The sequence below is a fragment of the Leclercia sp. GHBNCSD genome, assembly GCF_055805075.1.
The window spans coordinates 2,519,480-2,575,152 of sequence record NZ_JBQVYO010000001.1 but is presented as its reverse complement, the minus strand read 5'-3'; the positions used below and the strand labels follow the sequence as shown (position 1 = coordinate 2,575,152).

Genomic DNA, 55,673 nt, shown 5'->3' with positions numbered 1-55,673 from the left:
CAGACGGGAAAAGGGGCGAAGGCGTTGAGGGGTAAAGGAGAGCTGACGCTGGCGTTTTCCGCGGTCGCAGGGGATCGCTCCCTGGCGCTCCGGCTGGAGTACCGCATTAAACAGCTCACGAAGCGCCAGAAAGAGCGCCTCGTCAGCGGAGACGGGACGTTTGAGGCGCTACGCGAGAGCCTGCAAAGGCCGCCGGTTAAAAGCTATTGAAGCGATCGTGGTATTCCACCAGGCCGCTCACGCCGTTAAGCGCATCGTCGGCCAGACGGTGGACCTGGAAAGCCGACTCGGTGCCCGGCCAGCGGCAACGCAGATCGTAATGTGCCGCTTTCTCGAAGCCTAAACGGCTGTAGAAATCCGGATCGCCCAGCGTCACGACCGCGGCGTAGCCAAACTCATTGAGTGAATCCAGCCCTTCGTAGACCAGCTGGCGCGCCAGGCCCTGTCCGCGATAGTTTTCATCCACCGCCAGCGGCGCCATGGCAACCCACTGCAGCTCTTCGCCCTGCACGATGACCGGGCTAAAGGCCACGTAGCCAACGACCTGACCTTCATCATCGGTGGCGACCAGACCCAGCGTAATCAGGCCGTCTTCACGAAGATCGCGAACCAGTTGCGCTTCACCTTCCCCTTCAAACGACCGGCGTAATAAGGCGTCAATACCCGGGGCATCGATGCCAATTTCTACTCGAATCAACATGGCTCACCTACAGAAGTGTGTTTACTTTCCGGCGGAGTTTTCAGACCCGCCTCGACAAAATCGGCCAGTTGCAACAGGGCCACGCGCAGCGGCTTCGGCATCTGTTCCAGTTCAATCGCATCCATCAGGTTTTTGACATACAGACCTAACTCGGTATCGCCTTCAATCACCAGACGACGCTGGAAGAAGAGCGTGTCGGGATCCTGCTTGCGTGCCGCGATCATCAGCAGATCGCTGGCGTCAGCGCTAAAGCTGACGTCCGCCTCGGCGGATTCGCGCACCACCAGCTGTTCATTTTCAACGGAGGTGTACCAGCGCAGACCAATATCCCGCACCTCGATACGTAACCAGCGCCCTTCAAGAAATTCCAGCTCGCCATCCGCCAGCGCCTGGCGGAATTGCCAGCTGAGCACCTGCTCCAGTACCTGGCGCTTCAGGGCAAAGGGCGCGAGCTTAACCGGCACGCTCAGCAGCGACGGGCCAAATTGTACGAGACGTGAACGCAGTTTATCCAGCACGAGCAATACTCCTGATATCTATGGTCCTGATATTTTGCCATATCCAGTCGTCGGTATAGCGGGGTAAATCAACAAACTGACATCCGGCGTAACCCATTATTGGTGTCATCAATACGCCATTAGCTGCCTTAAATCAAAAATTGTCGCCGGATGGTTAATTAAAATCCCTGTTCGATAACAATTTTGCATCCCTCTGGGGCTGCGAACGTCAGGATAAATTATGGAGCTGCTCTGCCCTGCCGGGAACTTACCGGCGCTAAAGGCGGCCATCGAAAACGGCGCCGATGCGGTTTATATCGGGCTGAAGGACGATACCAATGCCCGTCACTTCGCTGGTCTCAATTTTACCGAGAAAAAACTGCAGGAAGCGGTGAGCTTCGTACATCTTCATCGCCGTAAACTGCATATCGCTATCAATACCTTTGCCCACCCCGACGGCTATCAACGCTGGCAGCGCGCGGTGGATATGGCGGCACAGCTGGGTGCCGACGCCCTGATTCTGGCCGATCTCGCCATGCTGGAGTATGCCGCAGAACGCTATCCCCACATTGAGCGCCATGTCTCCGTACAGGCGTCTGCTACCAACGAAGAGGCCATACGCTTTTATCATCGACATTTTGAGGTGTCGCGCGTGGTGCTGCCGCGCGTGCTCTCTATTCATCAGGTTAAGCAACTGGCGCGGGTCACGCCAGTTCCGCTGGAAGTTTTTGCCTTTGGCAGCCTGTGCATCATGGCTGAAGGGCGTTGCTACCTCTCTTCTTATCTCACCGGGGAATCGCCCAACACCGTGGGCGCCTGCTCCCCTGCCCGCTACGTGCGCTGGCAGCAAACCCCGCAGGGGCTGGAGTCGCGTCTGAACGAGGTGCTGATCGACCGCTATCAGGATGATGAAAACGCCGGCTATCCGACGCTGTGCAAAGGTCGCTATCTGGTGGATGGCGAGCGCTACCATGCACTGGAGGAGCCCACCAGCCTGAACACCCTTGAACTGCTGCCGGAACTGCTGGCCGCCAATATCGCCTCGGTGAAAATCGAAGGACGCCAGCGCAGCCCGGCCTATGTCAGCCAGGTGGCAAAAGTGTGGCGGCAGGCGATCGATCGCTGCATGGCAAATCCGCAGAGCTATACGCCAGAACCGGCGTGGATGGAGACGCTCGGCTCGATGTCCGAAGGCACGCAGACCACGCTGGGTGCGTATCACCGTAAATGGCAGTGAGATAAAGCATGAAATATTCATTAGGACCGGTGCTCTATTACTGGTCGAAAGAGACGCTGGAAGACTTTTATCAGCAGGCGGCAACCAGCCAGGCGGATGTGATCTACCTCGGCGAGGCGGTCTGTAGTAAGCGTCGCGCTACAAAGGTGGGTGACTGGCTGGAGATGGCGAAAACCCTGGCCGACAGTGGCAAGCAGGTCGTGCTCTCTACGCTGGCGCTGGTTCAGGCCTCGTCAGAACTGAATGAGCTCAAGCGCTACGTGGAGAACGGTGAATTTCTGCTGGAGGCCAGCGATCTCGGCGTAGTGAACCTGTGCGCCGAGCGCAAGCTGCCGTTTGTCGCCGGGCATGCGCTGAACTGCTACAACGCCGTGGCGCTGCGCCTGCTGCTCAGACAGGGGATGACGCGCTGGTGTATGCCGGTGGAACTCTCCCGAGACTGGCTGGTGAACATCCTGGCGCAGTGCGACGAGCTGGGGATCCGCAATCAGTTTGAAGTGGAAGTGCTCAGCTACGGGCATCTGCCTCTGGCTTACTCCGCCCGCTGCTTTACCGCGCGTTCAGAGAACCTGCCGAAAGATGAGTGCGAAACCTGCTGCATCAAATACCCCAACGGACGCAGTATGCTGTCGCAGGAGAAACAGCAGGTGTTTGTCCTTAACGGCATTCAGACCATGAGCGGCTACGTTTACAACCTCGGCAACGAACTGGCCTCAATGAAAGGGCTGGTGGATATGGTGCGTCTGTCGCCGCTGGGCACCGATACCTTCGCCATGATCGACGCCTTCCGCGCCAATGAAAATGGCGCTGCCCCACTGCCGCTGACGGCGAACAGCGAGTGCAACGGCTACTGGCGACGTCTCGCCGGGCTGGAGCTGCAGGACTAAAAAAGGCTCACTTTGTTAACAACGACTGTAAAATTTTAATGCACTATTAAAGATTCACCGTCGACAAAGTGAGCTGCTATGACTGATAAATCCATTCCGTTTTCGGTGCTGGACCTGGCGCCGATCCCTGAAGGCTCCTCGGCAAGGGAAGCCTTTACCCACTCACTGGATCTCGCCCGCCTGGCTGAACAGCGCGGCTATCATCGCTACTGGCTGGCGGAACACCACAATATGGTCGGGATCGCCAGCGCCGCCACCTCAGTGCTGCTCGGCTATCTGGCGGCGAATACCACGACGCTCCATTTAGGCTCGGGCGGCGTGATGCTGCCTAACCATTCGCCGCTGGTTATTGCCGAGCAGTTTGGCACCCTCAATACCCTCTATCCGGGCCGTATCGACCTGGGACTGGGTCGCGCACCGGGCAGCGATCAGCCTACCATGCGCGCCCTGCGTCGCCATATGAGCGGTGACATCGATAACTTCCCCCGCGACGTGCTTGAACTGGTGGAGTGGTTTGATGCCCGTGACCCAAATCCGCAGGTGCGTCCGGTGCCGGGCTACGGCGAGCAGATCCCGGTGTGGCTGTTAGGCTCCAGCCTCTACAGCGCGCAGCTGGCCGCGCAGCTGGGCCTGCCGTTTGCGTTTGCGTCGCACTTTGCGCCGGATATGCTGCACCAGGCACTGCATCTCTATCGCACTAACTTTAAGCCTTCGGCGCGGCTGGAAAAACCGTATGCGATGGTGTGCATCAACATCATTGCCGCTGACAGCAACCGCGATGCGGAATTCCTGTTTACCTCCATGCAGCAGGCCTTTATGAAGCTGCGCCGCGGCGAGACGGGGCAACTGCCACCGCCGGTGGAGAATATGCACCAGCTGTGGTCGGCCTCAGAACAATATGGCGTGCAGCAGGCGTTAAGCATGTCGCTGGTAGGGGATAAAGCGAAGGTGCGTCACGGGCTGGAAGCGGTGCTGCGTGAGACGCAGGCTGATGAGATCATGGTCAACGGGCAGATCTTCGATCACCAGGCGCGTCTGCATTCGTTCGATCTGGCGATGCAGGTGAAAGAGGAGCTGGTGGGGTAGTTTTTTGCCGGGCGGCGCTGCGCTTGCCCGGCCTACTCCATCCCTGTAGGCCCGGTAAGCGAAGCGCCACCGGGCATTATGTTCACTGATATACAGGCAGCAGATTAAAGCTCGACAGCACGTGGACCACTGCGTTGCCGATACCGAAGATCAGGATCAGCGCAATCATCGGCTTGCCGCCCCAGACGCGGAATTTTGGGCTACCGAAGCGCTTGCGTGATTTACGCGCCAGCAGCGCCGGAACAATCGCCGCCCAGATCGTTGCCGCCAGCCCCGCATAGCCAATGGCATACAGGAAACCGTTCGGCCACAGCAGGCCACCAATGACCGGCGGCAGGAAGGTCAGCAGCGCGGTTTTCAGACGCCCCAGCGCAGAGTCATCAAAGCCACAGAGATCGGCCAGATAGTCAAACAGCCCCAGGGTCACGCCAAGGAACGAACTCGCCACGGCGAAGTTGGAGAAGATCACCAGCAGCAGGTCCAGACTGCGGCTGTTGAGCACGCCACTCAGCGCCTGCACCAGCACATCAATATTCCCGCCCTTCTGCGCAATGCCGATGAACTCCGGACGCGGAATGTTACCCATCGTCCCCAGCAGCCAGATGACATACAGCCCCAGCGCCAGCAGCGTGCCGTAGACCAGGCAGCGGGTGATGGTGCGCGGATCTTTGCCGTAATATTTCATCAGGCTCGGCACATTACCGTGATAGCCAAACGACGCCAGACAGAACGGCAGGGTCATCAGCAGATAGGGTGAATACGACGTGTTGCTCTGCGCCACGTTAAACAGCGTGGCGGGCGTAACATGCCCCAGCAGGCTGCCGAAGGTCAGGAAAAAGGTGATGACTTTGGCGCCCAGCACAATGGCCGTCATCCGGCTCACCGCTTTGGTACTCATCCAGACGATAAACGCCACACCCAGGGCGAAGCAGAGCCCCGCCAGCCGCGCCGGTACGTTCAGCGACATCTCTGCGAAGGTGTGATGCAGAATCGAACCGCTCGCCGAGATATAGGCGTAGGTCAGGATATAGAGCACAAAGGCAATGGAGATACCGTTGACGATATTCCAGCGCTTGCCCAGCAGGTCGCGGGTGATGGTGTCAAAGCTCGACCCAATGCGGTAGTTGAGATTAGCTTCGAGGATCATCAGCCCCGAGTGCAGCATACAGAACCAGGTAAAGACCAGCGCCGCCAGCGACCAGAAGAACCACGCCCCGGACATGACCACCGGCAGGGAGAACATCCCCGCACCTATGATGGTGCCGCCGATGATCACCACACCGCCGAGCAGTGAAGGTGACGTTTGGGTGGTGGTTAGTGTCGCCATACAGCCTTTTCTCCAGTCAATAATTTGGGACCTGCATCTTAATGTGCTGCACTGTACCAGTACAATAGTACAAAAGGAATAAAAAAAGCCCCGATAAAAATATCGGGGCTGTATATTTTACTTTACGCTACAGGGCGTGAAGCTTACGCGTCACGACGACGAACCGGGCCATCTTCGCGACGTGGGCCACGGCTTTCACGACGCTCACCGCTGAAACGGCCTGCACCTGGTGCAGCCCCTTCACGACGAGGACCACGACCGCCTTCACGACGCTCGCCACCGAAGCTGCGGCCACCGCCACGACGTTCGCCGCCACGGTCCGGACGCGGCTGAGCATCGCCCAGCAGCTGCATGTTCATCGGCTTGTTCAGGATGCGGGTACGGGTAAAGTGCTGCAGAACCTCGCCCGGCATACCTTTTGGCAGTTCGATGGTGGAGTGGGTACCGAACAGCTTGATGTTACCGATGTAACGGCTGCTGATGTCGCCTTCGTTAGCGATCGCGCCAACGATATGACGAACTTCAACACCATCATCACGACCCACTTCAATGCGGTACAGTTCCATTTCGCCAGCATCACGACGTTCGCGACGTGGACGGTCTTCACCACCACGCTCTGGACGGTCGCCACGCGGGCCACGATCGTTGCGGTCGCCACGACGTTCGAAACGATCGTCACGGTCACGGAACTCACGCTTAGGACGCATCGGTGCATCTGGCGGCACGATCAGAGAACGTTCGCCCTGCGCCATCTTCAGCAGTGCAGCGGCCAGCGTTTCGATATCCAGCTCTTCGCCTTCGGCGGTCGGCTGGATCTGCGTCAGCAGCGCACGGTACTGATCCAGATCGCTGCTCTCCAGCTGCTGCTGGACTTTCGCGGCGAATTTTTCCAGACGGCGTTTGCCCAGCAGCTCTGCGTTTGGCAGGTCTGCTTCTGGAATGGTCAGCTTCATGGTGCGTTCGATGTTACGCAGCAGACGACGCTCGCGGTTCTCAACGAACAGCAGCGCACGGCCCGCACGACCTGCACGACCGGTACGGCCGATACGGTGAACGTAAGACTCGGAGTCCATCGGGATGTCGTAGTTAACAACCAGGCTGATACGTTCAACGTCCAGACCACGTGCTGCCACGTCGGTTGCAATCAGGATATCCAGACGACCGTCTTTCAGACGCTCCAGCGTCTGCTCACGCAGCGCCTGGTTCATGTCGCCATTCAGCGCTGCGCTGTTGTAGCCGCTACGCTCCAGGGCTTCTGCCACTTCCAGGGTCGCATTTTTGGTACGAACGAAGATGATCGCCGCATCAAAATCTTCTGCTTCCAGGAAACGCACCAGCGCTTCGTTTTTACGCATACCGTACACAGACCAGTAGCTCTGGCTGATGTCCGGGCGAGTGGTCACGCTGGACTGGATGCGCACTTCCTGCGGCTCTTTCATGAAGCGGCGGGTAATGCGACGGATCGCTTCCGGCATGGTGGCAGAGAACAGGGCGGTCTGATGACCTTCCGGGATCTGCGCCATGATGGTTTCTACGTCTTCGATGAAGCCCATGCGGAGCATTTCGTCAGCTTCATCCAGTACCAGACCGCTCAGTTTAGAGAGATCCAGCGTACCGCGTTTCAGGTGATCCAGCAGACGACCCGGCGTACCGACGACGATCTGTGGACCCTGACGCAGGGCGCGTAACTGCACGTCATAACGCTGGCCGCCGTAAAGGGCAACCACGTTTACGCCGCGCATGTGTTTAGAGAATTCAGTCATAGCTTCCGCCACCTGAACAGCCAGTTCACGGGTCGGAGCCAGTACGAGGATCTGCGGTGCACGCAGGTCCGGGTCAATGTTATTCAGCAGCGGCAGCGAGAACGCTGCGGTTTTACCGCTACCAGTCTGGGCCATGCCCAGCACGTCACGACCAGAGAGCAGATGTGGGATACATTCTGCCTGGATCGGAGATGGTTTTTCGTAACCCAGATCGTTAAGGGCTTCAAGGATAGGAGCCTTCAGGCCCAGATCTGCAAAAGTGGTTTCGAATTCAGCCATGTAGTACGAGTGCCTCAATGTCAATGGCGGCCAGTCTACATAACTTATCGTGAAAATTTTCAGTAATTTTCATTGAAAGTGTGAACCGGCTCAAAGTAGGTGTATTGACGAACAACAACGCCCTCACCAGTAAAGGTGATGGCAATCAAAAGATTACGGGCTGATGTTTATGTCGTCAGCTATTGCTGGTCCGATTCTGCCAGGTCGTCATGCTCCTGGCCCAAGAGCGATAATTCCAACAATGCATAACGGTGCTCAACGTAGTTGTGTACGTTGTTAGCAACCGCTAACTTGAACAGTGCCGTAGCGCTGTCCGTATCCCCCAGACTTAGGTAGTACTTACCTAAATAGAAGTTGGTTTCACTGAGATGCTCAGCGAGCGAGGTGTTATCCGTTGCGTCCGCCTTCAAGCGTTCCATTAGCGTTGCTTCGCTAATGTCGCCCAGGTAGAACTCGACAATATTCCATCCCCACTGCTCCTTGTCCGATTTGTCGAAGCGTTGCTTTAACGCGTCTTTAGCCTGCTTTTCGTCGAGCTTCTGCTCAACAATGAAAAGCCACAGGCTACGGAAAGGATCGTTAGGATCGTCTTGATAAAACGCCAGCAGATCATCTTGCGCTAACTTGTCACGACCGCCGTAATACAATGCGATACCGCGATTCAAGTGCGCGTAGTTGTAAGTTGGATCAAGCTCAAGTACAGAATCAAACGCTTCATAGGCAGCATCAAAATTGCCTGCCTGCGTTAAATAAATGCCTAAGTAATTGAATACTTCAGGCATATCCGGTCGGATCGCCAACGCTTGTGAAAAATCATTTCGCGCCAGTGCCCTCAGACCGAGACTATCATACAACACTCCGCGCTCATATAAAAGCTGTGCGCGTTCGTCATCGGTTAAAGCCCGACTGGCAAGAATTTGTTCCATGCGTGCCAGAATCACTTCCTGCTGCAAAGTCGGTTGCAGTGGCACTGCGAGGACTTCACTTTTACGCCAGGCAGAGTTGCTGCATCCTGCCAGCGTCAAAGCTGTCGCAACGAAACACCAGCGCAGAAAAGGCTTCATTTCCCACTCCCGAAGACAACTATTGGATGAACGTCCTGTCCCCCGGCGGCTTAACAAGGCGTCCTGCCTGATAACAAGCCCCCCGCTTGCACGGGGGGCAAACGGCAACCTTACTCGCCCTGTTCGCCAGCCGGAGCTTCCGGCGCAGCGGCAGGCTGAGACTGCTCGGTCGCTTCTTTGATGCTCAGACGAATACGGCCCTGACGGTCAACTTCGAGAACTTTAACCGGCACTTCCTGACCCATCTGCAGGTAATCGGTCACTTTCTCAACGCGCTTGTCAGCGATCTGAGAGATGTGAACCAGACCTTCTTTACCGCCACCGATGGCAACGAATGCGCCAAAGTCAACGATACGGGTCACTTTACCATTGTAGACACGGCCCACTTCGATCTCGGCAGTGATCTCTTCGATACGACGGATAGCGTATTTCGCTTTCTCGCCGTCGGTCGCTGCGATCTTCACAGTACCGTCATCTTCGATTTCGATGGTGGTGCCAGTCTCTTCGGTCAGAGCACGGATAACAGAACCGCCTTTACCGATAACGTCTTTGATCTTGTCCGGGCTGATCTTAATGGTGTGGATACGTGGAGCGAACTGAGAAATATCGCCACGCGGCGCGTTGATCGCCTGTTCCATCACGCCCAGGATGTGCAGACGTGCACCTTTAGCCTGGTTCAGCGCAACCTGCATGATCTCTTTGGTGATGCCTTCAATTTTGATATCCATCTGCAGAGCAGAGATACCTTCGCGGGAACCCGCGACTTTGAAGTCCATGTCACCCAGGTGATCTTCGTCGCCCAGGATGTCAGACAGAACAACGAAGTTGTCGCCTTCTTTCACCAGACCCATTGCGATACCCGCAACGGCCGCTTTCACCGGTACGCCCGCATCCATCAGTGCCAGAGAAGCACCGCACACGGAAGCCATAGAAGAGGAACCGTTAGATTCGGTGATTTCAGAAACCACACGAACGGTGTACGGGAATTTATCAGCATCTGGCATCACAGCCAGCACGCCGCGCTTCGCAAGACGACCGTGACCAATTTCACGACGCTTCGGCGAGCCAACCATACCGGTTTCACCTACGGAGTACGGAGGGAAGTTGTAGTGGAACAGGAAGCTGTCAGTGCGCTCGCCCATCAGTTCGTCGATGTTCTGTGCGTCACGGGCAGTACCCAGGGTCGCGGTAACCAGCGCCTGCGTTTCACCACGGGTGAACAGCGCGGAACCGTGAGTACGTGGCAGCACGCCAGTACGCACATCCAGACCACGGATCATATCTTTTTCACGGCCATCGATACGCGGCTCGCCTGCCAGAACGCGGCTACGAACAACGTTTTTCTCGATAGCGTGCAGGATTTCGCCGAGCTCGTTAGCGTCCAGGGACTCATCTTCTGCCACCAGCGTAGCGATGGTTTCAGATTTGATCGCGTCAACCTGGGTATAACGCTCTTGCTTGTCGGTGATGCGGTAAGCATCGCTCAGACGCGCTTCGGCCAGGGCTGCAACGCGCGCATTCAGCGCGTCGTTTGCCGCTTCTGGCTGCCAGTCCCAACGTGGTTTACCAGCTTCTTTCACCAGGTCGTTAATGTTCTGGATAACGATCTGCTGTTGGTCGTGGCCAAAGACCACCGCGCCCAGCATCTGGTCTTCGCTCAGCAGTTCTGCTTCGGATTCAACCATCAGTACCGCCGCTTCTGTACCGGCAACAACCAGGTCCAGCTTGCTTGACTTCAGCTCGTCCTGAGTTGGGTTCAGAACGTACTGGTCATTGATGTAACCCACGCGCGCAGCACCGATAGGACCGTTGAATGGAATACCAGACAGGGAGAGGGCTGCGGATGCGCCGATCATCGCAACGATGTCCGGGTTAACCTGTGGGTTAACGGAAACAACGGTCGCGATAACCTGAACTTCGTTAACGAAGCCTTCCGGGAAGAGCGGACGAACCGGGCGGTCAATCAGACGCGCGATCAGGGTTTCGCCTTCGCTTGGACGGCCTTCACGACGGAAGAAACCACCCGGGATTTTACCGGCAGCGTAAGTACGCTCCTGGTAGTTTACGGTCAGTGGGAAGAAGTCCTGACCTGGTTTAGCTTTTTTCTGGCCAACAACGGTCACGAATACCGCGGTGTCATCCATGCTTACCATAACAGCAGCAGTAGCCTGACGTGCCATCATGCCGGTTTCCAGCGTAACGGTATGTTGACCGTACTGGAATTTACGAACGATCGGATTCAGCAAGATTCTGTCCTTTCTTAAATGAATGACAGCACACCAAAGGCGTGCTGACTTTTACCGGACCTTCTTCGCATCCTCGCGACTAATGACAACCGACACCCCCATGGGTGAAGCCTCTCATTAGCCGCGCGAACCTCTGCAATGAAGATCATTTATAGCAACAATACATTAGTTTCCAGTGAATTGCTGCGGTCTGGTTGAAAAAAGGGGCCATAAGGCCCCCTTTTCTGAAACTCGCAAGACTTAGCGACGCAGGCCCAGACGCTCGATCAGCGCGGTGTAGCGTGCAACATCTTTACGTTTCAGGTAGTCGAGCAGTTTACGACGCTGAGAAACCATGCGCAGCAGACCACGACGGCTGTGGTGATCTTTTTTGTGCTCTGCAAAGTGACCCTGCAGGTGGTTAATCTGTGCAGTCAGCAGTGCAACCTGAACTTCGGTAGAACCGCTGTCGTTAGCATCACGACCAAACTCAGAAACGATTTTAGCTTTAGCTTCAACGCTTAGAGACATTTTAAAACTCCAAAATTTAAAGAATGAAAGGAAGCCGATCTCTAATTCAGCTTTCCCATGTATAACGTTTGCCAATTGTTAAACAATTTACCAGACGTTAAGCCGCAATATTCTACCCGCCTCCCCTGCTTATCGCAAGGCAAGGCGTCAGCTTATGCCGGATATTCAACCACCAGACGGCGTGGGGCAACACGACCTTCGTCGTCGATTTCACCCATCCCGATAAAGGTGTTGTCATCCCCTTCCGTAACGCGCACCAGCCCTTGCGCCGGGACATTCGTCGTGCGCACCGGGTTGCCGTTTTTAAAGTAAACGGAGGAGGTCAGCGGCAGATTGACAACCGGATAGTCCGAAGCAGGACTGTCCATTGGCATCAGTAATGGGTCAAGCAGGTCCGCAGCCTCTGTGCCCTGCTCATGCGCCTGGTCCACCAGCGCCTGCAGCTGCTCCAGCGTCACCATACGTTCAGCCGGGTACTTGCTGACTGCCAGACGACGCAGATAAATAACGTGCGCGCCACAGCCCAGCTTCTCACCCAGATCGTCGATGATGGTGCGGATATAGGTGCCTTTTGAGCAATGCACTTCCAGCTCCAGCTCATCGCCTTCGTGACGAATGAATAGCAGCTCATAGACCGTAATCGGACGGGCCTCGCGTGGCACCTCAATCCCCTGACGCGCATACTCATAGAGCTTTTTGCCCTGATACTTCAGCGCCGAGTACATGGACGGCACCTGTTGGGTGTCGCCACGGAAGCTCTCGAGCGCGGCATCAAGCTGTTCGCTGCTGAACGTCACCGGACGCTCTTCGACAACCTGACCATCGGCATCGGAGGTGTCCGTGCGCTGGCCAAGCTTTGCAATCACGCGGTAGCGTTTGTCCGAATCCAGCAGATACTGGGAAAACTTGGTCGCTTCACCCAGACAAATCGGCAGCATACCGGTCGCCAGCGGATCCAGCGCCCCGGTGTGCCCCGCGCGGTTGGCGTTATATATACGCTTAACTTTTTGCAGCACGTCGTTGCTGGATGCACCCTGCGGTTTATCCAGCAGCAGCACGCCGTGCACGTCGCGACCGCGACGACGAGGACGACTCATCAGTCCTCCTTTTTATCGTCCGGGTTCACACGACGCTCATCATCCTGCTTCACCACGCTGGTGACCAGGTTGGACATGCGCATCCCTTCGACCAGTGAGTTGTCGTAGAAGAAGGTCAGCTCTGGCACGATACGCAGGCGCATCGCTTTGCCAAGCAGAGAGCGGATGAAACCAGAGGCTTCCTGCAGCGCTTTAATACCGTTCTTAACCGCGTCTTCATCCTGGTCATTCAGGAAGGTCACAAACACTTTGGCATACGCCAGGTCGCGGGACATTTCCACGCCAGACACGGTGGTCATCATCCCCAGGCGCGGGTCTTTGATTTCACGCTGAAGGATGATTGCGATCTCTTTTTGCATCTCCTGAGCCACGCGCTGCGGGCGACCAAATTCTTTCGCCATAATAAATTCTCCAGACAAAAAAGGGGCCAAAGCCCCTTTTGAAATTTAATGCCGGGTGGCGCGAGGCGATCCCGGCCTACAATCGGCAATCTTAGCGAAGATTACGCGATAGTGCGTTGGATCTCGATGATCTCGAACACTTCGATCATATCGCCAACGCGAACGTCGTTGTAGTTCTTAACGCCGATACCACATTCCATGCCGTTACGGACTTCGTTAACGTCATCTTTGAAGCGGCGCAGGGATTCCAGCTCACCTTCGTAGATAACCACGTTGTCACGCAGTACGCGGATTGGGTTGTGACGTTTGATGTTACCCTCGGTAACCATACAGCCCGCGATCGCACCGAATTTCGGTGATTTGAACACGTCACGCACTTCAGCCAGACCGATGATCTGCTGTTTCAGTTCCGGAGACAGCATACCGCTCATCGCCGCTTTCACTTCGTCGATCAGGTTATAGATGACGGAGTAGTAACGCAGATCCAGGCTTTCCGCTTCGATCACGCGACGCGCAGAGGCATCAGCACGCACGTTGAAGCCAACCAGAATCGCGTTGGACGCTGCAGCCAGGGTTGCGTCGGTTTCGGTGATACCACCTACGCCGGAACCGATGATCTTCACTTTCACTTCGTCGGTAGAGAGTTTGAGTAAAGAGTCGGAGATCGCTTCCACAGAACCCTGAACGTCAGCCTTCAGAACCACGTTCACTTCGTGAACTTCGCCTTCGGTCATGTTGGCGAACATGTTCTCGAGTTTAGATTTCTGCTGACGAGCCAGTTTAACTTCACGGAATTTGCCCTGACGGTACAGCGCAACTTCACGCGCTTTCTTCTCGTCACGAACAACGGTCACTTCATCACCGGCAGCCGGAACACCGGAGAGACCCAGGATTTCCACAGGAATGGATGGACCCGCTTCCAGCACTTCGCGACCCAGTTCGTCACGCATTGCACGAACACGGCCATATTCGAAGCCACACAGCACGATGTCGCCTTTGTTCAGGGTACCTTCACGTACCAGAACGGTCGCAACCGGGCCACGGCCTTTATCCAGGAAGGATTCGATTACCGCACCGCTCGCCATACCATTGCGAACCGCTTTCAGCTCCAGAACTTCAGCCTGCAGCAGGATAGCGTTCAGCAGGTCATCGATACCGGTACCCACTTTTGCAGAAACCGGGATGAACTGAGACTCACCGCCCCACTCTTCCGGCATAACACCGTACTGGGACAGTTCGTTTTTAACGCGATCCATGTCCGCTTCTGGCTTATCGATTTTGTTCACTGCAACAACCAGAGGCACCTGCGCCGCTTTCGCGTGCTGGATAGCTTCGATTGTCTGTGGCATGACGCCATCGTCTGCTGCGACAACCAGAACAACGATATCCGTTGCCTGAGCACCACGTGCACGCATGGAGGTAAACGCGGCGTGCCCCGGGGTATCCAGGAAGGTGATCATCCCGTTATCGGTTTCTACATGGTATGCACCGATGTGCTGGGTAATGCCGCCTGCTTCGCCGGAGGCAACCTTCGTAGAACGAATGTAGTCCAGCAGAGAGGTTTTACCGTGGTCAACGTGACCCATGATGGTCACAACCGGTGCACGCGGCTCAGCTGCTGCGCCAGTGTCACGGTCGCTCATTACCGCTTCTTCCAGCTCGTTTTCACGACGCAGGATAACTTTGTGGCCCATCTCTTCGGCAACCAGCTGTGCAGTTTCCTGGTCGATAACCTGGTTGATGGTCGCCATTGCGCCCAGCTTCATCATCGCTTTGATGACCTGAGAGCCTTTAACCGCCATCTTGTTAGCCAGATCGCCAACGGTGATGGTTTCGCCGATCACAACGTCACGGTTAACGGCCTGCGCTGGCTTCTGGAAGCCCTGCTGCAGAGCGGAACCTTTACGCTTGCCGCCTTTACCACCGCGAACGGCAGCACGTGCTTCTTCACGGTCAGCTTTTGATTCGGCGTGCTTGTTGCCTTTTTTGGCTGGACGCGCGGCTTTTGCACTACGCGTGCGGCCACGACCACCTTCAACTTCACGGTCGTTGTCATCTTCTGCCTGACGCGCGTGCTGGGAGGTAGTGACGTGATAGTCGCTGGTGTCTTCGGACGGTTCAGCGGTATTCACCCCGTTTTTCTCGTTCTCTTCTGCCATACGGCGCGCTTCTTCAGCAACGCGACGGGCTTCTTCTTCGAGCTTGCGGCGGGCTTCTTCTTCCGCTTTACGCTTCAGCTCAGCTGCTTCATTTTCACGGCGGGCTTTTTCTGCCTGGGCGGTTTTGGTCATATCGTCAGTCTGTTGATTGCTCACTTTGTCTTTTTCCGCAGCGTCGCGCTTCGCTTTTTCAGCGGCGTCACGTTTCGCTTTTTCTGCGGCCTCACGTTCAGCTTTTAATACTGCCTCACGTTTGGCGTTTTCTTCCGCCTCACGCTGGGCTTGCTCTTCCGCTTCACGCTGTGCCTGCTCTTCCGCAGCGAGGCGCTCTGCCTCTTGCGGATCACGTTTTACAAAGGTGCGCGTCTTGCGGACTTCGATTTGTACCGATTTGCTTTTTCCACCGGTACCTGGAATGTTTAACGTGCTACGCGTTTTGCGCTGCAGCGTTAACTTGTCAGGCGTTGAACCATGTTCACGGTTCAGATGCGTTAACAAGGTTTGTTTTTCTTGCGCGGTCACCGAGTCATCAGCGGACTTCGGGATCCCTGCATCAGCAAATTGCTGTACCAGGCGATCCACGGAGGTCTGAATCTCAGCAGCCAGCGTTTTTACAGTTACATCAGTCATGCTGTTCCTTCCTGCTACAGTTTATTACGCTTCATCGCCGAACCAGCAGATATTACGTGCGGCCATGATGAGTTCGCCGGCTTTCTCGTCGGTTAAACCTTCGATATCGGCCAGGTCATCAACGCCTTGCTCAGCGAGATCTTCCAGCGTACAAACACCACGGGCAGCCAGCTTGAACGCGATCGCACGATCAAGACCTTCCAGATTCAGCAGGTCATCAGCCGGCTTGTTATCACCAAGGCTTTCTTCCTGAGCCAGTGCCAGGGTGGTCAGTGCGTTTTTAGCGCGTTCACGCAGGGCTTCAACGGTGGCTTCATCCAGACCGTCAATTTCCAGCAGTTCTTTCATTGGCACATAGGCCAGTTCTTCCAGCGTAGAGAAGCCTTCTTCAACCAGAACGGTGGCGAACTCTTCGTCAATGTCCAGATGCTTAGTGAAGGTATCAATCGCTGCATGGGCTTCAGCCTGGTGCTTCGCCTGCAGGTCGTCAACGGTCATCACGTTGAGTTCCCAGCCGCTCAGCTGCGACGCCAGACGGACGTTCTGACCGTTACGGCCAATCGCCTGTGCCAGGTTACCGGCTTCAACGGCGATATCCATGGTGTGCTTATCTTCGTCGACGACGATAGAGGCAACATCCGCCGGAGCCATCGCGTTAATCACGAACTGCGCCGGGTTGTCGTCCCACAGAACGATATCAATACGCTCGCCGCCGAGTTCAGTCGAAACGGCCTGAACGCGCGCGCCACGCATACCGACGCAAGCACCGACCGGATCGATACGTTTGTCGTTGGTTTTCACCGCGATTTTCGCACGGGAACCCGGATCGCGGGCAGCTGCTTTAATCTCGATAACTTCTTCGCCGATTTCCGGCACTTCGATGCGGAACAGTTCGATCAGCATCTCAGGCTTAGAACGGGTCACGAACAGCTGAGCACCGCGGGCTTCTGGACGCACGGAATAGAGTACGCCGCGAATACGGTCGCCCGGACGGAAGTTTTCGCGTGGCAGCATATCTTCACGCAGGATAACCGCTTCCGCGTTGTTACCCAGATCCAGGGAGATGTTGTCGCGGTTAACTTTTTTCACCACGCCGGTGATGATCTCACCTTCGTGCTCGCGGAACTGGTCAACAACCATCGCACGCTCAGCTTCACGTACTTTCTGTACGATAACCTGTTTCGCGGTCTGCGTGGTGATACGGTCGAAGGTCACAGATTCGATCTGATCTTCAACGTAATCATCAATGTTCAGGCTTTCATCTTCGAAACGCGCCGCTTCGAGGGTGATTTCCTTCGTGGGTTGGGTCACTTCTTCAACGATAAGCCAACGACGGAAAGTATCGAAGTCACCGCTTTTGCGATCGATTTCAACGCGGACATCGATCTCTTGTTCATATTTTTTCTTGGTTGCCGTAGCCAGTGCACTTTCCAGCGCTTCGAAAATTTTCTCACGCGGCAGGGCTTTCTCGTTGGAAACGGCTTCAACAACAGCCAAAATTTCTTTGTTCATCGCGGGCTTTTCACCTCAATCCAGACTGTTAAAAGTGGGGAACCAGGTTCGCCTTCTGGATATTACTCAGCGCGAACACTTCATCTTTGCCTTCGACTGTAACCGTGATCATCTCACCATCAACGGCTTTAATAACGCCTTGCCATTTACGGCGGTTCTGTACGGCCATGCGCAGAACGAGAGCCACTTCTTCACCAGTAAAGCGCGTGTAGTGTTCAGCCGTGAACATTGGTCTGTCGAGACCAGGCGAGGAAACTTCCAGGTTGTAGGCAACAGTAATGGGATCTTCAACGTCAAGAACCGCACTCACCTGGTGGCTGACATCAGCACAATCATCAACATTGATGCCATCTTCACTATCAATATAGATGCGCAGCGTGGATGTACGACCCCGAACGAATTCGATGCCGACCAGTTCGTAGCCCAGTGCTTCGACCGGTGCTGTAATCATCTCTGTTAATTTTTGCTCTAATGTGGACAAGCCCACCCCCAAGACGTAAAAAAAGGGCATAAAGCCCAGTTATTCTGTAGTCAGATAACAAAAAACCCCGATAAATCGGGGCTTTAGATAACTGAACCCTATAGCCACAACTGTGGCCTGGAGCACTTTCAAAAAGAATTTTTTCAAATCCAGCTACGAAGGCGCTAAGTCTTCACAGTATATTTGAAAAAGGACTTTATAGGAAAGTGGTTGCGGGGGCCGGATTTGAACCGACGACCTTCGGGTTATGAGCCCGACGAGCTACCAGGCTGCTCCACCCCGCGCCTGAAACGTGGCAAATTCTACTCGCTGTGGGTAAAAAATGCAAATAATGCTGGGATTTGGTACCGAGGACGGGACGTAAAATCGGCATACAGTATATTGATAGCGTACCCCCGCTGTCAACCCTGTGAACAGCAGCGATTCAGGCGGGAAATTTTTACAAAAAATACATGAATCTCTTTCGGTACTTGCCAAAAGATGATTAAATGAAAACTCACTTATTCTGCATAAACATGCATTTTAGAGTGAAGCGATCACTCATCAGTCAATCAAGCAGGGTTTTATTTTATGACGACGATTCTCAAGCATCTTCCGCAAGGACAACGTATTGGCATCGCTTTTTCCGGCGGTCTGGACACCAGCGCTGCACTGCTGTGGATGCGCCAGAAGGGAGCGGTTCCGTATGCATATACTGCGAACCTGGGTCAGCCGGATGAGGACGATTACGAAGCCATCCCGCGTCGCGCCATGGAATACGGTGCAGAGAACGCACGCCTGATTGACTGCCGTAAGCAGCTGGTTGCCGAAGGTATCGCTGCTATTCAGTGCGGCGCTTTCCACAACACTACCGGCGGGCTGACCTATTTCAACACCACGCCGCTGGGCCGTGCTGTTACCGGTACGATGCTGGTTGCTGCCATGAAAGAAGATGGCGTCAACATCTGGGGCGACGGCAGTACCTATAAAGGCAACGATATCGAGCGCTTCTATCGTTACGGCCTGCTGACTAACGCCGAGCTGCAGATCTACAAGCCGTGGCTCGATACCGATTTCATCGATGAGTTGGGCGGCCGTCATGAAATGTCTGAATTTATGATCGCCTGCGGTTTCGATTACAAAATGTCGGTCGAGAAAGCCTATTCAACCGACTCCAACATGCTGGGTGCTACCCACGAAGCAAAAGACCTGGAATACCTGAACTCCAGCGTGAAGATCGTCAACCCGATCATGGGCGTGAAGTTCTGGGACGAAAACGTCAAAATCCAGGCAGAAGAAGTGACCGTGCGTTTTGAACGCGGCCACCCGGTTGCCCTGAACGGTCAGACCTTCTCTGACGACGTGGAACTGATGCTGGAAGCTAACCGCATTGGTGGCCGTCACGGTCTGGGTATGAGCGATCAGATTGAAAACCGTATCATCGAAGCGAAGAGCCGTGGCATCTATGAAGCCCCGGGGATGGCGCTGCTGCACATCGCTTACGAGCGTCTGCTGACCGGCATTCATAACGAAGATACCATCGAGCAGTATCACTCCCACGGTCGCCAGTTAGGTAAACTGCTGTACCAGGGCCGCTGGTTCGATCCGCAGGCGCTGATGCTGCGTGATGCCCTGCAGCGTTGGGTGGCGAGCGCCATCACCGGTGAAGTGACCTTAGAACTGCGTCGCGGCAATGACTACTCGATTCTGAATACGGTCTCTGACAACCTGACCTACCAGCCAGAGCGTCTGACCATGGAAAAAGGTGATTCTGTCTTCTCGCCGGACGACCGTATTGGTCAGCTGACGATGCGTAATCTGGATATCACCGATACCCGCGCCAAGCTGTTCACCTATACCGAGAACGGTCTGCTCTCCGTCTCCACCGGTAACGGCCTGCCGCAGGTTGAGAATCTGGAAAACAGCGATAAGCAGTAATCGCGAATTAAGATGCAAAAGGCGCCTGAGGGCGCCTTTTTTATTGCCGAATTTCGTGACATGTAGGGCGGGCAAGCGCGGCGGTGCAACGCTTGCCGGGCCTACGAAAAGACAACGCACAGACGAAAAAAAAAGACGTCTTTCGACGTCTTTCTTTCGGAATATTGGTACTGAGGATGGGACTCGAACCCACAAGCCCGTTAGGGCACTACCACCTCAAGGTAGCGTGTCTACCAATTCCACCACCTCAGCACAGATACTACTCTTACTGCGGGATATCGCTGGTCGGCTTAGCCGGTGCAGCTGGCTGAGTCTGCTCAGATTTCGCTGGCGCGCTCAGGTTATCCCACTCGCTTCCTTTGTTGATCTTGTTGCTATTGATATTGCCAAGCGCCAGACTGATGATGAAAAACAGCGTTGCCAGAATCGCCGTTGCGCGGGTCATGAAGTTACCAGAACCACTTGAACCGAACAGCGTACCAGAAGCGCCTGCTCCAAAAGAGGCCCCCATATCAGCGCCTTTACCTTGCTGCAGCATGATCAGCGCTACCAGAGCGATGGCTACAATAAGGAAAACAACTAAAAGAGCTTCGTACATAATCAACCTGTTCCTTGCGGATTTGCCGCATACCAATGCTTCAACCAATAAGCAGGAATTTTGCTTTCCCACTGAAGCGGGTGTGAATACTAACCAAAGCGAATGACCTTCGCAAGGGCAATTTCAGCTCATTGTATCAAGTGCGGAAAAAAACAGCAAAACCGCCACAACTGTACAAAACAAAGGCGGCATAAGCCGCCTTTTTAAACACTTACCAGAGGTTATGCAGCTTTTACCGCATCAGCGATGCGATGGGCAAACTCGGTGACCTGTGCTTCGTCTTCCCCTTCCACCATCACACGGATCAGCGGTTCGGTACCCGACTTACGCAGCAGAACGCGGCCACGGGAGCCCAACGCCGCTTCCACTTCAGCCATCACCGCTTTCACGTTCTCGTTTTCCAGTGGATCGCCCTTACCTGCCGTAAAGCGAACATTGACCAGGATCTGCGGGAACATTTTCATCCCACTGCACAAATCGTGCAGGGACATATGGTTACGCACCATCGCTGCCACAACCTGCAGGCTCGCCACGATCCCGTCACCGGTAGTGGTTTTATCGAGCAGGATCACGTGACCGGAGTTCTCCGCACCGATGCGCCAGCCTTTCTCCTGCAGTTTTTCCAGTACGTAACGGTCGCCAACCTTCGCGCGCGCAAACGGGATACCCAACTGCTTGAGCGCCAGCTCCAGGCCCATGTTGCTCATCAGCGTTCCAACGGCACCGCCGCGCAGCTGTCCCTGACGCAGCCCTTCGCGGGCGATGATATAGAGGATCTGGTCGCCATCGACTTTATTGCCTTCATGGTCAACCATGATGACGCGGTCACCATCGCCATCGTAAGCAATCCCGAGATCGGCCTTCTCCGCCAGTACGCGCGCCTGCAGAGCGCGAACATCCGTTGCACCTACCTCGGCATTGATATTCAGACCGTTTGGCTCGCAACCGATGGCAACAACCTGCGCGCCCAGTTCGCGGAATACGTTAGGGGCGATGTGGTAGGTTGCACCGTTAGCGCAGTCCACCACGATTTTCAGATGACCCAGGCTGAGTTCGTTCGGGAAGGTGCCTTTGCAAAATTCAATGTAGCGACCCGCAGCATCGACGATACGGCTGGCTTTACCCAGCTCAGCGGAGTCAACGCAGGTCAGCTCTTTTTCCATTTCCGCTTCAATCGCTTCTTCAACGTCATCCGGCAGTTTGGTGCCGTCAATGGAGAAGAATTTGATGCCGTTATCGTAGAACGGGTTATGCGAGGCAGAGATCACGATGCCCGCTTCGGCACGGAACGCGCGGGTCAGATAGGCCACTGCGGGGGTCGGCATAGGGCCCGTGAAAGAGGCGGAGAGCCCAGCGGCAGACAGACCCGCTTCCAGTGCGGATTCGAGCATGTAACCGGAAATACGCGTATCTTTACCGATAATGATTTTGCGCGACCCGTGGCTTGCCAGCACCTTGCCAGCCGCCCAGCCTAACTTCAGTACAAACTCAGGAGTGATTGGCGCATCGCCCACGCGTCCACGAATGCCGTCGGTACCAAAAAATTTACGATTACTCATAGCGGGAGTTTTCCTTAGCTGCCAGTGTGGCTTCCACCACTCGCATGGCTTCTGCTGTTTCTTTTACGTCATGGACGCGAATTATATGTGCTCCCTGCATCGCTGCAATCACCGCACAGGCCAGGCTGCCACTCAGACGTTCTGATGGCCCAACGTTAAGCAGTTGGCCTATCATGGATTTTCTCGACATTCCGACCAGCAGTGGCAGGCCAAAATGGTGAAACTCCGATAAGCGCGCAAGAAGTTCGTAGTTGTGAGAGAGATTTTTACCGAAACCGAAGCCCGGGTCGAGCAGCAATTTCGCTTTTGCGATACCGGCACGTTCACAGCGCGCAATATGCTCTTCAAAGTAGCGGTTCACGTCCGCAAACACGTCGCTGTATTTCGGCGCATCCTGCATGGTTTTCGGCTGGCCCTGCATATGCATCAGGCATACCGGTAACCCTGTCTCGGCAGCCGCTTCAAGCGCACCGGGCTCGGTGAGGGAGCGAACGTCATTGATAATGTGAGCGCCCACTCTTGCCGATTCGCGAATCACCTCAGGTTTGGAGGTATCGACAGAGATCCAGACTTCGAAACGCTGAGCAATCGCCTCAACGACCGGGATAACGCGCGATAACTCTTCATCAACACTGACATCCGCAGCCCCAGGTCGCGTTGACTCTCCACCTACGTCGATGATCGTCGCGCCAGCGTTGATCATCAGATTCGCATGCCTGACCGCATCAATAAGCGAGTTATGCGTGCCGCCATCGGAAAAAGAGTCTGGCGTGACGTTCAGGATCCCCATCACATGGGGATGAGAAAGATCGAGATAAGAATCCTGGGCGAAGAGTTTCATAGCAAGTCCCTGATTTTTGGTTAAGCAGACAAGAAAAACCCCGGGGCAAGCCCCAGGGTTTCAGGTTAAGAGAAGATCATTGACAGCGGTGGCTTATTTATCGCCCAACTGTTCTGACATGGTGTTACCCGGGTTTGGCGTACGCGGTTCATCGACCGGACGCGGCGCACGTGGCGTACCGTTGTTGTCAGAGTTGTTAGAGGCACCTGGATCTTCCCAGCCCGCAGGCGGACGAACATCACGGCGAGCCATCAGGTCATCAATCTGCGGCGCATCGATGGTCTCATATTTCATGAGCGCATCTTTCATGGCGTGCAGGATATCCATATTGTCATTCAGGATCTGACGGGCGCGACCGTAGTTACGTTCAATCAGCGCTTTCACTTCCTGGTCGATGATACGAGCTGTCTCATCGGACATATGTTTCGCTTTCGCCACGCTGCGGCCAAGGAACACTTCGCCTTCTTCTTCCGCATAGAGCAGCGGACCAAGTTTGTCGGAGAAGCCCCACTGGGTCACCATGTTACGCGCCAGGTTGGTCGCGACTTTAATGTCGTTAGACGCACCGGTCGAAACATGTTCCACACCGTAGATAATCTCTTCTGCCAGACGACCACCATAGAGGGTTGAAATCTGGCTTTCCAGTTTCTGGCGGCTGGCACTGATAGCATCGCCTTCCGGCAGGAAGAACGTTACGCCAAGCGCACGGCCACGTGGAATAATCGTCACTTTATGCACCGGATCGTGTTCCGGCACCAGGCGACCGATAATCGCGTGACCCGCTTCGTGGTAAGCCGTGGACTCTTTCTGCGCTTCCGTCATCACCATGGAGCGACGTTCCGCACCCATCATGATTTTGTCTTTCGCTTTCTCGAACTCCACCATGGAGACCACACGCTTGTTGCCACGGGCAGCAAACAGTGCAGCTTCGTTCACCAGGTTAGCCAGATCGGCACCGGAGAAGCCCGGCGTACCACGTGCAATAATTGCCGCATCGATGTCCGGAGAGAGCGGTACGCGACGCATATGCACTTTCAGGATCTGCTCACGGCCACGAACGTCTGGCAGACCAACCACAACCTGACGGTCAAAACGACCTGGACGCAGCAGCGCAGGGTCAAGAACGTCCGGACGGTTAGTTGCGGCGATAACGATAATGCCTTCGTTACCTTCAAAGCCATCCATCTCAACCAGCATCTGGTTCAGCGTCTGCTCACGTTCATCGTGACCACCGCCCAGGCCCGCGCCACGCTGGCGGCCTACGGCGTCGATTTCATCGATGAAGATGATGCACGGTGCGGCTTTCTTGGCCTGTTCGAACATGTCACGCACACGAGATGCACCCACACCCACGAACATTTCAACGAAGTCAGAACCGGAAATGGTAAAGAACGGCACCTTCGCTTCACCTGCGATGGCTTTCGCCAGCAGGGTTTTACCGGTACCAGGAGGACCTACCATCAGAACGCCTTTCGGGATCTTACCGCCCAGTTTCTGGAAACGGCTCGGCTCACGCAGGTATTCAACCAGTTCACCCACCTCTTCTTTCGCTTCGTCGCAACCTGCAACGTCAGCAAAAGTGGTTTTGATCTGGTCTTCCGTCAGCATACGCGCCTTGCTCTTGCCGAACGACATGGCGCCTTTGCCACCGCCGCCCTGCATCTGACGCATAAAGAAGATCCAGACGCCGATAAGCAGCAGCATCGGGAACCAGGAAATGAAGATAGAAGCCAGCAGGCTTGGCTCTTCCGGCGGCTCGCCGACAACCTTAACGTTTTTAGTCAGCAGGTTATCAAGCAGCTTAGGATCGTTCACCGGAATGTAAGTCGTGTAACGGTTACTATCTTTCTTGGTAACGTTGATCTCACGTCCGTTGATACGCGCTTCGCGAACCTGATCCTGGTTGACCTCTTGCAGGAAGGTAGAGTAGTCCACCTTACGGCCATTAGACTCGCTGGGCCCAAAGCTCTGGAATACTGACATCAGCACAACGGCAATGACCAGCCAGAGTATTAGGTTTTTCGCCATGTCACTCAAGGGATTAACCTCTTATTACAACTGTGTTAAAAACAGCGTCAGGATACTCTGTATCCGATTTATTTCAAACTTTCGCCTGAAATTCACCGGTTATCATTTTCGCCCGGTCGCTACAATATACACTTCACGTGAACGCGCACGCGAAGAGTCCGGTTTACGAACTTTGACCTTCGTAAACAGGGAGCGAATTTCCTTCAGATACTCCTCGAAACCTTCGCCCTGGAACACCTTTACTAAAAAACTACCACCCGGCGCTAATACATCACGACACATTTCTAACGCCAGTTCTACCAGATACATGGAGCGGGGGATATCCACCGCCGGTGTTCCGCACATATTTGGCGCCATATCGGACATGACAACCTGAACTTTACTGTCACCTACCCGTTCAAGTAACGCTTTCAGTACTAATTCATCACGAAAATCGCCCTGAAGGAAGTCCACACCAACGATAGGATCCATAGGTAAAAGATCGCAGGCGATAATTCGGCCCGTTCCGCCGATTTGCGTTACCGCATATTGCGACCATCCACCGGGCGCTGCACCGAGGTCAACAACTGTCATCCCCGGTTTAAAGAGTTTGTCACTTTGCTGTATTTCATCAAGTTTAAACCAGGCACGGGAACGTAACCCCTTTTTCTGTGCCTGTTGAACATATTTATCGCTAAAGTGTTCCTGGAGCCAGCGGCTCGAGCTAGCAGAACGCTTTTTACCTGTCATTTAACTTTCCGTCCTGGTTCATCGTAGCCTGTGGTGTAAATTTCCACTCAGCAATTTGGCGATATTAGGGAGATGGCGGTAGAATGAACCGTTTTCAATCCCAACGTAAGCAAAAATATACGATGAATCTAAGTACTAAACAAAAACAGCACCTTAAAGGTCTGGCACATCCGCTCAAGCCTGTAGTTATGCTTGGCAACAATGGTTTGACCGAAGGGGTACTGGCCGAGATTGAACAAGCGCTGGAGCACCACGAATTAATCAAGGTGAAAATCGCCTCTGAAGACAGAGACACCAAGACCTTGATCGTGGAAGCAATCGTGCGCGAGACCGGCGCCTGTAATGTACAGGTCATCGGTAAAACGCTGGTGCTCTACCGCCCATCTAAAGAGCGTAAAATCTCGCTGCCACGCTAAGATTATCCTGAATTGAACACATTTACTGTGTAAAACGAGGGGTTTTTCTTTAGCAGGTGAGCAAAATGCCATGCTCCTTGAGTTGATAAAAGGCCGCTATGCGGCCTTTTTCCTATCTTTACAATCTATCAACATCTGTCCGGGGATGCGAATTACAGGTAATCAACCTTGGTAATTTCGAATTCCACTTCGCCGCCTGGCGTACGGATGGTGACGACATCGTCCTGCTCTTTCCCCACCAGACCGCGTGCGATTGGCGAGTTTACTGAGATCAGATTCTGCTTAAAATCAGCCTCGTCATCACCCACGATGCGGTAGGAGACCTCTTCGTCCGTATCCAGATTGATCACGGTGACGGTAGAGCCAAAAATCACGCGTCCGTTATTTGGCATTTTTGTGATATCAATCACCTGCGCATTTGACAGCTTGGCTTCGATATCTTTGATACGCCCTTCGCAGAACCCCTGCTGCTCACGCGCGGCGTGATACTCAGCATTCTCTTTCAGATCGCCATGCTCACGTGCTTCCGCAATGGCGGCGATGATTTCAGGGCGGCGAACAGATTTCAAAAAATCCAGCTCTTCACGCAGTTTTTCAGCACCACGTAAGGTCATCGGAATAGCTTGCATTTGTTATACCTCTTTGACATTCCTGTTAGGTACGGTTAACCGACCCGACTACTGGCCCCGCAGGCATCACAGCCTGGCACAGGTCAGAAGCAAAAGAAAACTGACCCGGAAACAATGTTCCAGGTCAGCAGCAATTTTTCAGTTTGATACGTATTTTAACGCGAAGTTCAGTATGGGTCATCGTTTACTTTACAGGGCGTTGGGCCGTAGTATGACGGTTTGTTTCCGGGTTGTTAGCGCGAGATTATGCGATTTTCCAGATTTATCATCGGATTGACCACCACTATTGCGTTCACTGTCCAGGCAGCGAACGTTGATGAGTATATTAATCAGCTGCCCGATGGCGCCAATCTTGCCCTGGTCGTGCAAAAGGTAGGAGCTCAGGCGCCTGAGATTGATTATCACAGCCAGCAGATGGCGCTGCCTGCCAGTACCCAAAAGGTGATCACGGCGCTGGCTGCCCTGCTGCAGCTTGGGCCCGACTTTCGTTTTACGACCACGCTTGAAAGCAAAGGCAACATTGAGAACGGTGTGCTGAAAGGCGATCTTATTGCCCGTTTTGGCGGCGATCCGACATTTAAGCGTCAGGATATCCGCAACATGGTCGCCGTGCTAAAGAAGTCTGGCGTACAGCGGATTGAAGGCAATGTGCTTATCGATACGTCCATTTTTGCCAGCCACGATAAAGCCCCCGGCTGGCCGTGGAATGATATGACTCAGTGCTTTAGCGCCCCGCCCGCGGCCGCGATCGTCGATCGCAACTGCTTCTCCATTTCGTTATACAGCGCGCCCAAACCGAACGATTTAGCCTTCATTCGGGTGGCCTCTTACTATCCGGTCAACATGTTCAGCCAGGTGCGTACCCTGGCGAAAGGTTCCCCGGAAGCGCAGTACTGCGAACTGGATGTCGTCCCGGGCGATTTGAACCGCTTTACCCTGACCGGCTGCCTGACGCAGCGGGCCGATCCACTGCCGCTGGCCTTCGCCATTCAGGATGGCGCAAGCTATGCCGGGGCGATCCTTAAGAATGAACTGAAGCAGGCCAACATCACTTACAGTGGTACCCTGCTGCGTCAGACGCAGAGCAACGAGCCCGGCACCGTGATTGCCAGTAAGCAGTCGGCGCCGCTGCACGATCTGCTGAAGATCATGCTGAAAAAATCGGACAACATGATTGCGGATACCGTATTTCGCATGATTGGGCATGCCCGCTTTGGCGTACCTGGCACCTGGCGTGCCGGTTCAGATGCGGTTCGTCAGATCCTCCGCCAGCAGGCTGGCATCGATCTTGGCAACACCATCGCGGTCGATGGTTCGGGTCTGTCGCGCCATAACCTGATCTCTCCTGCCACCATGATGCAGGTCCTTCAGTACATTGCTCAGCACGACACTGAACTAAACTTTATCTCAATGCTGCCGCTCGCCGGTTATGACGGCTCCCTGCAGTACCGTGCGGGCCTGCACGCCGCGGGCGTCGATGGCAAAGTCTCCGCCAAAACGGGCTCCCTGCAGGGGGTGTATAACCTTGCCGGGTTTATCACCACCGCCAGCGGACAGCGGATGGCATTTGTGCAGTATCTTTCTGGCTACGCGGTGGAACCTGCCGACCAGCGTAACCGCCGTATCCCGCTGGTGCGCTTTGAAAGCCGGCTTTACAAGGACATTTATCAGAACAACTAGCGATGAAATTACTCATTGTTGAAGACGATCTGCTGTTACAGGAAGGACTGGCGCTGGCGCTCTCGGCTGAAGGTTACACGCTTGATTGCGCGGGTACCGCCGCCGAAGCTGATGGCCTTATCCAGAGCGGCGAATACAGCCTGGTGATCCTCGATCTTGGCCTGCCCGATAAAGACGGCGCCACCCTGCTAAGCCAGTGGCGCCGACGGGGTATCGATAATCCTGTGCTGATCCTGACCGCCCGCGACGCGCTGGAAGACCGGATTAACGGCCTGGACTCCGGTGCCGATGACTATCTGGTGAAGCCCTTTGCGCTGGCAGAACTTCAGGCGCGCGCCAGAGCGTTGATCCGGCGCTATCAGGGGCACAGCGATAACCTGCTCAGCGATGGCGATCTGACGTTAAATCTGCAAACCCAGCAGGTTTTACAGCAATCCCAGCCGGTCGAAGTGACCCCTAAAGAGTTTGCTCTGCTAACCCGGCTGATTATGCGCACCGGTCAGACCGTCCACCGGGAAACCTTACAGCAGGATATTTACTCCTGGCAGGACGATCCCGGCTCTAATACGCTGGAGGTGCATATTCATAATCTGCGACGCAAGCTGGGCAAAGACCGGATCAAAACGGTACGCGGCGTGGGATATCGCCTTGAGAGTCAAAAATGAACAGCATGCGCCGTCGTCTGATGGTGCTGTTGGCAGTCATTCTGCTTTTCTTTCAACTGATCAGCGTCATCTGGCTCTGGCATGAGAGCCGGGAGCAAATTAGCTTTCTGGTGAGCGAGACGCTGTCGGCAAAATCCCGCAACCAGCATGTCGAGAAAGAGATCCGGGAGGCGATCGCCTCGTTGCTGGTCCCTTCACTGGTGATGGTCGGGTTTACCCTGCTCTTCTCTTTCTGGGCCGTCAGCTGGATCACCCGTCCGCTGAATCAGCTACGCACCAGCCTTGCGAACCGTTCTGCCGATAATCTTACGCCGCTGCCGATGTACTCCGATATGGAGGAAATAGGCGCCGTCACCACCTCGCTGAATCAACTGCTCGCCCGGCTGGATCAAACCATTCAGCAGGAGCGCCTGTTCACCGCTGATGCCGCACATGAGCTGCGTACGCCGCTGGCGGGTATTCGCCTGCATCTGGAGCTGATGGCGCAGTCAGGCTCGCCCCAGGCGACGACGCTGATTACCCGAATCGATCAACTGATGCATACCGTAGAGCAGCTGCTAATGCTGGCCCGGGCGGGTCAAGCTATGGCCAGCGGCCACTACGACACGGTTAACTGGAGCGAAGCCATTATTGCGCCGCTGGCGCTGGAGAATGAGGTAAAAAGCCATACCCTCATCTGGCCGCAGGCGAGCCCACAGAACGTACAGGGCGATGCAATCCTCTTACGGCTAATGTTGCGCAATTTGCTGGAAAACGCGGTGCGTTACAGCCCGGCGGGAACCACTATTGAAGTCGCCATGCAGGAGGTCGACGGCGGTACGCAGGTGAGCGTCAGCGATCAGGGGCCTGGCATAGATGAAGCCCATCGCCAGTCGATTACCGAGCCGTTTCGCCGCATCGATCAACGCTATGGCGGAAGCGGGCTGGGGCTGAGCATCGTTCAGCGTATTGTACAGCTGCATCGCGGCAAGCTGACGCTGGAGAATCGCCCCGAAGGCGGCTTGATAGTCACCTGCTGGCTGCCAGAAACACTGAATTAAAAAGCCCCCTTGATAAGGGGGCTCTTGACGGTCTTAACGCTTATAGATGAATTCGACGCCTTCTTCGTCATCTTCATCCCAGTCGTCATCCCACTCTTCGTCGTCTTCTTCCACCTGCTCTTCAAGCTGCTGACGGTGGTAGTCATCCCACATGAATTCGACTTTCTCAGGCTGTTTCGCTTCTTCTGCCTGCGTTACCGGGTTCTCGATGATGAAGGTCATCACATCCCAGCACAGCTCTTTCACGCCCATCTGGCTTGCGGCGGAGATGAGATAGTACTTGTCTTCCCAGCCCATCGCTTCGGCAATGGCTTTCGCCTTCGCTTCGGCTTCCGCTTTATCCATCAGGTCGATCTTGTTGAAGACCAGCCAGCGCGGCTTGGCAGCCAGTTTGTCGCTGTATTTTTCCAGCTCGCCGATAATGATACGGGCGTTTTCCACCGGATCGGAACCGTCGATAGGATCGATATCGATGAGGTGCAGCAGAACGCGGCAACGCTCAAGGTGCTTCAGGAAGCGAATACCCAAGCCCGCCCCTTCGGCAGCGCCTTCGATCAGGCCCGGGATATCGGCCACGACGAAGCTCTTCTCGTTGTCCATACGCACTACGCCGAGGCTAGGGACCAGGGTGGTAAACGGATAGTCGGCCACTTTTGGTTTGGCCGCAGAGACAGCACGGATAAAGGTGGATTTACCTGCGTTTGGCATCCCCAGCATACCCACGTCCGCCAGCAGCATCAGTTCCAGCTGCAGATCGCGCTTATCACCCGGCGTACCCATCGTCTTCTGACGCGGGGTACGGTTAACGGAGGATTTGAAACGGGTATTACCCAGACCATGCCAGCCGCCTTTAGCGACCATCAGGCGCTGACCATGCTTGGTCATATCACCCATGGTTTCGCCAGTACCCTGATCGATAACGCGCGTTCCGACAGGGACTTTAACCGTGACGTCTTTTCCGCGTTTACCGGTACAGTCACGGCTCTGGCCATTCTGACCGCGCTCAGCACGGAATGATTTTTCGAAACGGTAATCGATCAGGGTGTTGAGGTTTTCGTCCGCCTCTAACCACACGTCACCGCCGTCGCCGCCGTCGCCGCCGTCAGGGCCGCCACGGGGAATGTATTTTTCGCGGCGGAAGCTTACGCAACCATTACCGCCATCACCTGCCACGACCAGGATCGTTGCTTCATCAACAAACTTCATTTTACTCTCCGTAAATCATTCGCCTGAGCGGGGGCCGCTTCATTTTTGCGCCAACGTCCCCAAAGACGATGACCAATGGCGGAATACATCGCGCCCGCAACCACGACAAACGCACCGAGATAAGCCAACAGGTTTAACATCGGTTTGACGAAGAAATCGGGCCAGGCCATTGATAATAAATCTGAAAATAACAGTGTAAACAGTGGTGTCAGCGTAATCAGCGCACTTACCTGCGCTGCCTGCCAGCGCGCCATTGCTTCTGCCAGCGCGCCATAACCCACTAACGTGTTCAGACCACAAAAGATCAGACACGCCAGCTGCCAGTCGCTTAACTGGGAAATGACTCCCGGCTTCGCCAGTGGCAACAGGGCAATAGTACATAAAGTGTACAGCAAAAACAGAATCTGCTGTGACGCCAGACGGCGTAATAACACCTTTTGCGCGACGCCATAACTCACCCATACCGCCGCCGCGCCCACCCCGAAAATTACACCCCAAGTGTAATCCGTCAGGCGGGTAAAAATCTCTATCAGACTGGTATTGAAGAACAACACCAGACCGCAAAGCAGCATCAGTGCCCCGATAATCTGCGTGCCGCGCATCTTCTCCTTCAGGATAAAGACGCTGGCAACCATCATGCCTACCGGCGAGAGCTGGCCAATTACCTGCGAGGCCGTGGGACTGAGGTATTGCAGGGAAGAACTGAACAGAATGAAGTTCCCGAACAGGCCGCCTGTCGCAATCGCCAGCAGCACCAGCCAGCGCGGTTTGCGAAAGATGCGCAGCGGAGGAAGCTTACCCTTTAGCGCAAGGATAATGCCCAATCCAATACCGGCCATCAGGAAGCGGTAGAAGACCACCGTTGGCGGCTCCATCACTTCCAGTACCTGCTTCATTGCAATTGGCAGCGCACCCCAGCACATTGCGGTAGTGAGCGCCAAAAGAATACCAATGCCGGCCTGCTGCTTCATGCCCGTTTTCCCTACCGAAAAAATTACCGGGTTTCCAATGTAAAAAGCCCCGCAACACGTTGCGGGGCTTTAATCCGTTACCGGACCGAGAAAACCTTACTCAGCAACAATGCTGATGTATTTACGGTTGTTCGGGCCTTTAACTTCAAATTTCACTTTACCGTCTGCTTTAGCAAACAGAGTGTGGTCACGACCGCAACCTACGTTGTTACCCGCGTGGAACTTAGTGCCACGCTGACGAACGATGATGCTACCCGCCAGAACGGTTTCGCCACCGAAACGCTTAACGCCGAGGCGTTTAGCTTCTGAATCGCGACCGTTACGTGTGGAGCCGCCAGCCTTTTTATGTGCCATTTAAATCTCTCCTCAGGTCTTAGGCGCTGATGCCAGTAATTTTCACATCAGTGAACCACTGACGGTGGCCCTGCTGCTTACGGTAGTGTTTACGACGACGAAACTTAACGATTTTAACTTTCTCGCCACGACCATGAGCAACAACTTCAGCTTTGATAACGCCGCCATCAACGAAAGGAACGCCGATTTTGACTTCTTCACCGTTTGCGATCATCAGAACTTCAGCGAATTCAATAGATTCGCCAGTTGCGATGTCCAGCTTTTCCAGGCGAACGGTCTGACCTTCGCTTACTCGGTGTTGTTTACCACCACTTTGGAAAACCGCGTACATATAAACTCCGCTTCCGCGCACATCCTCGTGTGATTCAGAGTGCGCTATAAATATTCACAATAGGGCGCGAATATTACGCAAAACGCGAGCCTTTGACAAGTGCTACAGTCAATACATGAAGAAAAAAAACACAACACGTACGGTAACGTTTATCTGCCGCGTTTTTTCAGTACAATCAGCGCTACTATTGATAAACCGAACCCTTCGTTAGCCCATTTGACATGTGGTAAACAGGACTTAAAGCCCGGCTTTTGCGATGAATTTAGAAAAAATCAATGAGTTAACCGCGCAAGATATGGCGGGTGTGAATGCAGCGATCCTGGAACAGCTCGATTCTGACGTTCAACTAATCAATCAGTTGGGTTATTACATCGTCAGCGGCGGGGGTAAACGCATCCGTCCGATGATCGCTGTGCTGGCCGCCCGCGCGGTCGGCTATCAGGAGAACGCGCACGTAACGATCGCAGCGCTGATCGAATTTATCCATACCGCCACGCTGCTGCATGATGACGTTGTCGATGAGTCCGATATGCGTCGTGGCAAAGCCACTGCCAACGCCGCGTTCGGCAATGCAGCCAGCGTACTGGTAGGCGATTTTATCTATACGCGCGCTTTCCAGATGATGACCAGCCTGGGATCGTTGAAGATCCTGGAAGTGATGTCCAAAGCGGTGAACGTCATCGCGGAAGGTGAAGTTCTGCAGCTGATGAACGTCAACGACCCGGACATCACCGAAGAGAGCTACATGCGGGTGATCTACAGCAAAACCGCCCGTCTGTTTGAGGCCGCTGCCCAGTGCTCCGGTATTCTGGCCGGCTGTACTGACGAGCAGGAGCGTGGGCTGCAGGATTACGGGCGCTACCTTGGCACCGCCTTCCAGCTGATTGACGATCTGCTCGACTATAGCGCCGACGGCGAAACGCTCGGCAAGAACGTCGGTGATGACCTGAACGAAGGTAAACCGACGCTGCCGCTGCTGCATGCTATGCGTAACGGCACCCCTGAGCAGGCTAAGCTTATCCGCGAAGCCATTGAGCAAGGAAACGGCCGACACCTTCTGGAACCAGTACTGGAAGCAATGGCAACCTGTGGTTCCCTGGAATGGACGCGCCAGCGTGCAGAGGAAGAGGCCGATAAAGCGATCGCCGCACTTCAGGTCATCCCGGACAGCCCATGGCGAGATGCCCTGATCGGGCTCGCGCATATTGCCGTTCAGCGCGATCGATAATCCTCAATGAACTCTCTTTTACGTGAAAAGAGAGTTCCAATAAGCTCCAGTTTTTATCCATCAAATTGTTAAATAATCCGCTTACAGGCCGCATGATTAAAGCCCTGGCAAAATCCGAATATTGCCTCCTGTAATGCGAACTTTTTAGAACCGATGTTCGAAGAAGGTATAGTAACACTGTCATTTAAGAGGAAATGACGTACATGTACCCGAACAGAGGGATAGCTGAATGGATAAGAAATTTACCGACTGGCACTCGGCCGATATCATCGCCGCGCTGCGTAAAAAGGGAACATCGCTTGCTGCAGAATCCCGCCGTAATGGCCTGAGTTCATCCACCCTGGCAAATGCGCTGACTCGCCCCTGGCCAAAGGGAGAACTGATCATTGCTACGGCACTCGGCACTGACCCCTGGATTATCTGGCCATCGCGCTACCACGACCCGATCACGCACGAATTTGTCGACAGAACGCGCATGATGCGCCAGAAAAAACAAGAAAAAGAGCGCCAGGAATGACGCTCATCTAAACGGGACTAGCAACCCCCCGGTCAATGTGGCAGGGGGCTGCCGGGACGATTACTCGCCTTTTACACGCTCAATATTTGCACCCAGGGCGCGCAGTTTATCTTCAATGCGTTCATAGCCGCGATCGATGTGATAAATACGATCCACGAGCGTCGTACCTTCCGCAATACAACCTGCCAGCACCAGGCTTGCAGAAGCACGCAGATCGGTTGCCATCACCTGAGCACCAGACAGTTTCTCTACGCCATGACAGATCACGGTATTACTTTCGATCTCAGCGTGGGCGCCCATACGGATCAGTTCCGGTACGTGCATAAAACGGTTTTCAAAGATCGTTTCAGTGATCACCCCCGTCCCTTCCGCCACCAGGTTCAGCAGAGTGAACTGGGCCTGCATATCGGTCGGGAATGCCGGATGCGGAGAGGTACGCACGTTAACGGCTTTCGGACGCTTACCGTGCATATCCAGGCTGATCCAGTCTTCGCCAGTTTCAACATCGGCACCCGCTTCGCGCAGTTTTGCCAGTACCGCGTCCAGCGTATCAGGCTGGGCGTTGCGGCAGACGATCTTACCGCCGGAGATGGCTGCAGCGACCAGGAAGGTCCCGGTTTCGATACGGTCAGGCAGGACGCGATATACACCACCACCCAGACGTGCAACGCCTTCAATGGTAATACGATCGGTGCCCTGACCGGTGATCTTCGCGCCCAGCGTATTCAGGAAGTTCGCGGTATCCACGATCTCCGGCTCGCGCGCGGCGTTCTCGATGATGGTGGTCCCTTCGGCCAGCGTCGCTGCGGACATGATGGTGACGGTAGCGCCAACGCTTACCTTGTCCATCACGATGTGGGCGCCTTTCAGACAGCCATTCACGGAGGCCTTCACGTAGCCCTCTTCCAGCTTAATTTCTGCGCCCAGCTTCTCAAGGCCAAAAATGTGCAGATCCACCGGACGCGCGCCAATGGCGCACCCGCCCGGCAGAGAGACCTGGCCCTGCCCAAAACGGGCTACCAGCGGACCCAGCGCCCAGATGGATGCGCGCATGGTCTTCACCAGATCGTAAGGGGCTGAGAAGTTATTCACGTTGCTGGCATCGATCCATACGGATCCGTTACGCTCAACCTTGGTACCCAACTGGCCGAGCAGTTTCATGGTGGTATCAATGTCTTTCAGCTTCGGTACGTTCTGGATCTCTACCGGCTCTTCCGCAAGCAGTGCGGCGAAGAGGATCGGCAGCGCGGCATTTTTAGCGCCGGAAATTGTGACTTCGCCCTGGAGACGCGTCGGCCCCTGAACACGAAATTTGTCCATGTAATTACTCTCTGTATGAATTCAACCGTGCTGCGGGCAAATCACCCTCAGCTCAAAAACCGTTTAGTTTGCGATCGCGTGCCCACTCTGTAGGGGTAAACGCCTTGATCGACAGGGCATGGATACGATTATCCGCGATATATTCCATCAGCGGCGCATAGACAGCCTGCTGCTTCTTCACGCGGCTCATGCCGTCAAAAATCTCACCCACAGCAATAACCTGAAAGTGGCTGCCGTCGCCGGAGACGTGGACTTCCTGAAGGGCGAGTGCGTTCATCAGCACTGTCTGGATTTCATGATTTTCCATGGGTTCTATATCATCTGGTAGTGAAAACAAGCCCAACATCTTAGAGCAAAGTGGCGCGGTCTTAAATAAGCAAAAAGCCCCGACGATGAAACTGTCAGGGCTTTTGATAGTAACGTACTGAAAAAATTAGCGGGGCAATACGTCTTCCGGCAGATTATAGAGCTGGGCCAGGGTGACGACATTGTCGCTGACGCCTGAAAGCGTCACCGGGATGCCCTGCTGCTTGCCCGCTGAGACCAGATGAACCAGCAACGCTACACCCGCCGTATCCACGCGAGAGATACCGCTCAGGTCGATACGGGAAACCCCCTTCATGGCATCGTCCCGCGCATCCCACAGAGGATTCAGATAATCCTGATCCAGCTCGCCTGAGAGTAATAACGTCTCACCCTCACGGGTCCAGCTCAACTGCGACATAATTACTTGTTTCCTTCCAGGGTAATTTTCTGACGTGCGATGCTGTTCAGCTGCGCGGTCAGACCATCAATGCCCTTGGTACGCAGCAGATCGCTCCATTCGTTCTGCTTGGTGGTGATCATGCTGACGCCTTCCGCAATCATGTCGTAAGCCTGCCAGTTACCGCTCTGGGTGTTCTTACGCCACTGGAAATCCAGACGCACTGGCGGACGACCGTTCGGATCGACGATGGTCACGCGAATAGGCACGATGGTCGCAGAACCCAGCGGCTGTTCCGGTGCGATCTGATACGTCTGACCGTGGTACATGGCGAGAGCCTGACCGTAGGCCTGCTTCAGATATTCACGGAACGCAGCGAAATAGGCTTCGCGCTGCGCAGGCGTTGCGTCTTTGTAGTAACGGCCCAGCACCAGCGCGCCGGCATATTTCACCTGGACATAGGGCAGCAGTTCCTGGTCAACCACATCACGCAGGTAATCAGGATTGGAGCGGATCTTCGGCTGCTCATTTTTAAGGCGATCGAAGGTTTTCTTTGCTGCCTCATTCATCTGTTGATAAGGATTGCTCTGATCGGCTGCGTTAGCTGCAGTCAGAGGGGCAATCATCAGCATGGCAACCATTAACAGTCGTTTAATCATGAATTACTTCTCCTGAGATGAATTCGTCGTGCCAACAGGCGGCGTAATGTCACTCTGCGCAGGGGTCTGCGCAGCTTGATTCTCGTCACCCCCTTTACTGTTGCTGTTGTAAAGGAACTGACCAATCATATCTTCCAGCACCATGGCTGATTTCGTATCCTGAATCACGCCACCGTCTTTCAGGATAGTCGTTCCCAGCTCGGGATCCTCAAAACCGACGTTCAGCGCCAGATATTGTTCCCCTAACAGACCGGATGTACGGATAGAGAGGGAGCTGGTGTCCGGGATATGGTTGTAGCGCTCTTCGATATCCAGCGCCACGCGTGGCAGATAGGTTTTCTCATCGAGGGTGATATCGGCAACACGCCCTACTACCACCCCGCCAATACGCACCGGAGAACGGCTCTTCAGGCCACCGATGTTATCGAAGGTGGCATAAATACGGTATGTCGGCTCGGTGCGGATGGTCGTTACGTCCGCCACTTTAAAGCTTAAAAAGAGTGCTGCCAGCAGCGCCAGCAGGACAAATACGCCAACCCAAATTTCTACTTTTTTCGTTTGCATGAACTCATTTCCCAAACATCAGTGCGGTGAGCACAAAATCCAGAGCCAGTATGGCCAGCGACGAATGAACAACGGTACGGGTGGTTGCCCGGCTGATACCGGCAGAGGTCGGGATCGCATCGTAGCCATTGAACAGCGCAATCCAGGTGATCGTCACGGCAAATACCGCGCTTTTAATCAGGCAGTTAACCAGATCCAGACGCCAGTCAACGGCGCTTTGCATCGCTGACCAGAAGAAGCCGGCATCGATCCCTTTCCACTGCACGCCAACCATCGAACCGCCCCAGATGCCGACCGCGACAAAGAGGATCGTTAACAGCGGCAGCGAAATCATACCGGCCCAGAAGCGCGGCGAGATGACCCGACGCAGCGGATCCACGGCCATCATTTCCATACTGGAGAGCTGCTCCGTGGCGCGCATCAGGCCGATTTCAGCGGTCAGCGCTGAACCGGCACGCCCTGCGAATAACAGCGCGGCGACCACCGGCCCCAGCTCACGCAGCAGGGAGAGCGCCACCAGCATTCCGAGGCTGGTTTCTGCGCTGTAGGTGGTGAGAACCAGATACCCCTGCAGCCCCAGCACCATCCCGATAAAGACCCCGGAAACGATGATAATGAGCATCGACAGCACGCCGACATTATACAGCTGGCGTACCAGCAGAGGGGCATGTTTGCGGAATTCCGGTTTCCCGACCAGCGCATTGAATAACATCAACCCGGCACGCCCGAACGTCCTGATGGTTTTTATGCCACGGTGTCCGAGAGCGGCCAACGCATTTAACAGCATGAGTGGCTTAACTCCCTATTCCCAATAGATCTTTATGATAATCACCCGCAGGATAACGGAACGGCACGGGGCCATCTGCAATGCCGTCGAGGAACTGACGAACTCGCGCATCGCTGTTGGTCTGCAATGATTGGGCACTGCCATGCGCCACAATTTTTTTATCCGCTACGATATAGGCGTAGTCGGCAATGCTCAGCACTTCCGGTACGTCGTGAGATACCACAATACAGGTTACACCCAGCGCGCTGTTCAGCTCAGAGATAAGTTTGACCAGCACGCCCATGGTGATAGGGTCCTGCCCGACAAACGGCTCATCGAACATGATCAAATCGGGTTCCAGCGCAATCGCGCGCGCCAGCGCCGCCCGGCGGGCCATACCACCAGAGAGTTCAGAAGGCATCAGCTTCGCCGCCCCACGCAGTCCCACAGCCTCGAGCTTCATCATCACGGTGCTTTTCAGCAGCGCCGGCGGCAAGCGCGTATGCTCGCGCAGCGGGTAGGCGACATTATCGAAGACATTCATGTCAGTAAATAGCGCCCCGGACTGGAACAGCATGCTCATGCGTTTACGCACGGTATAGAGGCGCGAACGTGACATCGCCGGAATATTTTCGCCATCAAAAAGGATCTCGCCCTCGCCTGGCGGAATTTGCCCCCCAATCAGGCGTAACAGCGTTGTTTTACCAATGCCGGAAGGGCCCATGATGGCGGTAATTTTACCGCGGGGCACGGTGAGAGAGATGTTGTCAAAAATGACCCGGCTGCTGCGCGTGAAGCTGACGCCACGGACATCGACTATATTCGCCTCATTCAGGCTCATGTACATTTCCTTTCTGTTGCCGGTTCAGGATCAGCTTGATGCCTGATTTCGCCGCAAACCCAACATTTTTACAGAATATTACCTCTGCAGGTAAGCGAAAGCTGGCATTTGTTTTACTTTTACAGCGCATAAAGTCAAAATTAGGATTCGTTACATCTACAGACAGTATGCAGCGGCAGAGATTTTTTCTCAGTGGACCGGCGAGTATACCTGAAGAAAGGACTTTTGATGCTTCTTGCAACGGCACTGTTAATAATTGGTTTACTTTTGGTGGTCTACAGTGCCGACCGTCTGGTGTTCTCCGCTTCTATCCTCTGCCGTTTGTTGGGTGTTCCCCCCCTGATTATTGGGATGACGGTGGTCAGCGTAGGCACTTCCCTGCCGGAGATCATCGTCTCTGCGGCCGCCTCGATGCACGATCAGGTTGATCTTGCGGTGGGAACGGCTATTGGCTCCAATATCGTCAATATCTTGCTCATCCTGGGCCTGGCTGCGCTACTGCATCCTTTTCGCGTGCATTCTGATGTTCTGCGGCGTGAATTACCGCTAATGTTAATTGTCAGCCTGCTGGCGGGTTATGTGTTATATGACGGGCAGTTAACCCTCAGCGATGGCATTTTTCTGCTGGCGCTGGCGGTCATCTGGCTGTTTTATATCGTGAAGCTTGCCCGGGCGGCAGAAAAGCAAGGCAGTGACACGTTAACCCGCGAACAGGTGGCAGAGCTGCCGCGTGAGGGGAACTTACCCGTCGCGCTGCTCTGGCTGGGCGTGGCGTTAATCATCATGCCCATGGCGACGCAGATGATTGTAGATAACGCTACGGTTCTGGCCAACTATTTCGCCATGAGCGAGTTAACCATCGGCCTGACGGTGATTGCCATTGGTACCAGTTTGCCTGAGCTCGCAACGGCTATCGCCGGGGCGCGTAAGGGTGAAGACGACATGGCGATTGGCAATATCATCGGCTCGAATATTTTTAATATTGCTATCGTGCTTGGCCTGCCTGCCCTGATTGCCCCTGGCGCGTTTAATCCGCTCGCGTTCAGCCGCGATTATGGTGTGATGGTCTTAGTCAGCGTAATTTTCGCCCTGCTCTGCTGGCGGCGAAAAAGGCAGATTGGTCAGGGCGCTGGTGCGCTGCTGACGGTGGGATTTGTCGTATGGATGGCGATGCTGTACTGGCTCTCGCCGCTTCTCTCTGGGTAAACGGAAACGCATTATGTCGCAAATAGAATTGCAGCCGGGTTTTGACTTTCAGAAAGCAGGAAAAGAGGTTCTGGAGATTGAACGTGAAGGTCTGGCGCAGTTAGATCAATACATTAATCAGGACTTTAGCCTGGCGTGCGAAAAACTTTTCCACTGTCCTGGCAAAGTCGTGGTGATGGGGATGGGTAAATCTGGCCATATTGGCCGTAAAATGGCAGCGACCTTCGCCAGTACCGGCACGAAAGCGTTTTTCGTCCATCCCGGCGAAGCGGCGCATGGCGATCTGGGTATGGTTTCGTCACAGGATATCGTCATTGCGTTATCCAACTCGGGCGAATCGAATGAGATCCTGGCGCTGATCCCGGTCCTGAAACGCCTGCACGTTCCCCTGATCTGTATTACCAGCCGTCCGGAGAGCAGCATGGCGCGCGCCGCAGATATCCACCTGTGCGTTAAAGTGCCAAAAGAAGCCTGTCCCCTGGGGCTGGCGCCGACCTCCAGCACCACTGCCGCGCTGGTTATGGGTGATGCGCTGGCCGTCGCCCTGCTGGAAGCGCGCGGCTTTACCGCCGAAGATTTCGCCCTCTCCCATCCGGGCGGTGCGCTGGGACGTAAACTGCTGCTGCGCGTGAATGATATTATGCATACGGGGGATGAAATTCCGCACGTCAGTAAAGAGGCCTCCCTGCGCGATGCGCTGCTGGAAATTACCCGTAAAAACCTGGGGATGACCGTCATCTGCAACGATCAGATGAAGATTGAGGGTATCTTTACCGACGGGGATCTCCGTCGCGTGTTCGATATGGGTGTGGATGTCCGTAAGCTGGGTATCGCCGATGTGATGACCTCAGGCGGCATTCGGGTGCGTCCCGGCACGCTGGCCGTTGAGGTACTGAACCTGATGCAGTCCCGCCATATCACCTCCGTTATGGTTGCCGATGGCGACCAGTTACTGGGTGTGGTACATATGCATGATCTTTTGCGCGCAGGCGTAGTGTAATGAAGGATAAGACAATGATTAATACGGGTGCATCCCTTGCAACCTGTTATGGCCCGGTAAGCGCGCAGATGATGTCGCAGGCCGAGAAAATTCGCCTGCTGATCCTGGATGTGGATGGCGTGCTGTCAGACGGCCTGATTTACATGGGCAATAATGGTGAAGAGCTGAAAGCGTTCAACGTGCGTGATGGCTATGGGATTCGCTGTGCCCTGACGTCTGGCATAGAAGTTGCCATCATCACCGGACGTAAGGCTAAACTGGTAGAAGATCGGTGCGAAACGCTGGGCATTACCCATCTCTATCAGGGGCAATCCGATAAGATGGTCGCTTTCAGGGACTTACTTGGTAAACTTGCGATTGCCCCGGAAAACGTTGCCTATGTCGGAGACGATCTTATTGACTGGCCAGTGATGGCAGAAGTTGGGCTTAGCATCGCCGTGGCCGATGCCCATCCGCTTTTGATCCCACGCGCTGACTATGTCACCCGGATTAACGGTGGCCGTGGCGCAGTACGAGAAGTCTGCGACCTGTTACTGCTGGCGCAAGGTAAGCTTGATGAGGCCAAAGGGCAATCGATATGAGTAAAACCAGACGTTGGGTTATTATTCTGCTAACGCTTGTCGCACTGGTACTGATTGGTGTGAATCTCGCTGACCGGGACGACGAACAAGCGCCGACGGTCAACACCAACGATCCAACGTATAAAAGCGATCACAGCGATACCGTCGTTTACAGCCCGGAAGGGGCGCTGAATTATCGCCTTATCGCTCAGCACGTTGAGTATTTTTCCGAACAGGGCGTCTCATGGTTTACTCAACCCGTGATGACCACGTTTGATACCGATAAAATTCCGACATGGTCGATTAAAGCAGATCGGGCAAAACTGACGAATGACCGTATGCTTTATCTGTATGGCCATGTTGAAGTGAATGCGCTGACCGCAGATGCGCAGTTGCGCAAAATCACGACCGATAACGCACAGATAAATCTTGTGACGCAGGATGTAACATCGCAGGATCTGGTCACGTTATACGGCACAACATTTAATTCCAGCGGTCTGAGAATGCGCGGGAACTTACGCAGCAAGAACGCAGAGCTGATTGAAAAGGTTAGAACCTCTTATGAAATTCAAAACAAACAAACTCAGCCTTAATTGTGTTATAGCCAGCGCCCTGCTGGCCCTTAGCCTGCCTGCGCTTGCTGTGACGGGTGATACCGAGCAGCCGATTCATATCGAATCCGATACGCAATCACTCGATATGCAAGGCAACGTGGTGACCTTTACCGGCAACGTGGTTGTGACTCAGGGCACCATCAAAATTAATGCCGACAAAGTGGTGGTGACGCGTCCTGGCGGTGAGGACGGGAAAGAGATTATCGATGGCTACGGCAACCCGGCCACCTTCTATCAGATGCAGGATAACGGCAAGCCGGTGAAAGGCCACGCCTCCCAGATGCACTACGAGCTGGCGAAAGATTTCGTTGTCCTTACCGGTAATGCGTATCTGGAGCAGCTCGACAGCAACATCAAGGGCGACAAGATCACCTACCTGGTCAAAGAGCAGAAAATGCAGGCCTTCAGCGAGAAAGGCAAACGCGTGACCACCGTACTGGTTCCATCGCAGCTGCAGGACAAAAATAGCAATCAGGCCCCGGCACAGAAAAAGAGTAACTAATTCGTTATGGCAACATTAACTGCAAAGAATCTCGCCAAAGCCTATAAGGGCCGCCGCGTCGTGGAAGATGTCAGTTTGACCGTCAACTCCGGCGAGATTGTCGGCCTGTTGGGTCCTAACGGTGCAGGTAAAACCACCACCTTTTATATGGTGGTGGGCATTGTTCCGCGCGACGCGGGTAACATCATTATTGATGAAGAAGATATCAGCCTGCTGCCCCTGCACGCCCGTGCGCGCCGCGGGATCGGTTATCTGCCGCAGGAAGCCTCAATTTTCCGTCGTCTGAGCGTTTTCGATAACCTGATGGCGGTGCTGCAGATCCGCGATGATCTGACCGCCGAACAGCGTCAGGATCGCGCCAACGAGCTGATGGAAGAGTTCCATATCGAACACCTGCGCGACAACATGGGCCAGGCGCTCTCCGGCGGTGAACGCCGCCGTGTGGAAATTGCCCGTGCGCTGGCGGCTAATCCGAAATTTATTCTGCTCGATGAACCGTTTGCCGGGGTTGACCCCATTTCGGTTATCGATATCAAACGTATTATTGAGCATCTGCGCGACAGTGGCCTCGGGGTTCTCATCACCGACCACAACGTACGTGAGACGCTGGCGGTGTGTGAGCGTGCCTATATCGTCAGCCAGGGCCACCTCATCGCCCACGGTACCCCGCAGCAGATCCTCGAAGACGATCATGTTAAGCGCGTGTATCTTGGGGAAGACTTCAGACTCTGATAGGGTAGAAGTTAAGACTCGCGTAAACGGAGAAAAATGCTCTGAACATGAAGCAAGGTTTGCAATTAAGGCTCAGCCAACAGCTGGCAATGACGCCGCAGTTACAACAGGCTATTCGTCTGTTGCAACTGTCGACGCTGGAACTGCAGCAGGAGCTCCAGCAAGCGCTGGAAAGTAACCCTCTGCTCGAGCAAACCGATCTTCACGATGAGGTAGAAACGCAACAAAGCCAGGATAACGAGACCCTCGACACGGTGGATGCTCTTGAGCAAAAAGAGATGCCTGACGAGCTCCCTCTCGATGCCAGCTGGGATGAGATCTACACCGCCGGCACGCCATCCGGTACGCGCGCAGACTACCAGGATGACGAGCTGCCGGTCTATCAGGGCGAGACCACCCAGTCACTGCAGGATTACCTGATGTGGCAGGTGGAGCTGACGCCGTTCTCCGATACCGATCGCGCCATCGCCACCTCCATTGTGGATGCCGTGGATGAGACCGGCTATCTGACCGTGTCGCTGGACGATATTCTGGAGAGCATAGGCGATGACGAGATTGAGCTTGAAGAGGTCGAAGCGGTCCTGAAACGCGTTCAGCGCTTTGACCCGATTGGCGTTGCCGCGAGAGATCTCCGTGACTGCCTGCTCATTCAGCTTTCGCAGTTTGTTAAAGAGACCCCGTGGCTGGAAGAGGCCCGGCTTATCATCAGCGAACATCTGGATCTGCTTGCCAACCACGATTTCCGCTCACTGATGCGCGTCACGCGGCTGAAAGAGGAGATCCTGAAAGAGGCGGTCAACCTGATCCAGTCGCTGGATCCGCGCCCGGGGCAATCTATCCAGACCAGCGAGCCGGAGTATGTTATTCCCGATGTGCTGGTGCGCAAACATAACGGTCTGTGGACCGTAGAGCTGAATTCCGACAGCATTCCCCGCCTGCAAATCAATCAGCAATACGCCTCAATGTGCACCAGCTCGCGCAACGACTCGGATAACCAGTTTATCCGCAGTAATCTGCAGGAAGCCCGCTGGCTGATCAAAAGCCTTGAGAGCCGCAATGATACACTACTGCGCGTCAGCCGCTGCATCGTGGAGCAGCAACAGGCGTTTTTTGAGCAGGGTGAAGAGTTTATGAAACCGATGGTGCTGGCGGATATCGCCCAGGCCGTCGAGATGCATGAGTCGACCATTTCTCGCGTGACGACGCAGAAGTATCTGCACAGTCCGCGTGGCATTTTTGAGCTTAAGTATTTTTTCTCCAGCCATGTCAACACCGAAGGCGGCGGCGAAGCCTCGTCGACGGCCATTCGGGCGCTGGTGAAAAAATTGATCGCCGCGGAAAACCCCGCGAAACCGCTGAGTGACAGTAAGTTGACCACCATGCTGTCCGAACAAGGTATCATGGTGGCACGCCGCACTGTTGCGAAGTATCGAGAGTCTTTATCCATTCCGCCGTCAAACCAGCGTAAACAACTGGTCTGACACAACCGATAAGGAAGACACTATGCAGCTCAACATCACAGGACACAATGTCGAAATCACTGAATCCCTGCGTGAATTTGTGAATACCAAATTCGCTAAGCTCGAGCAGTATTTCGAGAGGATCAACCAGGTCTATGTTGTGTTAAAAGTGGAAAAAGTGACTCATATCTCGGATGCTACCTTGCACGTCAACGGGGGCGAAATCCATGCCAGTGCGGAAGGGCAGGACATGTACGCGGCTATCGACGGCTTGATTGACAAGCTGGCACGACAGCTAAACAAACATAAAGACAAACTGAAACAACACTAATTGTCCGGGCAGTTAACGGGTGCAGGACGGCCTGTTGTGAAACACAACGGGCCCTTTGTACAGTTAGCGCTTAGGTGAAATTATGATGAATAACGATTCCACTCTACAACTGAGCAGTGTCCTTAATCAGGAATGTACCCGCAGTGCCGTTCACTGCCAGAGCAAAAAACGTGCGCTGGAGATCATCAGTGAACTGGCCGCAAAACAGCTGAGTCTGGCGCCACAAGTGGTATTTGAAGCGATCCTCACCCGCGAAAAAATGGGCAGTACCGGCATCGGTAACGGCATCGCCATTCCACATGGCAAACTGGAAGAGGATACTCTGCGCGCTGTAGGGGTGTTTGTTCAACTGGAAACACCTATCGCCTTCGATGCCATTGATAACCAGCCGGTCGATCTGCTGTTTGCCCTGCTGGTGCCAGCCGATCAGACCAAAACGCATCTGCACACGCTCTCGCTGGTGGCTAAACGTCTGGCGGATAAAACCATCTGTCGTCGTTTACGCGCGGCGCAGAGCGACGAAGAGCTTTATCAAATTATTACAGAAACGGAAGGCAATCAGGATGAGGCGTAATCGGGTGATGGCTTTAACATCTGTGGTCCTGAGGAGAAACGGTACATGGTGCTGATGATCGTCAGCGGGCGTTCGGGCTCCGGGAAATCGGTCGCCCTGCGCGCGCTGGAAGATATGGGCTTTTACTGCGTGGATAACCTGCCGGTGGTGCTTCTGCCCGAGCTGGCCCGTTCGCTGGCGGATCGGCAGATCTCTGCGGCAGTCAGCATCGACGTGCGTAACATGCCTGAATCGCCGGAGATCTTTGAGCAGGCGATGAGCAACCTGCCGGAGGCCTTTTCACCTCAGCTGCTGTTCCTTGATGCCGATCGCAACACGCTGATTCGTCGCTACAGTGACACCCGCCGGCTGCATCCGCTCTCCAGTAAAAACCTGTCGCTGGAAAGTGCCATTGACCAGGAGAGCGATCTGCTGGAGCCGCTGCGCTCGCGCGCCGATCTGATCGTCGATACCTCAGAGATGTCGGTCCATGAGCTGGCGGAGATGCTGCGTACCCGATTACTGGGTAAACGCGAACGCGAGCTGACGATGGTCTTTGAATCGTTCGGCTTTAAGCACGGTATCCCTATCGATGCAGACTACGTGTTTGACGTGCGCTTCTTACCGAACCCGCACTGGGATCCGAAGCTGCGCCCGATGACCGGCCTGGATAAGCCGGTTGCTGCCTTCCTTGACAGACATACGGAAGTGCATAACTTTATCTATCAGACGCGCAGCTATCTTGAACTCTGGTTGCCGATGCTGGAGACAAACAATCGCAGCTACCTGACGGTGGCGATTGGCTGTACCGGGGGCAAACACCGTTCGGTCTATATTGCTGAGCAACTGGCTGACTATTTCCGCTCGCGCGGTAAAAACGTGCAGTCCCGTCATCGTACGCTGGAAAAACGTAAAACATGACCGTAAAGCAGACCGTTGAAATCACCAATAAGCTGGGCATGCATGCCCGCCCGGCGATGAAGTTATTTGAACTGATGCAGGGATTTGACGCGGAAGTGCTGCTGCGTAACGACGAAGGCACCGAAGCCGAAGCCAACAGCGTAATCGCTCTGCTGATGCTGGATTCGGCAAAGGGCCGTCAGATCGAAATTGAAGCCACCGGCCCGCAGGAAGTGGAGGCGCTGGCAGCGGTTATTGCGCTGTTCAACGCCGGGTTTGACGAGGATTAATGCAGCTTATTGGCCTGCATAAATCCTTCCCCACCGAGCTGGCGCATCTGGCGCAGGATCCATGCCTGACGGCTACGTACATAGCCTGATGGCGCACTGGCCTTAAAGCGAATCGGGTTCGGTAACACAGCCGCCAGCAGCGCGGCCTCCGACGCCGTCAGACGGCTGGCAGGTTTGTTGAAATAGCGCTGCGCCGCAGCTTCGGCACCAAATATCCCTTCGCCAAATTCCGCGATATTGAGATATACGGTCAGGATCCGTTTCTTACTCCACACCGTTTCGATACCCAGCGTAAGCCCGGCTTCAAAGCCCTTTCTCACCCAGCTGCGACCGTCCCATAAAAACAGGTTTTTCGCCGTCTGCTGAGAAAGCGTCGATGCTCCGCGGATACGGCTCTCGTTACGATCGTTATGCGCTAGCGCCTTCTCGATCGCCCCGACGTCAAACCCCCAGTGCTGAGGGAATTTTTGATCTTCGGCGGCAATCACGGCCAGCCCCATCCAGGGGGAGATCTCATCCATACTCACCCAGTCAGAGTGCGCAACGTAGCTGAAATTACCGCTCAGCCAGTTGCTCACCTGACGTTCAACCATTACCGCTGAAAACGGCACCGGCAGGAAGCTGAACAGGGCGATGCCCCCACCCCAGAAGACCGCCATAACCAACAGAATGCGAATGACGATCCGTCTTAACCAACCCGCTTTCGGACGTCTTAACTTCATGCAGCGAGCACCAGTACGCGCGTAACCAGCTTCTCAATGCCCGTCGCCGCTTCCGCAATAGTTTGTGCCAGCATGTAAGCGGGTGTGGTGACGATCCTGTTCTCTTCGTCGACCACGATATCATCCACCGGACAGGGGATATGCTCACCGCCCATATCCTCGATAGCCTCAGCAGTATCAATATCCGTTCCGATGGTCAGGCGCAGCGGCATATCAAAAATGGCCGGCAACATCGCAGGGGCGATACAGATAAAGCCCAACGGTTTGCCGGCTTCATGCATCTGCAGCGCCAGCGCTTTTAAATCACCGTCTACCCGGCAACCACTCCCCTGGGCGGCAAAATCACTCAGGTTTTTTGCCGCGCCAAAACCGCCTGGCACAATCAGTGCGTCCAGCTCGGTAGCCCGCGCCTCGCTGAGCGGACGAACCTGTCCACGGGCGATCCGCGCAGCCTCAATCAGGACATTACGGCTCTCGGCCATCGTTTCGCCGGTCAGGTGGTTGATCACGTCTACCTGGGTTTTATCCGGTGCGAAGCAGACCGCTTCGGCGCCGTTACGCGCCAGAGCCAGTAGCGTCAAAACAGCTTCATGAATTTCAGAACCATCGTAAACACCACACCCGCTGAGTACCACGCCAACCTTTTTCATCCTGCGATCCCTCTCGAAAAATGTTAAATGCACATTAAAGATTCTGATTAAAACGGTATGCTTCACACATTTAACTGATTCATGTAACAACGTATTTAAGATTTGCTATCTTAACTGCGTGCGGCCTAAAGTTTCCGGCTACGTCATTTACGAAAAAACTATTCCTATTCAGGCGCAGCCAAGATTTCCCTGGTGTTGGCGCAGTATTCGCGCACCCCGGTCTACCGGGGTCATTTTTTTCTGCTTTCCACCCAGGCTTTTAGCACGGCGACATCGTTCTGCCACTCCTGCTTCATCTCCTCAACCCATTCACCCACGTTATCTTCCCAAGCGGGTAAATCCGGAGACTGAATCTGCTGTCCAAGCTGCTGCAGATGGCGCAAACCCACCGATCCGGCCGCACCTTTGATCTTGTGTCCCTCTTCAACGATGCCTTTCTTGTCCCGCGCCGTCAGGTTTGACTCGAGCAAGTTTAAATAGCCCGGCATCATCTTCTCGAAGATGGCCAGGCCATCGGTGATCAACTTCGGACCAACCAGATCGATGTACTGCTCGAGCATGTCGATATCCAGCAAAGACTGTGCTTTCTCTGTATCTACCTTCGTCATGGTGCTCTCCTCTTCGTCACAGGTGTCCCAGAACTTCTTGATCATGGCGGTTAAGGCGGGTACCGCCAGCGGTTTGCTCAGTACATCGTCCATACCGGCATCCAGGTACTCTTTTTTGTCTTTCAGCACGTTGGCGGTCAGCGCCACCAGCGGCGGCAGTTCGTCGCTGGCGTAACGGCTCGTCAGTTCGCGCGAGATATCCAGCCCGGTCATGTCCGGCAACTGAATATCCAGCAGCACCAGGTCATATTCGCCCGGCGTGAACATCTCCAGCGCGGCTTTACCGGTCATAGCAACATCCACGCTGCTGCCCAGTTTCTCCAGCACCGATCGCGCGACAATCACGTTCAGCTCGATATCTTCCACCAGCAGCACATGCAGGGCAGGCAGCGGCATATCATCATGGGCAAAGGTGTCCTCGACCTCTTCCGCCACTGCCGGGGCCCGAACGCTGAGTTTAAATACAGAGCCGTGCCCAGGGTTGCTGGTCACCGTGATATCACCGCCCATGCTCTTCGCCAGGCGGCGCGATACCGCCAGACCGATGCCGGTCCCGGTAGCGGGTTTGCCCCCATGGCTGTCTTTAACCTGGTAATACATGGCAAAGATTTTGTCCTGCTCCTCCTGTGGAATACCAATCCCGGAATCTTCCACCTCGAAGTGCAGCATCTCCCCCTCGCCGTAGCGCACGCGAACTGCCACCTGGCCACTCTGGGTAAATTTGACCGCGTTGCTGATCAGGTTCCACAGGATCTGGCGCAGGCGCGTACCGTCGGTCACCACCTTATGCGGCAGCGGCAAGGTCGGCTCCAGCACAAAGCGTAGCCCTTTCTGCTGCGCCTGCAGACCGGAGAGGTTTTCCAGATCGGCCAGGAAGCTGGTGAAATCCACCGGCTGGTTATCCAGCTGGACTTTGCGCCGCTCCATCTTATCCATATCAATAATATCGTTGAAGATATTGCCGAGCGTAACCGCCGAGACATGGATGGTTTTAAGATATTTCTCCTGCTCGGCCGTCAGTTCGGTGTCGAGCAGAATGCGGCTTAACCCGACGATACCGTTAAGCGGAGTACGCAGTTCATGGCTGATAGTGGAGATAAAGGTCGTTTTATCCCGGCTGGCGCGCTCCAGCGCATCCTGGTAACGCTTACGCTCGGTAATATCACGCCCGAAGCCCATCAGCCCGTGGCGTTTCCCGACGCGGTCGTAATAGGGCACTTTACGGATTTCGAAGCAGGCTTTGCGCCCGTCCGGGTAGTCGAGCCACTGCTCGTAGGTCAGGGAGACGTTGTGACGGAACACCTTCTCATCGGTTTCGATAACTTTGGCTGCCGCCTCCGGAGAGTAGACATCCTGCGGACGCAGATTGATAAGCTGTTTTTCGCTCTTTCCGGTCAGTAACTCCATCGCCCGGTTACAGCCGGAAAACTCTTTATCTTCATTGCGGTAGAAAACCAGGTCCGGGGAGGCATCAAGGAAAGAGCGCAGGAACGAAGACTGCTGCTCAAGCTGGATCTGCGTCTGCTCACGCTCTTTCATCTCGATTTTCAGCTGTTCCAGCGTAGTCTGGCGCTCAGCCTCCGCTTTTTCTCGATCTGAGATCTCCTGGTTCAGCTGAGCGATGTTGTCTTTTAGCTGCACGTTGAGCTTCAGATCGCGCTCGCGCATCTCTTCCAGCTTTTCCACCAGCCGGGTCAGCCGCTGGCGGGACTCCTCCAGTTGCTCAACTACTACCGAGAGGAAATAGACCGCCCAGGGCGTAATCAACAGGCCAAAGAAAATGGAACGTATAAGATCGATACTCTCAACCTGGCCATGGAGCACCATGGTAATGGCCATCTGCACCACAATCGCCAGCACTACCAGCGCCAGCGCCAGCAACAGGGAGAAGCGCACCAGGCCAAGCTTCATCATCAGATCGACATAGTATTGCGCCAGTAACCGAATTTGCTTCATAAGGGATCTCTTCACGACGTCATCGCACAATAATACTCAAATTCCAGGCAAGACGTTGAAGGTTGTGCAAAAAAGTGAGGGGTAAAACAGGGGATGCGCCTCACTTCCCGGGCAGGGAAGCGAGGCGGGAGGGGGTCAGGAGCGCTTCAGCAGCAGCCAGAGGCTGATCACGAAGAAGGAGGCACTCGGCAACAGCGCGCCAATCACTGGCGGTATACCGTACACCAGCGTCAGCGGGCCGAAGATTTGGTCCAGAACGTAGAAGACAAAGCCGAAGCTGATACCTGTCACGACACGCACCCCCATCGGGACGCTACGCAGCGGGCCAAAGATAAACGACAGCGCCATCAGCATCATCACCGCCACCGAGAGCGGCTGGAAGACCTTGCTCCACATGTTGAGCTGATAACGTCCGGAATCCTGGCCACTCGATTTCAGGTACTTCACGTAGTTGTACAGGCCGCTGATGGAGAGTGCATCCGGATCCAGCGCAACCACACCGAGCTTATCCGGCGTCAGGTTGGTTTTCCAGGTGCCAGAGACCGTTTGCGACCCGGTGATCTGTTTTGGATCCTGCAGGTTTGATTCATCTACCTGCGACAGACGCCAGACCTTGTTATCAGTATCAAACGTGGCCGACGCGGCGTAACGCACCGCCTGCAGACGACGCTGGTCGTTAAAGCTGTAAATGCTCACACCGCCGAGGGAGTTATCGCCCGTGACGCGTTCGATGTAGACAAAGTTATTGCCATCTTTCGCCCACAGTCCCTGCTGGGTAGAGAGCAACGAGCCGCCATACATCATTTGCGCGCGGTAGTTACGCGCCATCTGTTCGCCCTGTGGCGCAACCCACTCGCCCATCGCCATGGTCAGCAATACCAGCGGGATGGCCGTTTTCATGACGGAGAGCGCCACCTGCATACGGGTAAAGCCGGAGGCCTGCATGACCACCAGCTCACTGCGCTGCGCCAGCATCCCCAGCCCCAGCAGCGCCCCTAACAGCGCCGCCATCGGGAAGAAGATTTGCACATCTTTTGGAATGCTGAGCAGGGTATACATGCCCGCCCCCATGGCATCGTAGCTCCCCTGCCCGGCCTTTTTCAGCTGGTCCACAAACTTGATGATGCCGGAGAGCGACACCAGCATGAATAAGGTCATCATGATGGTGGTGAAAATAGTTTTACCGATATAGCGGTCAAGAACGCCAAACGCCTGCATTACACCGCTCCTTTACGCATAAACCGGGCCCGCACGCGGCGCATCGGCACGGTGTCCCACAGGTTGAGGGCAACGGCCAACAGCAGATAGAGTCCGTTAATCACCCATGTCCAGATAACCGGGTCAATTTTTCCTTTGCCACCGTTCGATTTGATCGATGTCTGCAGCAGGAAGAAGACCAGATAAAGCAGCATGGCGGGCAACATGGAGAGCACCCGTCCCTGACGTGGGTTTACCACGCTAAGCGGCACCACCATCAACGCCATCATAAAGACGGTAAACACCAGCGTGATTCGCCAGTGCAGCTCCGCGCGGGCGCGATTGGTATCGGTGTTGATCAGCGTGCGCATATCCATCTGCTCGGTATCGCTGGGATCCAGCGCAACCGCCTGATGACCAATAATTGCCTGATAGTTCTGGAAGTCAGTGATACGGAAATCACGCAGCAGCGCCGTACCTTCAAAGCGGGTGCCTTTGTTCAGCGTCACAATCTGCGAACCGTCTTTCCCCTGCGCCAGCTGACCGGAATCGGCCACCACGACAGAGGGACGGGCATTGCCCTTGGGACGGATTTGCGCAAGGAATACATCGTTAAAGCGGTTGCCATCCACGCTTTCGATAAACAGCACGGAGTTACCATCCGTTGCCTGCTGGAACTGCCCCTGGGCCAGCGCGGCCATACCAGGGTTGGCTTTCGCCTCAGCCAGCACTTCATCCTGATGACGAGAAGAGACAGGACCGGCCCACATAACGTTCACGGCGGCCACGATGCCGGTGAATAACGCCAGGAGCATAGCGGCTTTAACCAGAACCGCTTTGCTCAGACCGCACGCATGCATGACGGTGATTTCACTTTCGGTATAGAGTTTACCGAGCGTCATCAGCAGTCCGAGGAAAAGGCTAAGTGGCAGGATAAGCTGCGCCATTTCCGGCACGCCCAGCCCAAGCAGGGAAAGCACCAGATTTGTGGGAATTTCGCCATCAACAGCCGCGCCGAGGATCCTTACCAGTTTCTGACAGAAAAAGATCAGAAGCAGGATGAAGAGTATCGCCAGCTGGCTTTTGAGCGTCTCCCGCACCAGATATCTTATGATTATCACATTAAATACGCCCGTAAAAACCCGTCTCTTTGCAGGAAAATCGCTTGTTTCATGGCTTAAACGTCATTTATTCTCTTGAGTCGTCGAAATCATCGCTAAGATTAGAACACCCGACGGATTCGCGCTTCAGGAGTTATTATGACGTGCCGAAACCGTAATAACGTAAGATTAACACGAAGTCACCGCAACAGCGGGTACGAGTTACGAAAGGTTTCAATTCTATCCGTAGCTGTCGCTGTTGTCTTTAAGATTCAGGAGCGTAGTTCATGGAGTTCAGTGTAAAAAGCGGTAGCCCGGAGAAACAGCGGAGTGCCTGCATCGTTGTCGGCGTGTTTGAACCCCGCAGACTCTCTCCAATCGCCGAACAACTCGATAAAATCAGTGACGGCTACATCAGCGCCCTGCTGCGCCGCGGCGAGCTGGAAGGCAAACCGGGCCAGACATTGCTGCTGCATCATGTGCCAAACGTCCTCTCCGAGCGTATCCTGCTGATTGGCTGCGGCAAGGAGCGTGAGCTGGACGAGCGCCAGTACAAACAGGTCATTCAGAAAACGATCAATACGTTGAATGATACTGGCTCAATGGAGGCCGTCTGCTTCCTGACCGAACTGCACGTTAAAGGCCGCAACACCTACTGGAAAGTACGCCAGGCGGTTGAAACGGCCAAAGAGACCCTTTATAGCTTCGATCAGCTGAAAACCACCAAAAGCGAACCGCGTCGTCCGCTGCGTAAGATGGTCTTTAACGTCCCGACCCGTCGCGAGCTGACCAGCGGTGAACGCGCCATTCAGCATGGCCTGGCTATCGCAGCCGGTATCAAGGCCGCGAAAGATCTGGGCAATATGCCGCCAAACATCTGTAACGCGGGCTATCTTGCGTCGCAGGCGCGTCAGCTGGCTGACTCCTACAGCAAAAATGTCGTCACCCGCGTAATTGGCGAACAACAGATGAAAGAGCTGGGGATGCACTCCTACCTCGCCGTCGGCAACGGTTCACAAAATGAATCCCTGATGTCGGTCATTGAGTACAAAGGCAACCCGGCGGAAGATGCACGCCCGATTGTGCTGGTGGGTAAAGGCCTGACCTTCGACTCCGGCGGTATCTCCATCAAGCCTGCCGAAGGCATGGACGAGATGAAGTACGACATGTGCGGCGCGGCGGCGGTTTACGGCGTAATGCGCATGGTGGCCGAGCTGCAGCTGCCAATTAACGTCACTGGCGTGCTGGCGGGCTGCGAAAACATGCCGGGCGGGCGCGCCTATCGTCCAGGCGACGTCCTCACCACCATGTCCGGGCAGACCGTTGAAGTCCTGAACACTGACGCCGAAGGCCGTCTGGTGCTGTGCGACGTGCTGACCTACGTTGAGCGCTTCGATCCGGAAGCGGTTATCGATGTTGCCACCCTGACTGGCGCCTGCGTGATTGCCCTGGGTCACCACATTACCGGCCTGATGTCGAACCACAACCCGCTGGCGCATGAGCTGATTGGTGCCTCTGAGCAGGCGGGCGATCGCGCATGGCGTCTGCCGCTGGGTGACGAGTATCAGGAGCAGCTTGAGTCTAACTTTGCGGATATGGCAAATATCGGCGGTCGTCCTGGCGGTGCAATTACCGCGGGCTGCTTCCTGTCGCGCTTTACCCGCAAGTATAACTGGGCACACCTGGATATCGCGGGCACCGCATGGCGCTCCGGTAAAGCCAAAGGCGCAACCGGCCGTCCAGTGGCTCTGCTGTCGCAGTTCCTGCTCAATCGCGCCGGTTTTAACGGCGACGAGTAAGGGTAAATGCCGGGTGGCGACTTCGCCTTACCCGGCCAACAAACGGCAGTAAACC

At 54.8% G+C, this 55,673-nt stretch carries 58 protein-coding genes and 2 tRNA genes (1 of these 60 cut by a window edge); 23 read left to right on the top strand and 37 right to left on the bottom strand.

Features of this window, described 5'->3' with window-relative positions; all coding sequences use genetic code 11:
* Positions 1–210 carry the 3' portion of a GIY-YIG nuclease family protein gene (locus ACT3IC_RS12495; protein WP_103177153.1) on the top strand. 90 nt of this gene lie to the left of the window's left edge, so the window shows 210 of its 300 coding nt (coding positions 91–300); its start codon lies off the left edge, out of view; the stop codon is at positions 208–210.
* Here the strand turns inward: ACT3IC_RS12495 and ACT3IC_RS12490 are convergent.
* Positions 197–700: a GNAT family N-acetyltransferase gene (locus ACT3IC_RS12490; protein ID WP_103177154.1), complete on the bottom strand. Its 504-nt coding sequence runs from the start codon at positions 698–700 to the stop codon at positions 197–199. The genes ACT3IC_RS12495 and ACT3IC_RS12490 overlap by 14 nt on opposite strands.
* Positions 694–1,218, bottom strand: coding sequence for a ubiquinone anaerobic biosynthesis accessory factor UbiT (gene ubiT, locus ACT3IC_RS12485; RefSeq protein WP_103824910.1), 525 nt, complete (start codon positions 1,216–1,218; stop codon positions 694–696). Before ubiT ends, ACT3IC_RS12490 begins: the two co-directional genes overlap by 7 nt.
* Positions 1,219–1,438: 220 nt before the next feature.
* Here ubiT and ubiU point away from each other — a divergent pair, with 220 nt between their 5' ends.
* From ubiU to ACT3IC_RS12470, 3 genes are all read left to right on the top strand, one after another.
* A complete protein-coding gene (gene ubiU / locus ACT3IC_RS12480; protein WP_103177156.1) occupies positions 1,439–2,434 on the top strand; it encodes a ubiquinone anaerobic biosynthesis protein UbiU in 996 nt (331 codons plus the stop codon).
* An 8-nt stretch (positions 2,435–2,442) separates the two neighbouring features.
* Positions 2,443–3,321: a U32 family peptidase gene (locus ACT3IC_RS12475; RefSeq protein WP_156655270.1), complete on the top strand. Its 879-nt coding sequence runs from the start codon at positions 2,443–2,445 to the stop codon at positions 3,319–3,321.
* Between the two features lie 78 nt (positions 3,322–3,399).
* The gene (locus ACT3IC_RS12470; RefSeq protein WP_103824913.1) at positions 3,400–4,407 is read left to right on the top strand and encodes a luciferase-like monooxygenase; all 1,008 of its coding nucleotides are present in this window, start codon (positions 3,400–3,402) and stop codon (positions 4,405–4,407) included.
* A gap of 82 nt (positions 4,408–4,489) precedes the next feature.
* Here the strand turns inward: ACT3IC_RS12470 and mtr are convergent, their stop codons facing one another.
* The 12 genes from mtr to ACT3IC_RS12410 all read right to left on the bottom strand — a co-directional run bounded on the left by mtr (position 4,490) and on the right by ACT3IC_RS12410 (position 18,160).
* Positions 4,490–5,734: a tryptophan permease gene (gene mtr, locus ACT3IC_RS12465; RefSeq protein ID WP_156655271.1), complete on the bottom strand. Its 1,245-nt coding sequence runs from the start codon at positions 5,732–5,734 to the stop codon at positions 4,490–4,492.
* A 143-nt stretch (positions 5,735–5,877) separates the two neighbouring features.
* On the bottom strand, positions 5,878–7,776 hold the full coding sequence (locus ACT3IC_RS12460; RefSeq protein WP_103177160.1) for a DEAD/DEAH family ATP-dependent RNA helicase: 1,899 nt from the start codon (positions 7,774–7,776) through the stop codon (positions 5,878–5,880).
* Entirely contained in the window at positions 7,769–7,849 is an 81-nt protein-coding gene (gene yrbN / locus ACT3IC_RS12455; protein ID WP_103177161.1) for a protein YrbN, read from the bottom strand. Before yrbN ends, ACT3IC_RS12460 begins: the two co-directional genes overlap by 8 nt.
* Before the next feature lie 106 nt (positions 7,850–7,955).
* On the bottom strand, positions 7,956–8,840 hold the full coding sequence (nlpI, locus tag ACT3IC_RS12450; RefSeq protein ID WP_103177162.1) for a lipoprotein NlpI: 885 nt from the start codon (positions 8,838–8,840) through the stop codon (positions 7,956–7,958).
* 110 nt (positions 8,841–8,950) lie between these two features.
* Positions 8,951–11,086 carry a polyribonucleotide nucleotidyltransferase gene (gene pnp, locus ACT3IC_RS12445; RefSeq protein WP_103177163.1) on the bottom strand — a complete coding sequence of 712 codons (2,136 nt, stop codon included), beginning with the start codon at positions 11,084–11,086 and terminating at the stop codon, positions 8,951–8,953.
* Positions 11,087–11,326: 240 nt separating this feature from the next.
* Positions 11,327–11,596, bottom strand: coding sequence for a 30S ribosomal protein S15 (rpsO, locus tag ACT3IC_RS12440; RefSeq protein ID WP_032614416.1), 270 nt, complete (start codon positions 11,594–11,596; stop codon positions 11,327–11,329).
* Between the two features lie 152 nt (positions 11,597–11,748).
* Entirely contained in the window at positions 11,749–12,693 is a 945-nt protein-coding gene (gene truB, locus ACT3IC_RS12435) for a tRNA pseudouridine(55) synthase TruB (protein ID WP_159339891.1), read from the bottom strand.
* Positions 12,693–13,094, bottom strand: a complete 402-nt coding sequence (rbfA, locus tag ACT3IC_RS12430) for a 30S ribosome-binding factor RbfA (protein WP_103177165.1) — start codon at positions 13,092–13,094, stop codon at positions 12,693–12,695. The genes truB and rbfA overlap by 1 nt, the downstream gene beginning before the upstream one ends.
* Positions 13,095–13,195: 101 nt before the next feature.
* On the bottom strand, positions 13,196–15,883 hold the full coding sequence (gene infB / locus ACT3IC_RS12425) for a translation initiation factor IF-2 (protein ID WP_103177166.1): 2,688 nt from the start codon (positions 15,881–15,883) through the stop codon (positions 13,196–13,198).
* A 24-nt stretch (positions 15,884–15,907) separates the two neighbouring features.
* Entirely contained in the window at positions 15,908–17,395 is a 1,488-nt protein-coding gene (gene nusA, locus ACT3IC_RS12420; RefSeq protein WP_103177167.1) for a transcription termination factor NusA, read from the bottom strand.
* Between the two features lie 28 nt (positions 17,396–17,423).
* Entirely contained in the window at positions 17,424–17,876 is a 453-nt protein-coding gene (gene rimP / locus ACT3IC_RS12415; protein WP_139156304.1) for a ribosome maturation factor RimP, read from the bottom strand.
* Between the two features lie 207 nt (positions 17,877–18,083).
* A tRNA-Met gene (locus ACT3IC_RS12410) sits at positions 18,084–18,160 on the bottom strand.
* A gap of 286 nt (positions 18,161–18,446) precedes the next feature.
* Between ACT3IC_RS12410 and argG the strand changes: the two genes are divergently transcribed.
* Complete coding sequence (gene argG, locus ACT3IC_RS12405) at positions 18,447–19,793, top strand: argininosuccinate synthase (RefSeq protein ID WP_114316586.1); 1,347 nt, start codon at positions 18,447–18,449, stop codon at positions 19,791–19,793.
* Between the two features lie 165 nt (positions 19,794–19,958).
* Here argG and ACT3IC_RS12400 read toward each other — a convergent pair.
* The 6 genes from ACT3IC_RS12400 to rlmE all read right to left on the bottom strand — a co-directional run bounded on the left by ACT3IC_RS12400 (position 19,959) and on the right by rlmE (position 25,548).
* Positions 19,959–20,045, bottom strand: a tRNA-Leu gene (locus ACT3IC_RS12400).
* A 13-nt stretch (positions 20,046–20,058) separates the two neighbouring features.
* Complete coding sequence (gene secG, locus ACT3IC_RS12395) at positions 20,059–20,391, bottom strand: preprotein translocase subunit SecG (RefSeq protein ID WP_039031650.1); 333 nt, start codon at positions 20,389–20,391, stop codon at positions 20,059–20,061.
* A gap of 221 nt (positions 20,392–20,612) precedes the next feature.
* Positions 20,613–21,950 carry a phosphoglucosamine mutase gene (glmM, locus tag ACT3IC_RS12390; protein WP_103177171.1) on the bottom strand — a complete coding sequence of 446 codons (1,338 nt, stop codon included), beginning with the start codon at positions 21,948–21,950 and terminating at the stop codon, positions 20,613–20,615.
* On the bottom strand, positions 21,943–22,791 hold the full coding sequence (folP, locus tag ACT3IC_RS12385) for a dihydropteroate synthase (protein WP_103177172.1): 849 nt from the start codon (positions 22,789–22,791) through the stop codon (positions 21,943–21,945). Before folP ends, glmM begins: the two co-directional genes overlap by 8 nt.
* A gap of 93 nt (positions 22,792–22,884) precedes the next feature.
* Entirely contained in the window at positions 22,885–24,819 is a 1,935-nt protein-coding gene (gene ftsH, locus ACT3IC_RS12380; protein ID WP_039031647.1) for an ATP-dependent zinc metalloprotease FtsH, read from the bottom strand.
* A 102-nt stretch (positions 24,820–24,921) separates the two neighbouring features.
* Positions 24,922–25,548: a 23S rRNA (uridine(2552)-2'-O)-methyltransferase RlmE gene (rlmE, locus tag ACT3IC_RS12375; protein ID WP_103177173.1), complete on the bottom strand. Its 627-nt coding sequence runs from the start codon at positions 25,546–25,548 to the stop codon at positions 24,922–24,924.
* A gap of 122 nt (positions 25,549–25,670) precedes the next feature.
* Here rlmE and yhbY point away from each other — a divergent pair, with 122 nt between their 5' ends.
* A complete protein-coding gene (gene yhbY / locus ACT3IC_RS12370) occupies positions 25,671–25,964 on the top strand; it encodes a ribosome assembly RNA-binding protein YhbY (protein ID WP_032614629.1) in 294 nt (97 codons plus the stop codon).
* Between the two features lie 152 nt (positions 25,965–26,116).
* Here yhbY and greA read toward each other — a convergent pair whose 3' ends face one another.
* Positions 26,117–26,593 carry a transcription elongation factor GreA gene (greA, locus tag ACT3IC_RS12365; protein WP_103177174.1) on the bottom strand — a complete coding sequence of 159 codons (477 nt, stop codon included), beginning with the start codon at positions 26,591–26,593 and terminating at the stop codon, positions 26,117–26,119.
* A gap of 246 nt (positions 26,594–26,839) precedes the next feature.
* Here greA and dacB point away from each other — a divergent pair, with 246 nt between their 5' ends.
* From dacB to pmrB, 3 genes are read left to right on the top strand one after another with little or no spacing between them, the layout of a single operon-like run.
* Positions 26,840–28,273 carry a serine-type D-Ala-D-Ala carboxypeptidase gene (gene dacB / locus ACT3IC_RS12360; protein WP_156655273.1) on the top strand — a complete coding sequence of 478 codons (1,434 nt, stop codon included), beginning with the start codon at positions 26,840–26,842 and terminating at the stop codon, positions 28,271–28,273.
* Positions 28,274–28,275: 2 nt separating this feature from the next.
* On the top strand, positions 28,276–28,938 hold the full coding sequence (gene pmrA, locus ACT3IC_RS12355) for a two-component system response regulator PmrA (protein WP_103177176.1): 663 nt from the start codon (positions 28,276–28,278) through the stop codon (positions 28,936–28,938).
* The gene (pmrB, locus tag ACT3IC_RS12350; RefSeq protein ID WP_103177177.1) at positions 28,935–29,978 is read left to right on the top strand and encodes a two-component system sensor histidine kinase PmrB; all 1,044 of its coding nucleotides are present in this window, start codon (positions 28,935–28,937) and stop codon (positions 29,976–29,978) included. The genes pmrA and pmrB overlap by 4 nt, the downstream gene beginning before the upstream one ends.
* A gap of 33 nt (positions 29,979–30,011) precedes the next feature.
* Here the strand turns inward: pmrB and cgtA are convergent, their stop codons facing one another.
* From cgtA to rplU, 4 genes are all read right to left on the bottom strand, one after another.
* Complete coding sequence (gene cgtA / locus ACT3IC_RS12345) at positions 30,012–31,184, bottom strand: Obg family GTPase CgtA (RefSeq protein ID WP_103177178.1); 1,173 nt, start codon at positions 31,182–31,184, stop codon at positions 30,012–30,014.
* Positions 31,181–32,155: a DMT family transporter gene (locus ACT3IC_RS12340; protein WP_103177179.1), complete on the bottom strand. Its 975-nt coding sequence runs from the start codon at positions 32,153–32,155 to the stop codon at positions 31,181–31,183. The genes cgtA and ACT3IC_RS12340 overlap by 4 nt, the downstream gene beginning before the upstream one ends.
* A gap of 96 nt (positions 32,156–32,251) precedes the next feature.
* A complete protein-coding gene (rpmA, locus tag ACT3IC_RS12335) occupies positions 32,252–32,509 on the bottom strand; it encodes a 50S ribosomal protein L27 (RefSeq protein ID WP_007673187.1) in 258 nt (85 codons plus the stop codon).
* 19 nt (positions 32,510–32,528) lie between these two features.
* Complete coding sequence (gene rplU / locus ACT3IC_RS12330) at positions 32,529–32,840, bottom strand: 50S ribosomal protein L21 (RefSeq protein ID WP_042325074.1); 312 nt, start codon at positions 32,838–32,840, stop codon at positions 32,529–32,531.
* 256 nt (positions 32,841–33,096) lie between these two features.
* Between rplU and ispB the strand changes: the two genes are divergently transcribed.
* On the top strand, positions 33,097–34,068 hold the full coding sequence (gene ispB, locus ACT3IC_RS12325; RefSeq protein WP_103177180.1) for an octaprenyl diphosphate synthase: 972 nt from the start codon (positions 33,097–33,099) through the stop codon (positions 34,066–34,068).
* A gap of 229 nt (positions 34,069–34,297) precedes the next feature.
* The gene (gene sfsB, locus ACT3IC_RS12320) at positions 34,298–34,585 is read left to right on the top strand and encodes a DNA-binding transcriptional regulator SfsB (RefSeq protein WP_156655274.1); all 288 of its coding nucleotides are present in this window, start codon (positions 34,298–34,300) and stop codon (positions 34,583–34,585) included.
* Positions 34,586–34,645: 60 nt separating this feature from the next.
* On the opposite strand, the gene murA is transcribed toward sfsB, so the two are convergent.
* The 7 genes from murA to mlaF all read right to left on the bottom strand — a co-directional run bounded on the left by murA (position 34,646) and on the right by mlaF (position 39,438).
* Entirely contained in the window at positions 34,646–35,905 is a 1,260-nt protein-coding gene (gene murA, locus ACT3IC_RS12315; protein ID WP_473477633.1) for a UDP-N-acetylglucosamine 1-carboxyvinyltransferase, read from the bottom strand.
* Between the two features lie 52 nt (positions 35,906–35,957).
* Positions 35,958–36,212, bottom strand: coding sequence for a BolA family iron metabolism protein IbaG (gene ibaG, locus ACT3IC_RS12310; protein WP_103177182.1), 255 nt, complete (start codon positions 36,210–36,212; stop codon positions 35,958–35,960).
* A 126-nt stretch (positions 36,213–36,338) separates the two neighbouring features.
* A complete protein-coding gene (mlaB, locus tag ACT3IC_RS12305) occupies positions 36,339–36,632 on the bottom strand; it encodes a lipid asymmetry maintenance protein MlaB (protein ID WP_156655275.1) in 294 nt (97 codons plus the stop codon).
* Positions 36,632–37,267, bottom strand: coding sequence for a phospholipid-binding protein MlaC (gene mlaC, locus ACT3IC_RS12300; RefSeq protein ID WP_103177184.1), 636 nt, complete (start codon positions 37,265–37,267; stop codon positions 36,632–36,634). Before mlaC ends, mlaB begins: the two co-directional genes overlap by 1 nt.
* A gap of 3 nt (positions 37,268–37,270) precedes the next feature.
* The gene (mlaD, locus tag ACT3IC_RS12295; RefSeq protein WP_103177185.1) at positions 37,271–37,831 is read right to left on the bottom strand and encodes an outer membrane lipid asymmetry maintenance protein MlaD; all 561 of its coding nucleotides are present in this window, start codon (positions 37,829–37,831) and stop codon (positions 37,271–37,273) included.
* 4 nt (positions 37,832–37,835) lie between these two features.
* Positions 37,836–38,618 carry a lipid asymmetry maintenance ABC transporter permease subunit MlaE gene (gene mlaE / locus ACT3IC_RS12290; RefSeq protein ID WP_032614466.1) on the bottom strand — a complete coding sequence of 261 codons (783 nt, stop codon included), beginning with the start codon at positions 38,616–38,618 and terminating at the stop codon, positions 37,836–37,838.
* A 7-nt stretch (positions 38,619–38,625) separates the two neighbouring features.
* Complete coding sequence (mlaF, locus tag ACT3IC_RS12285; protein WP_103177186.1) at positions 38,626–39,438, bottom strand: phospholipid ABC transporter ATP-binding protein MlaF; 813 nt, start codon at positions 39,436–39,438, stop codon at positions 38,626–38,628.
* A 228-nt stretch (positions 39,439–39,666) separates the two neighbouring features.
* On the opposite strand from mlaF, the gene ACT3IC_RS12280 reads away from it, so the two are divergent.
* The 11 genes from ACT3IC_RS12280 to npr all read left to right on the top strand — a co-directional run bounded on the left by ACT3IC_RS12280 (position 39,667) and on the right by npr (position 47,586).
* Positions 39,667–40,644 carry a calcium/sodium antiporter gene (locus ACT3IC_RS12280; RefSeq protein ID WP_103177187.1) on the top strand — a complete coding sequence of 326 codons (978 nt, stop codon included), beginning with the start codon at positions 39,667–39,669 and terminating at the stop codon, positions 40,642–40,644.
* A 13-nt stretch (positions 40,645–40,657) separates the two neighbouring features.
* Positions 40,658–41,644, top strand: a complete 987-nt coding sequence (gene kdsD / locus ACT3IC_RS12275) for an arabinose-5-phosphate isomerase KdsD (protein ID WP_103177188.1) — start codon at positions 40,658–40,660, stop codon at positions 41,642–41,644.
* A 14-nt stretch (positions 41,645–41,658) separates the two neighbouring features.
* Entirely contained in the window at positions 41,659–42,225 is a 567-nt protein-coding gene (gene kdsC / locus ACT3IC_RS12270; protein ID WP_103824984.1) for a 3-deoxy-manno-octulosonate-8-phosphatase KdsC, read from the top strand.
* Positions 42,222–42,797 carry an LPS export ABC transporter periplasmic protein LptC gene (gene lptC / locus ACT3IC_RS12265; RefSeq protein WP_103177189.1) on the top strand — a complete coding sequence of 192 codons (576 nt, stop codon included), beginning with the start codon at positions 42,222–42,224 and terminating at the stop codon, positions 42,795–42,797. The genes kdsC and lptC overlap by 4 nt, the downstream gene beginning before the upstream one ends.
* Entirely contained in the window at positions 42,766–43,320 is a 555-nt protein-coding gene (gene lptA / locus ACT3IC_RS12260; protein WP_103177190.1) for a lipopolysaccharide ABC transporter substrate-binding protein LptA, read from the top strand. The genes lptC and lptA overlap by 32 nt, the downstream gene beginning before the upstream one ends.
* 6 nt (positions 43,321–43,326) lie before the next feature.
* A complete protein-coding gene (gene lptB, locus ACT3IC_RS12255) occupies positions 43,327–44,052 on the top strand; it encodes an LPS export ABC transporter ATP-binding protein (RefSeq protein ID WP_473477626.1) in 726 nt (241 codons plus the stop codon).
* A 47-nt stretch (positions 44,053–44,099) separates the two neighbouring features.
* Complete coding sequence (gene rpoN, locus ACT3IC_RS12250) at positions 44,100–45,533, top strand: RNA polymerase factor sigma-54 (RefSeq protein WP_103177192.1); 1,434 nt, start codon at positions 44,100–44,102, stop codon at positions 45,531–45,533.
* A 22-nt stretch (positions 45,534–45,555) separates the two neighbouring features.
* A complete protein-coding gene (hpf, locus tag ACT3IC_RS12245) occupies positions 45,556–45,843 on the top strand; it encodes a ribosome hibernation promoting factor (RefSeq protein ID WP_103177193.1) in 288 nt (95 codons plus the stop codon).
* Between the two features lie 82 nt (positions 45,844–45,925).
* Entirely contained in the window at positions 45,926–46,417 is a 492-nt protein-coding gene (gene ptsN, locus ACT3IC_RS12240; protein WP_103177194.1) for a PTS IIA-like nitrogen regulatory protein PtsN, read from the top strand.
* 45 nt (positions 46,418–46,462) lie between these two features.
* Entirely contained in the window at positions 46,463–47,317 is an 855-nt protein-coding gene (rapZ, locus tag ACT3IC_RS12235) for an RNase adapter RapZ (protein ID WP_032614487.1), read from the top strand.
* Entirely contained in the window at positions 47,314–47,586 is a 273-nt protein-coding gene (gene npr, locus ACT3IC_RS12230) for a PTS phosphocarrier protein NPr (protein WP_032614489.1), read from the top strand. Before rapZ ends, npr begins: the two co-directional genes overlap by 4 nt.
* Here npr and mtgA read toward each other — a convergent pair.
* The 5 genes from mtgA to lptF form a co-directional block, all read right to left on the bottom strand.
* A complete protein-coding gene (gene mtgA, locus ACT3IC_RS12225) occupies positions 47,583–48,308 on the bottom strand; it encodes a monofunctional biosynthetic peptidoglycan transglycosylase (protein ID WP_473477623.1) in 726 nt (241 codons plus the stop codon). The two genes, npr and mtgA, sit on opposite strands and share 4 nt — an antisense overlap.
* A complete protein-coding gene (gene elbB / locus ACT3IC_RS12220; RefSeq protein WP_159339887.1) occupies positions 48,305–48,958 on the bottom strand; it encodes an isoprenoid biosynthesis glyoxalase ElbB in 654 nt (217 codons plus the stop codon). The genes mtgA and elbB overlap by 4 nt, the downstream gene beginning before the upstream one ends.
* Positions 48,959–49,188: 230 nt before the next feature.
* Positions 49,189–51,522: an aerobic respiration two-component sensor histidine kinase ArcB gene (gene arcB / locus ACT3IC_RS12215; RefSeq protein WP_156655279.1), complete on the bottom strand. Its 2,334-nt coding sequence runs from the start codon at positions 51,520–51,522 to the stop codon at positions 49,189–49,191.
* A gap of 135 nt (positions 51,523–51,657) precedes the next feature.
* Positions 51,658–52,740 (bottom strand): LPS export ABC transporter permease LptG, encoded by a 1,083-nt coding sequence (lptG, locus tag ACT3IC_RS12210; RefSeq protein ID WP_103177198.1) that lies wholly within the window; start codon positions 52,738–52,740, stop codon positions 51,658–51,660.
* Positions 52,740–53,840 carry an LPS export ABC transporter permease LptF gene (lptF, locus tag ACT3IC_RS12205; protein WP_103177199.1) on the bottom strand — a complete coding sequence of 367 codons (1,101 nt, stop codon included), beginning with the start codon at positions 53,838–53,840 and terminating at the stop codon, positions 52,740–52,742. The genes lptG and lptF overlap by 1 nt, the downstream gene beginning before the upstream one ends.
* Before the next feature lie 266 nt (positions 53,841–54,106).
* On the opposite strand from lptF, the gene pepA reads away from it, so the two are divergent.
* Positions 54,107–55,618, top strand: a complete 1,512-nt coding sequence (gene pepA, locus ACT3IC_RS12200; RefSeq protein WP_103177200.1) for a leucyl aminopeptidase — start codon at positions 54,107–54,109, stop codon at positions 55,616–55,618.
* The last annotated feature ends 55 nt before the right edge of the window (positions 55,619–55,673 follow it).

Bases quoted from the DNA above. Each gene is read 5' to 3' on its own strand.
- ACT3IC_RS12490 (WP_103177154.1), bottom strand. From the start codon at position 700: ATGTTGATTCGAGTAGAAATTGGCATCGATGCCCCGGGTATTGACGCC.
- ubiU (WP_103177156.1), top strand. From the start codon at position 1,439: ATGGAGCTGCTCTGCCCTGCCGGGAACTTACCGGCGCTAAAGGCGGCC.
- ACT3IC_RS12475 (WP_156655270.1), top strand. From the start codon at position 2,443: ATGAAATATTCATTAGGACCGGTGCTCTATTACTGGTCGAAAGAGACG.
- ACT3IC_RS12470 (WP_103824913.1), top strand. From the start codon at position 3,400: ATGACTGATAAATCCATTCCGTTTTCGGTGCTGGACCTGGCGCCGATC.
- mtr (WP_156655271.1), bottom strand. From the start codon at position 5,734: ATGGCGACACTAACCACCACCCAAACGTCACCTTCACTGCTCGGCGGT.
- ACT3IC_RS12460 (WP_103177160.1), bottom strand. From the start codon at position 7,776: ATGGCTGAATTCGAAACCACTTTTGCAGATCTGGGCCTGAAGGCTCCT.
- yrbN (WP_103177161.1), bottom strand. From the start codon at position 7,849: ATGAAAATTACTGAAAATTTTCACGATAAGTTATGTAGACTGGCCGCC.
- nlpI (WP_103177162.1), bottom strand. From the start codon at position 8,840: ATGAAGCCTTTTCTGCGCTGGTGTTTCGTTGCGACAGCTTTGACGCTG.
- rpsO (WP_032614416.1), bottom strand. From the start codon at position 11,596: ATGTCTCTAAGCGTTGAAGCTAAAGCTAAAATCGTTTCTGAGTTTGGT.
- truB (WP_159339891.1), bottom strand. From the start codon at position 12,693: ATGAGTCGTCCTCGTCGTCGCGGTCGCGACGTGCACGGCGTGCTGCTG.
- rbfA (WP_103177165.1), bottom strand. From the start codon at position 13,094: ATGGCGAAAGAATTTGGTCGCCCGCAGCGCGTGGCTCAGGAGATGCAA.
- infB (WP_103177166.1), bottom strand. From the start codon at position 15,883: ATGACTGATGTAACTGTAAAAACGCTGGCTGCTGAGATTCAGACCTCC.
- nusA (WP_103177167.1), bottom strand. From the start codon at position 17,395: ATGAACAAAGAAATTTTGGCTGTTGTTGAAGCCGTTTCCAACGAGAAA.
- argG (WP_114316586.1), top strand. From the start codon at position 18,447: ATGACGACGATTCTCAAGCATCTTCCGCAAGGACAACGTATTGGCATC.
- secG (WP_039031650.1), bottom strand. From the start codon at position 20,391: ATGTACGAAGCTCTTTTAGTTGTTTTCCTTATTGTAGCCATCGCTCTG.
- glmM (WP_103177171.1), bottom strand. From the start codon at position 21,950: ATGAGTAATCGTAAATTTTTTGGTACCGACGGCATTCGTGGACGCGTG.
- folP (WP_103177172.1), bottom strand. From the start codon at position 22,791: ATGAAACTCTTCGCCCAGGATTCTTATCTCGATCTTTCTCATCCCCAT.
- ftsH (WP_039031647.1), bottom strand. From the start codon at position 24,819: ATGGCGAAAAACCTAATACTCTGGCTGGTCATTGCCGTTGTGCTGATG.
- rlmE (WP_103177173.1), bottom strand. From the start codon at position 25,548: ATGACAGGTAAAAAGCGTTCTGCTAGCTCGAGCCGCTGGCTCCAGGAA.
- yhbY (WP_032614629.1), top strand. From the start codon at position 25,671: ATGAATCTAAGTACTAAACAAAAACAGCACCTTAAAGGTCTGGCACAT.
- greA (WP_103177174.1), bottom strand. From the start codon at position 26,593: ATGCAAGCTATTCCGATGACCTTACGTGGTGCTGAAAAACTGCGTGAA.
- dacB (WP_156655273.1), top strand. From the start codon at position 26,840: ATGCGATTTTCCAGATTTATCATCGGATTGACCACCACTATTGCGTTC.
- pmrA (WP_103177176.1), top strand. From the start codon at position 28,276: ATGAAATTACTCATTGTTGAAGACGATCTGCTGTTACAGGAAGGACTG.
- pmrB (WP_103177177.1), top strand. From the start codon at position 28,935: ATGAACAGCATGCGCCGTCGTCTGATGGTGCTGTTGGCAGTCATTCTG.
- cgtA (WP_103177178.1), bottom strand. From the start codon at position 31,184: ATGAAGTTTGTTGATGAAGCAACGATCCTGGTCGTGGCAGGTGATGGC.
- ACT3IC_RS12340 (WP_103177179.1), bottom strand. From the start codon at position 32,155: ATGAAGCAGCAGGCCGGCATTGGTATTCTTTTGGCGCTCACTACCGCA.
- rpmA (WP_007673187.1), bottom strand. From the start codon at position 32,509: ATGGCACATAAAAAGGCTGGCGGCTCCACACGTAACGGTCGCGATTCA.
- rplU (WP_042325074.1), bottom strand. From the start codon at position 32,840: ATGTACGCGGTTTTCCAAAGTGGTGGTAAACAACACCGAGTAAGCGAA.
- ispB (WP_103177180.1), top strand. From the start codon at position 33,097: ATGAATTTAGAAAAAATCAATGAGTTAACCGCGCAAGATATGGCGGGT.
- sfsB (WP_156655274.1), top strand. From the start codon at position 34,298: ATGGATAAGAAATTTACCGACTGGCACTCGGCCGATATCATCGCCGCG.
- murA (WP_473477633.1), bottom strand. From the start codon at position 35,905: ATGGACAAATTTCGTGTTCAGGGGCCGACGCGTCTCCAGGGCGAAGTC.
- ibaG (WP_103177182.1), bottom strand. From the start codon at position 36,212: ATGGAAAATCATGAAATCCAGACAGTGCTGATGAACGCACTCGCCCTT.
- mlaC (WP_103177184.1), bottom strand. From the start codon at position 37,267: ATGATTAAACGACTGTTAATGGTTGCCATGCTGATGATTGCCCCTCTG.
- mlaD (WP_103177185.1), bottom strand. From the start codon at position 37,831: ATGCAAACGAAAAAAGTAGAAATTTGGGTTGGCGTATTTGTCCTGCTG.
- mlaE (WP_032614466.1), bottom strand. From the start codon at position 38,618: ATGCTGTTAAATGCGTTGGCCGCTCTCGGACACCGTGGCATAAAAACC.
- mlaF (WP_103177186.1), bottom strand. From the start codon at position 39,438: ATGAGCCTGAATGAGGCGAATATAGTCGATGTCCGTGGCGTCAGCTTC.
- ACT3IC_RS12280 (WP_103177187.1), top strand. From the start codon at position 39,667: ATGCTTCTTGCAACGGCACTGTTAATAATTGGTTTACTTTTGGTGGTC.
- kdsD (WP_103177188.1), top strand. From the start codon at position 40,658: ATGTCGCAAATAGAATTGCAGCCGGGTTTTGACTTTCAGAAAGCAGGA.
- kdsC (WP_103824984.1), top strand. From the start codon at position 41,659: ATGATTAATACGGGTGCATCCCTTGCAACCTGTTATGGCCCGGTAAGC.
- lptC (WP_103177189.1), top strand. From the start codon at position 42,222: ATGAGTAAAACCAGACGTTGGGTTATTATTCTGCTAACGCTTGTCGCA.
- lptA (WP_103177190.1), top strand. From the start codon at position 42,766: ATGAAATTCAAAACAAACAAACTCAGCCTTAATTGTGTTATAGCCAGC.
- lptB (WP_473477626.1), top strand. From the start codon at position 43,327: ATGGCAACATTAACTGCAAAGAATCTCGCCAAAGCCTATAAGGGCCGC.
- rpoN (WP_103177192.1), top strand. From the start codon at position 44,100: ATGAAGCAAGGTTTGCAATTAAGGCTCAGCCAACAGCTGGCAATGACG.
- hpf (WP_103177193.1), top strand. From the start codon at position 45,556: ATGCAGCTCAACATCACAGGACACAATGTCGAAATCACTGAATCCCTG.
- ptsN (WP_103177194.1), top strand. From the start codon at position 45,926: ATGATGAATAACGATTCCACTCTACAACTGAGCAGTGTCCTTAATCAG.
- rapZ (WP_032614487.1), top strand. From the start codon at position 46,463: ATGGTGCTGATGATCGTCAGCGGGCGTTCGGGCTCCGGGAAATCGGTC.
- npr (WP_032614489.1), top strand. From the start codon at position 47,314: ATGACCGTAAAGCAGACCGTTGAAATCACCAATAAGCTGGGCATGCAT.
- mtgA (WP_473477623.1), bottom strand. From the start codon at position 48,308: ATGAAGTTAAGACGTCCGAAAGCGGGTTGGTTAAGACGGATCGTCATT.
- elbB (WP_159339887.1), bottom strand. From the start codon at position 48,958: ATGAAAAAGGTTGGCGTGGTACTCAGCGGGTGTGGTGTTTACGATGGT.
- arcB (WP_156655279.1), bottom strand. From the start codon at position 51,522: ATGAAGCAAATTCGGTTACTGGCGCAATACTATGTCGATCTGATGATG.
- lptG (WP_103177198.1), bottom strand. From the start codon at position 52,740: ATGCAGGCGTTTGGCGTTCTTGACCGCTATATCGGTAAAACTATTTTC.
- pepA (WP_103177200.1), top strand. From the start codon at position 54,107: ATGGAGTTCAGTGTAAAAAGCGGTAGCCCGGAGAAACAGCGGAGTGCC.